Source organism: Streptomyces sp. NBC_01006 (assembly GCF_045162725.1).
Classification (GTDB): domain Bacteria; phylum Actinomycetota; class Actinomycetes; order Streptomycetales; family Streptomycetaceae; genus Streptomyces.
The window spans coordinates 113736-170223 of the sequence record NZ_CP108701.1; the positions used below are offsets into that span (position 1 = coordinate 113736).

The 56488-nt window shown below is 74.2% G+C and carries 49 protein-coding genes (1 of these 49 running past the window's edge); 27 read left to right on the top strand and 22 right to left on the bottom strand.

Going from position 1 to position 56488, the window contains the following annotated elements:
• Positions 1-5 precede the first annotated feature (5 nt).
• A complete protein-coding gene (locus tag OG509_RS40370) occupies positions 6-674 on the top strand; it encodes an SGNH/GDSL hydrolase family protein (protein ID WP_331741822.1) in 669 nt (222 codons plus the stop codon).
• A 105-nt stretch (positions 675-779) separates the two neighbouring features.
• Here OG509_RS40370 and OG509_RS40375 read toward each other — a convergent pair whose 3' ends face one another.
• Positions 780-1220, bottom strand: coding sequence for a transglycosylase SLT domain-containing protein (locus OG509_RS40375; protein WP_331741825.1), 441 nt, complete (start codon positions 1218-1220; stop codon positions 780-782).
• 562 nt (positions 1221-1782) lie between these two features.
• Here OG509_RS40375 and OG509_RS40380 point away from each other — a divergent pair.
• From OG509_RS40380 to OG509_RS40405, 6 genes are all read left to right on the top strand, one after another.
• Positions 1783-1974 (top strand): thiazolylpeptide-type bacteriocin, encoded by a 192-nt coding sequence (locus tag OG509_RS40380; RefSeq protein WP_331741827.1) that lies wholly within the window; start codon positions 1783-1785, stop codon positions 1972-1974.
• A gap of 112 nt (positions 1975-2086) precedes the next feature.
• Positions 2087-4825 (top strand): lantibiotic dehydratase, encoded by a 2739-nt coding sequence (locus OG509_RS40385; RefSeq protein ID WP_331741830.1) that lies wholly within the window; start codon positions 2087-2089, stop codon positions 4823-4825.
• 117 nt (positions 4826-4942) lie between these two features.
• Positions 4943-6130: a lantibiotic dehydratase C-terminal domain-containing protein gene (locus OG509_RS40390; protein WP_331741833.1), complete on the top strand. Its 1188-nt coding sequence runs from the start codon at positions 4943-4945 to the stop codon at positions 6128-6130.
• Positions 6127-7950: a hypothetical protein gene (locus OG509_RS40395; RefSeq protein ID WP_331741836.1), complete on the top strand. Its 1824-nt coding sequence runs from the start codon at positions 6127-6129 to the stop codon at positions 7948-7950. The genes OG509_RS40390 and OG509_RS40395 overlap by 4 nt, the downstream gene beginning before the upstream one ends.
• Positions 7947-9896: a TOMM precursor leader peptide-binding protein gene (locus OG509_RS40400; protein WP_331741839.1), complete on the top strand. Its 1950-nt coding sequence runs from the start codon at positions 7947-7949 to the stop codon at positions 9894-9896. The genes OG509_RS40395 and OG509_RS40400 overlap by 4 nt, the downstream gene beginning before the upstream one ends.
• A 10-nt stretch (positions 9897-9906) precedes the next feature.
• Positions 9907-11661, top strand: coding sequence for a thiopeptide-type bacteriocin biosynthesis protein (locus OG509_RS40405; RefSeq protein WP_331741842.1), 1755 nt, complete (start codon positions 9907-9909; stop codon positions 11659-11661).
• 7 nt (positions 11662-11668) lie between these two features.
• Here OG509_RS40405 and OG509_RS40410 read toward each other — a convergent pair whose 3' ends face one another.
• The 3 genes from OG509_RS40410 to OG509_RS40420 all read right to left on the bottom strand — a co-directional run bounded on the left by OG509_RS40410 (position 11669) and on the right by OG509_RS40420 (position 15525).
• Positions 11669-12313, bottom strand: a complete 645-nt coding sequence (locus OG509_RS40410) for a CatB-related O-acetyltransferase (RefSeq protein ID WP_331741845.1) — start codon at positions 12311-12313, stop codon at positions 11669-11671.
• A gap of 88 nt (positions 12314-12401) precedes the next feature.
• A complete protein-coding gene (locus OG509_RS40415) occupies positions 12402-12920 on the bottom strand; it encodes a nuclear transport factor 2 family protein (protein ID WP_331741847.1) in 519 nt (172 codons plus the stop codon).
• Positions 12921-13110: 190 nt separating this feature from the next.
• Positions 13111-15525, bottom strand: coding sequence for a D-alanyl-D-alanine carboxypeptidase family protein (locus OG509_RS40420; RefSeq protein ID WP_406187888.1), 2415 nt, complete (start codon positions 15523-15525; stop codon positions 13111-13113).
• Between the two features lie 304 nt (positions 15526-15829).
• Here OG509_RS40420 and OG509_RS40425 point away from each other — a divergent pair, with 304 nt between their 5' ends.
• Complete coding sequence (locus tag OG509_RS40425) at positions 15830-16822, top strand: COX15/CtaA family protein (protein WP_331741853.1); 993 nt, start codon at positions 15830-15832, stop codon at positions 16820-16822.
• Positions 16823-16834: 12 nt separating this feature from the next.
• Here OG509_RS40425 and OG509_RS40430 read toward each other — a convergent pair whose 3' ends face one another.
• From OG509_RS40430 to OG509_RS40445, 4 genes are all read right to left on the bottom strand, one after another.
• Entirely contained in the window at positions 16835-17896 is a 1062-nt protein-coding gene (locus tag OG509_RS40430; protein WP_331741856.1) for an FUSC family protein, read from the bottom strand.
• 424 nt (positions 17897-18320) lie between these two features.
• Positions 18321-19529: an FAD-dependent monooxygenase gene (locus tag OG509_RS40435; protein ID WP_331741858.1), complete on the bottom strand. Its 1209-nt coding sequence runs from the start codon at positions 19527-19529 to the stop codon at positions 18321-18323.
• Complete coding sequence (locus OG509_RS40440; protein WP_406187889.1) at positions 19526-19987, bottom strand: hypothetical protein; 462 nt, start codon at positions 19985-19987, stop codon at positions 19526-19528. Before OG509_RS40440 ends, OG509_RS40435 begins: the two co-directional genes overlap by 4 nt.
• 133 nt (positions 19988-20120) lie before the next feature.
• The gene (locus OG509_RS40445) at positions 20121-20492 is read right to left on the bottom strand and encodes a hypothetical protein (protein ID WP_331741864.1); all 372 of its coding nucleotides are present in this window, start codon (positions 20490-20492) and stop codon (positions 20121-20123) included.
• Positions 20493-20627: 135 nt separating this feature from the next.
• Between OG509_RS40445 and OG509_RS40450 the strand changes: the two genes are divergently transcribed.
• Complete coding sequence (locus tag OG509_RS40450) at positions 20628-21389, top strand: hypothetical protein (RefSeq protein WP_406187890.1); 762 nt, start codon at positions 20628-20630, stop codon at positions 21387-21389.
• On the opposite strand, the gene OG509_RS40455 is transcribed toward OG509_RS40450, so the two are convergent.
• The gene (locus tag OG509_RS40455; protein WP_331741870.1) at positions 21328-21777 is read right to left on the bottom strand and encodes a nuclear transport factor 2 family protein; all 450 of its coding nucleotides are present in this window, start codon (positions 21775-21777) and stop codon (positions 21328-21330) included. The genes OG509_RS40450 and OG509_RS40455 overlap by 62 nt on opposite strands.
• A 125-nt stretch (positions 21778-21902) precedes the next feature.
• On the opposite strand from OG509_RS40455, the gene OG509_RS40460 reads away from it, so the two are divergent.
• A complete protein-coding gene (locus OG509_RS40460; protein ID WP_331741872.1) occupies positions 21903-22475 on the top strand; it encodes a helix-turn-helix domain-containing protein in 573 nt (190 codons plus the stop codon).
• Positions 22476-22503: 28 nt separating this feature from the next.
• Here OG509_RS40460 and OG509_RS40465 read toward each other — a convergent pair whose 3' ends face one another.
• Both OG509_RS40465 and OG509_RS40470 read right to left on the bottom strand, forming a co-directional pair.
• Positions 22504-23607 carry a serine hydrolase domain-containing protein gene (locus tag OG509_RS40465; protein WP_331741876.1) on the bottom strand — a complete coding sequence of 368 codons (1104 nt, stop codon included), beginning with the start codon at positions 23605-23607 and terminating at the stop codon, positions 22504-22506.
• Positions 23608-23647: 40 nt separating this feature from the next.
• Entirely contained in the window at positions 23648-24319 is a 672-nt protein-coding gene (locus OG509_RS40470) for a DUF4097 family beta strand repeat-containing protein (protein WP_331741879.1), read from the bottom strand.
• A 230-nt stretch (positions 24320-24549) separates the two neighbouring features.
• Here OG509_RS40470 and OG509_RS40475 point away from each other — a divergent pair, with 230 nt between their 5' ends.
• A complete protein-coding gene (locus tag OG509_RS40475) occupies positions 24550-25275 on the top strand; it encodes a helix-turn-helix domain-containing protein (protein WP_331741882.1) in 726 nt (241 codons plus the stop codon).
• Positions 25276-25393: 118 nt separating this feature from the next.
• On the top strand, positions 25394-26554 hold the full coding sequence (locus OG509_RS40480) for a DUF4157 domain-containing protein (protein WP_406187891.1): 1161 nt from the start codon (positions 25394-25396) through the stop codon (positions 26552-26554).
• Positions 26555-26581: 27 nt separating this feature from the next.
• On the opposite strand, the gene OG509_RS40485 is transcribed toward OG509_RS40480, so the two are convergent.
• From OG509_RS40485 to OG509_RS40510, 6 genes are all read right to left on the bottom strand, one after another.
• On the bottom strand, positions 26582-27385 hold the full coding sequence (locus OG509_RS40485; RefSeq protein WP_331741884.1) for an alpha/beta hydrolase: 804 nt from the start codon (positions 27383-27385) through the stop codon (positions 26582-26584).
• Between the two features lie 32 nt (positions 27386-27417).
• The gene (locus tag OG509_RS40490; protein WP_331741879.1) at positions 27418-28089 is read right to left on the bottom strand and encodes a DUF4097 family beta strand repeat-containing protein; all 672 of its coding nucleotides are present in this window, start codon (positions 28087-28089) and stop codon (positions 27418-27420) included.
• A 331-nt stretch (positions 28090-28420) separates the two neighbouring features.
• The gene (locus tag OG509_RS40495) at positions 28421-28939 is read right to left on the bottom strand and encodes a hypothetical protein (protein ID WP_331741887.1); all 519 of its coding nucleotides are present in this window, start codon (positions 28937-28939) and stop codon (positions 28421-28423) included.
• 81 nt (positions 28940-29020) lie between these two features.
• Entirely contained in the window at positions 29021-30289 is a 1269-nt protein-coding gene (locus OG509_RS40500) for an MFS transporter (RefSeq protein ID WP_331741890.1), read from the bottom strand.
• Positions 30289-32352 (bottom strand): phenylacetate--CoA ligase family protein, encoded by a 2064-nt coding sequence (locus tag OG509_RS40505; protein WP_331741893.1) that lies wholly within the window; start codon positions 32350-32352, stop codon positions 30289-30291. Before OG509_RS40505 ends, OG509_RS40500 begins: the two co-directional genes overlap by 1 nt.
• A gap of 206 nt (positions 32353-32558) precedes the next feature.
• Positions 32559-33746: a hypothetical protein gene (locus tag OG509_RS40510; protein ID WP_331741896.1), complete on the bottom strand. Its 1188-nt coding sequence runs from the start codon at positions 33744-33746 to the stop codon at positions 32559-32561.
• A 310-nt stretch (positions 33747-34056) separates the two neighbouring features.
• On the opposite strand from OG509_RS40510, the gene OG509_RS40515 reads away from it, so the two are divergent.
• Genes OG509_RS40515 through OG509_RS40540 form a run of 6 tightly spaced genes read left to right on the top strand, consistent with a single transcriptional unit; the run spans position 34057 to position 40041 of the window.
• Entirely contained in the window at positions 34057-34509 is a 453-nt protein-coding gene (locus OG509_RS40515) for a cobalamin-dependent protein (protein ID WP_331741899.1), read from the top strand.
• Positions 34506-35843 carry a methylaspartate mutase gene (locus OG509_RS40520; RefSeq protein WP_331741902.1) on the top strand — a complete coding sequence of 446 codons (1338 nt, stop codon included), beginning with the start codon at positions 34506-34508 and terminating at the stop codon, positions 35841-35843. The genes OG509_RS40515 and OG509_RS40520 overlap by 4 nt, the downstream gene beginning before the upstream one ends.
• Positions 35840-36835 (top strand): transporter substrate-binding domain-containing protein, encoded by a 996-nt coding sequence (locus OG509_RS40525; protein ID WP_331741905.1) that lies wholly within the window; start codon positions 35840-35842, stop codon positions 36833-36835. The genes OG509_RS40520 and OG509_RS40525 overlap by 4 nt, the downstream gene beginning before the upstream one ends.
• A 22-nt stretch (positions 36836-36857) precedes the next feature.
• Complete coding sequence (locus OG509_RS40530) at positions 36858-37898, top strand: aspartate-semialdehyde dehydrogenase (protein WP_331741908.1); 1041 nt, start codon at positions 36858-36860, stop codon at positions 37896-37898.
• Positions 37895-38998: an aspartate kinase gene (locus OG509_RS40535; RefSeq protein ID WP_331741911.1), complete on the top strand. Its 1104-nt coding sequence runs from the start codon at positions 37895-37897 to the stop codon at positions 38996-38998. The genes OG509_RS40530 and OG509_RS40535 overlap by 4 nt, the downstream gene beginning before the upstream one ends.
• Before the next feature lie 11 nt (positions 38999-39009).
• A complete protein-coding gene (locus tag OG509_RS40540) occupies positions 39010-40041 on the top strand; it encodes an oxygenase (RefSeq protein ID WP_406187933.1) in 1032 nt (343 codons plus the stop codon).
• Between the two features lie 6 nt (positions 40042-40047).
• Here OG509_RS40540 and OG509_RS40545 read toward each other — a convergent pair whose 3' ends face one another.
• Complete coding sequence (locus tag OG509_RS40545; protein WP_331741914.1) at positions 40048-40968, bottom strand: LysR family transcriptional regulator; 921 nt, start codon at positions 40966-40968, stop codon at positions 40048-40050.
• 45 nt (positions 40969-41013) lie between these two features.
• Positions 41014-41229, bottom strand: a complete 216-nt coding sequence (locus OG509_RS40550) for a hypothetical protein (RefSeq protein WP_331741917.1) — start codon at positions 41227-41229, stop codon at positions 41014-41016.
• Positions 41230-41544: 315 nt separating this feature from the next.
• Between OG509_RS40550 and OG509_RS40555 the strand changes: the two genes are divergently transcribed.
• Entirely contained in the window at positions 41545-42549 is a 1005-nt protein-coding gene (locus tag OG509_RS40555) for a helix-turn-helix transcriptional regulator (protein ID WP_331741920.1), read from the top strand.
• 116 nt (positions 42550-42665) lie between these two features.
• Here the strand turns inward: OG509_RS40555 and OG509_RS40560 are convergent, their stop codons facing one another.
• Together OG509_RS40560 and OG509_RS40565 are read right to left on the bottom strand one after the other, a co-directional pair.
• Positions 42666-43187: a flavin reductase family protein gene (locus OG509_RS40560; protein WP_331741923.1), complete on the bottom strand. Its 522-nt coding sequence runs from the start codon at positions 43185-43187 to the stop codon at positions 42666-42668.
• Positions 43184-48454, bottom strand: coding sequence for a MupA/Atu3671 family FMN-dependent luciferase-like monooxygenase (locus tag OG509_RS40565; protein ID WP_331741926.1), 5271 nt, complete (start codon positions 48452-48454; stop codon positions 43184-43186). Before OG509_RS40565 ends, OG509_RS40560 begins: the two co-directional genes overlap by 4 nt.
• 150 nt (positions 48455-48604) lie before the next feature.
• Here OG509_RS40565 and OG509_RS40570 point away from each other — a divergent pair, with 150 nt between their 5' ends.
• Genes OG509_RS40570 through OG509_RS40600 form a run of 7 tightly spaced genes read left to right on the top strand, consistent with a single transcriptional unit; the run spans position 48605 to position 54972 of the window.
• Complete coding sequence (locus tag OG509_RS40570) at positions 48605-49393, top strand: 2OG-Fe dioxygenase family protein (protein ID WP_331741929.1); 789 nt, start codon at positions 48605-48607, stop codon at positions 49391-49393.
• A gap of 16 nt (positions 49394-49409) precedes the next feature.
• Positions 49410-50510, top strand: a complete 1101-nt coding sequence (locus OG509_RS40575) for a M20/M25/M40 family metallo-hydrolase (protein ID WP_331742750.1) — start codon at positions 49410-49412, stop codon at positions 50508-50510.
• A complete protein-coding gene (lysX, locus tag OG509_RS40580) occupies positions 50507-51379 on the top strand; it encodes a lysine biosynthesis protein LysX (RefSeq protein ID WP_331741932.1) in 873 nt (290 codons plus the stop codon). Before OG509_RS40575 ends, lysX begins: the two co-directional genes overlap by 4 nt.
• Entirely contained in the window at positions 51376-51732 is a 357-nt protein-coding gene (locus OG509_RS40585; protein ID WP_331741935.1) for a hypothetical protein, read from the top strand. The genes lysX and OG509_RS40585 overlap by 4 nt, the downstream gene beginning before the upstream one ends.
• Positions 51729-53084, top strand: coding sequence for a DegT/DnrJ/EryC1/StrS family aminotransferase (locus tag OG509_RS40590; RefSeq protein WP_331741938.1), 1356 nt, complete (start codon positions 51729-51731; stop codon positions 53082-53084). The genes OG509_RS40585 and OG509_RS40590 overlap by 4 nt, the downstream gene beginning before the upstream one ends.
• Entirely contained in the window at positions 53081-53953 is an 873-nt protein-coding gene (locus tag OG509_RS40595) for a transketolase (protein WP_331741941.1), read from the top strand. The genes OG509_RS40590 and OG509_RS40595 overlap by 4 nt, the downstream gene beginning before the upstream one ends.
• Positions 53950-54972, top strand: a complete 1023-nt coding sequence (locus OG509_RS40600) for a transketolase C-terminal domain-containing protein (RefSeq protein ID WP_331741943.1) — start codon at positions 53950-53952, stop codon at positions 54970-54972. The genes OG509_RS40595 and OG509_RS40600 overlap by 4 nt, the downstream gene beginning before the upstream one ends.
• 76 nt (positions 54973-55048) lie before the next feature.
• Here OG509_RS40600 and OG509_RS40605 read toward each other — a convergent pair whose 3' ends face one another.
• A complete protein-coding gene (locus tag OG509_RS40605) occupies positions 55049-55915 on the bottom strand; it encodes a GNAT family N-acetyltransferase (protein WP_331741946.1) in 867 nt (288 codons plus the stop codon).
• Between the two features lie 21 nt (positions 55916-55936).
• On the opposite strand from OG509_RS40605, the gene OG509_RS40610 reads away from it, so the two are divergent.
• On the top strand, positions 55937-56488 hold the 5' portion of the coding sequence (locus OG509_RS40610) for a hypothetical protein (RefSeq protein ID WP_331741949.1). The gene runs 30 nt beyond the window's last position; the window shows 552 of its 582 coding nt (coding positions 1-552); it begins with the start codon at positions 55937-55939; its stop codon lies off the right edge, out of view.

Sequence of the window (56488 nt, forward strand, 5' to 3'; positions counted from 1 at the left end):
CGCACATGACGATCACTGTCCGACCGGGGAGCACCGTGATGTTCACCGGCGATTCGATCACCGACTGCCAGCGGCTGGAGAGCGAGGACGGTCTGGGGTTCGGCTACCCGCTGCGGGTCGCGGGCGAGTGGGGACTCCGGCATCCGGACCGGCCCGTGACCTGGCTGAACACCGGGATCGGCGGCAACAAGGTGGCGGACCTCGAAGCCCGCTGGCGGACGGACGTACTCGACGCGCGGCCGGACGTGGTGTCGATCCTCGCCGGGGTCAACGACATGGGCTGGCACACGATGGACCCGGAGGGGTACGTGATCTCCGCGGAGGAGTTCGAAGCGGGCTACGACCGCCTGCTCGCGCCCCTCGCCGAGGCGGGCACGGAGCTGATCCTCATCGAGCCGTTCCTCCTGCCGATCCACGGCACCGTCGAGGCCGGTGGCGGGGGCGTGCTCATCGGGGAGAAGGAGCGAGAGGAATGGCGCACCGACCTGGACCCGAAGATCCAGGTCGTGCGCAAGCTCGCCCGCAGGTACGGCGCGCACCTGCTCGCCTCCGACGGCATGTTCGCCGAGCTCGCGGCGGCGGGCGGGCCCGAGCACTGGGCCGCGGACGGGGTACACCCGACGCCGGCCGGTCACGCCGCCCTCGCGGCGGCCTGGCTGCGCCTGGTCACGTGACGGGACCGGGTGAGGTGGTCAGACGGGCTTGCACACGCGAAAGCGCCCGGCCGGGATGTCCCGGCCGGGCGTTTTCGTGCGTCTGCCGTGCTGTCCGCTGGTGGCTTAGTACCAGTGGTGGGTCTGCCAGAAGTTCCAGGCGCCGACGGGGCTGCCGTAGCGGGAGTTCATGTAGTCCAGGCCCCACTTGATCTGGGTGGCGGGGTTGGTCTTCCAGTCGGCGCCGGCGGAGGCCATCTTCGAGGCGGGGAGGGCCTGGACCAGGCCGTAGGCGCCGGAGGAGGCGTTGGTGGCGGTGTGGTTCCAGCCGCTCTCGCGGGAAACGATGTTGTTGAAGGCCGCGAACTGTGCCGGGTCCTTGATCATCTGCTGGGCGATCGCCTTGGCGCTCGTGGGGGCCGCCTGGGCGGGGACCGTGGCGAGCATGGAGCCGGCGACGCCCAGGGCGACGATGGAGCCGGCGAGGGTCTTCTTGGAGGCGGCGATGCGGCGGATGATGTGGGACACGGATGAGCCTTCCGACGGGGACAAGGTCGGTCGCCGCATGCCGAAGGCATGCGTGAGCCACTCACGCGGTGGAGAGGGGTTCGTCGGGCGGGGGGCGAAGGCCCGCTGCCGTGGCGACATCACCAGTTAGCCAGGCCGGTGGGGCCATGGCAACGGCCCCTGGTACTAGCCGTCCTCGCAGCGGGGGCCTGTCCGGCCCGGGGCGGTTCCACCGGCGTTCGTGCAGGTGGGGGTGGGGTTTTCGGGTGGGGGCCGGGGGCGGTGGGGGCTACTAGTTCATGTCGTATGTGACGTGGGTCCTGTGGGGCGGGTCACCGGGCGGGGCCCCGAATGTCACTTTCTGTGGTGGCTTGCTACACGAAATGGTGTGTGGGCCGGGCCACTTTCAACGCGAACCGAAGGAAACGGGCGCCTCGAACGCCGCTTTCCGCACCCCCCGCCACCCAAAGGCCCTGCCCCCCAACGGTTCCGACATGACACCACGATTGCCGTCGGTCCGTGACGGCGCAGACACTCTTGGTGCACCGCGACGCTCATTCGGATGCCCCGGGCACACCGTCTTCGCGGTTCTGCAATCCCCCAGAAGCGAGAGGAAATCCGCATGTCCGAAAACGCTGCCACCACCGGGTACAACGACCTCGACCTCGACCTGGACCTCGACCTCAGCGAGCTGACCGTCACCGCGCTGAGCGACACCGCCGCACTGCCCGAGAACGGCGCCTCGTGGGGCTCCTGCTCCTGTCAGGGCTCGTCCTCCTGCGCCCAGCCGCAGGTGGAGACGCCCGTCGTCTGACGGCCGTGACGAGGCCGCTCCCGTGCGGTCGGCCCACCCGGGCCGACCGCACGGCCTGCGGCCCGAGCCGCAGGACAGATCACCGGCCCAGACCGCACCACGGGAGCCCGCCTTGCCGCACCCCGCCCAGCCAGCCGCAGCGCAACACCTCGCGCCCGCCACGGGGACCGCCCCGTACGCGCTGGTCCGCACCACGGTGACGGCGCATCCCGCGCAGCCGGAGAAGGCCGCGCCGGTACGGACCCTGCTCGACCGGCTCACCGCCCTCACCGCACAGGAGGACGCACTGCGTCCGGCCCTGTGCGACGACCTCTTCGCCTCCCGGCCCGGGCACGACGAGGAGTTCCACCGCCAGGTTGTGCTCCCGCTGCGCCGGGCGCTGCACAACGGCCGCGTCCCCCGCCCCGCCCTGCTGGCCCGCCTCGGCGATCTGCCCGTACGGGTCCCCCGGCTCGCCGCCTGGCTGAATCTGCGCGCGCTGCGCGACGGACTCCTCACGGATCTGACCGCGGCCGTCCCCGACGCCCTGACCGCCGAGCGCTCCGCCCTCGCGCAGCTGTGCCGCTCCCCCGGCCTCACCCGGGCCGTCGCACTCACCAGCGCCGACCTGTTGCGCGCGGTGTCCCGGGCCGCCCGGGACGAAGGCGGGCGCAGGGCTCGCAAGGAGGAGCCCTCCGTACTGCGGCACGCCCTGCGCGCCAGTACGAAGACCAGTCCGCTGTCGTGGTTCACCGCCGTGGGATGGTCCGGCGGTCCGGACCCGTCGGCCGAGCCGGTACGGGGACAGGTGCAGGCACAGGTACGGATACCGGCGCCACCGCCGCTGCGGTCCGTGGTGCGGGAGCACCGCACGCTCGTCGAGGCGCTCGTCGCCGCGCTGCTGGACGAACCGCGCCGGCGGCGCACGCTCGCCCACCGCATGACCAGCAGTGCGCGGCACACCGCCGACGGGCGGGCCGTTTACATGCGGGACAGCACGGTCTTCGCGGGCGGTCGGTACCTCGTCACGCACGAGGAGACGATCGAGCTCGCCGCCCGCCCCGCCCTGACCGCGCTGGACGCGCTCGCGGCCGCGCCCGCGACCCTCGACGAGCTGGCGGCCCGACTCGGTCCGGCTCTCGGCCGCCCCCGTACGGACCCCGCCGTCGGCCGCTTCCTCGGTCAGCTCACCGACGGTGGGCTGCTGGCGCCCGTGCAGCCCGTCGATCCCCAGCACCCGCACCCGTTGCGTGCGCTGGCCGACTGGTTGCGCCGGTGGCCCGAGGACGCGGCCCTGGCCGACCGGATCGACCGGCTCGCCGCCGACACCGCCGGGTTCGCGAACGCCCGGGCCCAGGAGCGGCCCGCGCTGCTCGCCGACCTGGCGGAGCGCTGGCGCCACCTGCTGGCCGACGCCGGCCGGCCCGTGCCGGCCGATGCCGCCCCGCTGAACGTGCTCTCCGAGGACGTGCTGGCCGTGAACGTACTCGCCGAGGACGTCCAAGGAGAGGACGTACTCGCCGAGGACGTGCTCGCCGCCGGACGCGCGACCCCCGCCGACCGCCTGACCGGCGCGGACCGGGCTCTGCTCGGCGAACTCACCGCTCTGGCCGAGCTGTTCGACCTCGGGCACCTGATGCGGCGGGCCGCGCTGGACCGCTTCACCGCCCGCTACGGGCGCGGCGGGACCTGCCCGGCGCCCTGGGAGTTCGGCGCCGACACCGCCGCCGCGTGGGAGGAGGCCGCACGCCTCGCCGTACGGCCGTCCGACGACCCGGGGCTCTCCCCCGAGCTGGCCGAACTGGCGGCTCTGCGTGAGGAGTTCACCGATCTGGTACGGAACGCGGCGGCGGCCGCGCCCGGCGGCTGGGCCGAGGAGGTCGTCCTGCCCGCCGAGGAGGTGCGCGGGCTCGCGACCCGGCTGCCCGGCTGGACCGCCGCCCGCCCGCTCAGCTACTCGTGGTTCGTCCAGCGCGCCCACCCCGGCGGCCTGCTCTGCGTCAACCACGTCTACGGCGGCTGGGGCCGCTTCACCAGCCGCTTCCTGGACGACCTGCCCCACGGCGCCGCCGCGGTGGTGGCCCGCGAGATCCGCCGCGGTCTCGGCGACGGCGCCCGGGCCGCCCAGATCCGGCCGGTGGGCGGCTTCAACGCCAATCTCCATCCGCTGCTGGTCGGTGAGGAGATCGGCCCCGACCGGTACCGGAGCGCGCTCGCCGAGGCCGATGTGGAGATGGTCCACGACCGGGACCGCGACCAGCTCCGTCTTCGGCTGCGGGCCACCGGCGAACCCCTCGACGTCCTCTACCTCGGCTTCCTCGCCCCGGTCATGCTGCCGCAGCGCCTCGCGCCGTTCCTGTGCGACCACCCGGGCGGCGTCGTGGACTTCCGGCGGCTCCTCCCCCGCCGCACCCTGGCCGTCCCCGGCGGCGAGGTGCGGCAGACCCCCCGGCTGCGCCACGGCCACGCGGTGCTCGCCCGGCGCCGCTGGCACCTGCCCGCAGGGGTGGTGGCCGCGCTCCGCGCCGACCTCGCGGCCGACCCCGGCGTGATCCCGGGCGCCGCCGCGGCCCGTTGGCGGGCCCTGCTGGGACTGCCGGAGCAGTTGTTCCTGCACCCGGCGGCGGAGCCTCCCGCCGGGCGGCCCGCCGAGGACTTCGTACGGAGTCTGCGCGCGCCGAAGCCGCAGGCCCTCGACCTGGGCAGCGCCCTGCACCTGCGCTGCCTCTCCGGCTGGCTGGCCCGCCATCCGCGCGGCGTGGTGCTGGAGGAGTCGCTGCCCGTCTTCGGTGGCCGCAGCCGCCCCGCGCGTGCCGTGGAGCTCATCGCCGAGACCTACCGACCCGCAGCAGGCACCGCGCGGTCGGGCTGAGCCTGCCCTGGTGCGATCCGTGCGGCCCGCGCCGCGCGTGCCGCCCGCGCCGTTCCGGCCGCCCGTCCCGGCGTGCCCCCGCCCCCACCCCGTCCGTCATCCGCCGAGGAGAACCCCATGAACGCGCCGGCCAACGCCCCGGCCACCGGCCCGGACACCGCCCGGCCCGCCTCGCGTACCGCCACCGCCCTTGACGTGGTCGTCCACCACTACGAGTCGGTCAAGGCGCCCCTGTTGCGCGAAGCGGTCCTGCCCCTCGCCCGACAGGCCGCCGCGGAAGGGCTGACCGCCCACGTCGAACGCCACTGGCTGCACGGTCCGCACCTGCGGCTGCGGCTGCGCGGCCACCCGGAGGCGGTGGCCGGCGCGGCCGAGCGCACCGCCACCGCGCTGCGCGCCCGCGCGGCCTCGCACCCGTCGCGGGCCGCCGCCGACGGGGAGCGCCTGCTGGCGCAGGCCGCGGCGGCAGGGCGGGCGGAGCTGATCCCGCCCCCGTACGGTCCGCTCGTACCCGACAACACCGTGCGGGTGGAGCCGGTGGACCTCGCCTCCCTGACCGCGCTGATCGGCCCGGACGGGGTGCGGCTGCGCGAGGACCTGCTGGCCCTGGGCCTGCCCGCCCTCCAGGAGGGCGCCGCCTTCCTCGGCGAGCGCTCGGACACGTCCGCCGCGCGGGTCGAACTCGTGGTGGCGGCCCTAGCGGCCCATGCGGCCGCGCACCCCGAAGGACTGGTCGGCGGCCACTACTCGTACGTCTCCCACCTGGAGGACTTCCTCGTCCAGGAGGACGGCGACGGGCGGATGCGGGCGGCCTTCGACCGCCGCTGGGACGCGGCGGGCGGGCGGATCTCCGCGCTCGTGGGCCGGATCGCGGGCGGGGGTGCGGCCGGCTGGGAGCTGGCCTGGGCCGACTGGTCCGCCCGGGCCTGGCGGATCACGGAGGAACGACTGCGGGCGGGCGCGGACTTCACCGGAGTGCGTGAGGAGTACCTGGGCCGGGCCGCGGCGCTGGGCGACCCGGCGACCGTCGAGCGCTGGGACCGGCAGGCGCGGACCCGGTACAGCGACTTCCACCGGCGGCTGCACCGCTCGGACCCGCAGGGCACGATGTGGAGCCGCCCCGACTACCTGGTCCACCGGGCGTGTACGAACGGGCTGTACCGGCTCCTCACCATCTGCGACGTCCGGCCCGTGGAGCGCTACCTCGCCGCCCACCTCGTGGTACGCAGCGTGCCGGAACTCACCGGGCACCGGTGGCAGACGCGTATCGACGAGGTCATCGCCGCCGTGGAGGGGACGCCGTGACCGCCGCCGGACGACCGCGCCTGCGACTGCGGCTGCGGCCCGGGGTGGCGGTCACCCGGCTGCGGGACGGTCTGCACCTGCGCGGCCGGGACGGGAGCGTGACGCTCGAAGGGAGCAGGGCCCTGCCCGCCCTGTGGGAGCTGCTGTCCGAGCGGCTCGGCCAAGGGCCCGAAGGCGTCCCGGGCGAGGCGGGCGAGGCGGGGTACGTCGACCCGGGGATCGGACGGGCGCGCCTCGATCCGGCCGATCCGCGGGTCGAGGCCGCGCTGGCGGCGCTGACCGCGCAGCTGCACGCGCACGATCTGCTCGCCGAGTATCCGGTCGCCGCGGCCGAACCCCCCGCCTGGCTGGGGGCCTCCGTGCACCGGCCCGCACGGGCGGCCGCAGCCCTGGCCGCCGCCCGGCCCGTGGTCGCGGCGGCCGATCCCGGCGGGCCGCTCGCCACGGCGCTGGTCGGCGCCCTGGGCCGTGCGGGGACCCCGCCGCGGGTGTACCGCGACACGGGCCTGCCCTCCGACCGGGTGGTGGCGGTCGCGGGCACTCCGCCGGTGGCCGTGGCCGTGGTCCGTACCGATGACGGCGGCTTCGTCACGGCCCCGGCCGAGCCGGAACGGGCTCGTACGGACGCCGAGTCGATCGCCGTACGCCTGCGCCCCGCCACCGCTACCGACTTCGGCTCCGCGGACGGCGGATCCGTACCCGTACCCGGTGGGGCGACGGCCGGGGCACCGGCGGATCCGACGGCGCTGACGGCGCTGCTGGCCGGCGCCGCGGCGCAGCGGCTGCTGTGCTCCGCGGCCGGTCTGCCCGATCCGGCCGGGCGGGAGGAGGACCCGCAGCTGCTCCCGGACCGTCCCGCCGTACTGGTCGCCGTGGCCCGGCCGCCGCACGCGTCCTACCGCCCCTGGGTCACCGGGCCGGCCGACCCCGCGTCCCCCGCCCCCGCCCCGGTCGACAGCCTGGCCGAGGCGTTGCGTCGTATCGGGGCACTCGCCGACCCGTACCTGGGAGTCCTCGACGCACCGCGGCCCGGGGACCTGCCCCAGTTGCCCGCCGCGCTCGCGGTCTGCGGTTCGGTGGCCGGGCCCCTGGTGGCCGGAGCTCCGCGGACGGACCTGGCCCGGCTCTCGGCGGCGTGCCGCGCGGCGGAACTGCACCTGGGCGAAGGGGTGTCGGGCCCGGTGGCGGTCGGCGCCGGACCCGGACACGCCCTGGGGCGGGCCCTGCGCCGGGCCGCCCTCGCCGCCGCGGGTTCCTCCGGCCGCCCCGGCCACGTCCTGGGCGAGGAGGAATGGCGCGACCATCCGCAAGCCCGCCACTGGTGGACCGTCCTGACCCGGCATCTGGAACTTCCGATGGAGATGACGGTGCGCCGGTTCACCGCGGAGCGGGCCTACCTGGCCGTGGTACGGGACCCCGCGGGAGTGGCCGCCCGTGCGGTGGAGGCGACGGCCGCCGACGCCGCGGCCCTGGCCGCGCTCGGCGCGGTGACCCGGGCCATGGCCGCCGAGCACGGTCCGGCCGGGACCGTACACGCCGCGTTCAGCGGGGCCGAGGCACCGCTCGCCGTTGCGGGAGTCGAGCCGGCGGCCTGGACGGACGAGGGATGGACCGACCGCTGGCTGGCCGGGATCACCCGGCGGGAGCCGGAGCTGTGCGCGGCGCTGGCCCGGCTGACCGGAGTGCACCCCGAGCCCTGGCAGCCGGACGGGGCGGATCCGGCCGGCCTCGGAGCGGCCGGATCCACCGGGCCGCCGGCGCTGGCCGCCCTGTGGGCATGCGGGTTCACCGTTCTGACCGGGTGGGGAGGAGCACGATGAGCGCGACCACGAAGCAGAGGTACGGGACGGCTGCGGAGGCGACAGTGGTGGCCACCGTCGCCGGCTCCGTACCCGTCCTGGATCCGGCGGCGGCGCTGAGGACCACCGGCGGCGCCGCCATCGTCCACCTCACCTCCTGGACCCTGGAACTGGCGGAGCGGCTCAGCCGCCACGCGCTGGCCCATCCCGTACGCCTGGTGCCGGTGCGCGAGGACGGTGCGCTGACCGTGATCGGCCCCGTGCTGGAGCCGGCGGCGCGGGTGTGCCTGGCGTGCGTCGAGTACCGGCGACTGGCCACCGCGGGTGGCAGGGTGCCCTGGCAGAGCCCCCGGCTGGCGCTCGGCGGCACCGGTACGCCGGCCATGGCGGAGGCGGCCCTGCTGCTCGCCGCCGCCCTTCTGGAGCCCGGGTCCGACGCCGAGGTGCAGGCGGGGGTGTCGCCGTCCATCGTCCACATCGTCCAGGGCCACCGGGCCACCTGGTCCACCCACCACGTCCGCCCGGTCGGCGGCTGCCCGGTGTGCCGCCCGCTGCCGGCCGACTCCCCCGCGGCGGGCGCCTTCGCGGACGCGCCGCGGCCGCTGCCCGACCCTACGGTGCTGCGCGGCCCCAACGACCGTACGGGAGCGCAGCGGTTGCGGGCCGAGCTGTACGACGAGCGGTTCGGCCCGGTGCGCCGCCTGTTCCGCACCGAGGACTCCGCCTTCGCCCTCACCACCGCCTGGGTGACGGACGGCCGCCTGGTCGACGACGGGGGCTACGGGCGCTCCGCCGACTTCCGCTCCAGCGAGCGGGTGGCGCTGTTCGAGGGGGTGGAGCGGCTGGCCGGTATGCGCCCGCTGGGCCGCCGTACCGTCCTGCGCGCGTCCTTCGCCGAGCTGGGCCCGGAGGCCGCCGTGGACCCCGCCCGGCTCGGTCTGCCCGATCCGGCCCACCGGGGGCACCCCGCCTCCCGGTCCGTCCCGTACCACGCGGACCTGGAGCTGGACTGGGTGTACGGCTGGTCGCTCACCGAAGGCCGGGCCCGGGCGGTGCCCGAGCACGTGGCCTACTGGGACCTCGCGCAGGGCCCCGGCCGGGCACGGGTGCTCTACGAGTCCTCGAACGGCTGCGGGCTCGGCAACAGCCCCCAGGAGGCCGCGCTCTACGGGCTGTTCGAGGTGGCGGAACGCGACGCCTTCCTGATGGCGTGGTACGCGCGCACGCCGCTGCCCGGCATCGCCCTGCCCGACGGCGACCCGCTGGTGACCGCCCTGGCCTCGCGGGCCGCGCTCATGGGTTACCGGCTGAGCCTGCTGGACGCCACCAACGACCTCGGCATCCCGGCGGTGGTCTCGCTCTGCCGCTACGAGGGGAGTCACCCCGGCGCTCCCCGCGCCTTCCTGGCCGCCGGAGCCCACCACGATCCGCGCGCCGCGATCCGCTCGGCGGTGGCGGAGGTCGTCACCAACGTGCAGGACGCCGTGCACCGGCCGGCCGGTCCGGGCGGGGCGCGCGACCCGGAGCGGCTCCGCCCCATGCTGCGCCGGCCCGAGCTGGTGGTCTCCCTCGACGACCACGTGGGCCTGAACACCCTGCCGGAGGCGGAGCCCCGGCTGGAGTTCCTGTTCGCCGGCGTCCGGGAGGTCCCCTGGCAGGAACGGTGGCCGGGCGCTCCCGCGCCGGTGGCCGACCTCACCCGGCTGCTGACGGAGACGGTCGAGCGACTGGGCGCCGAGGGGCTGGAGGTGGTCGTCGTCGCGCAGGACGAGCCCGGGATCCGGGACCGGCTGGGGCTGCACTGCGCCAAGGTGATCGTGCCCGGCACCCTCCCGATGACGTTCGGCCACGTCAACCGCCGCACGCTCGGGCTGCCCCGGCTGCTGGAGGTGCCCCACCGGCTGGGGCGCGCCGCCCGTCCGCTGCGCCACGACGAACTCCCCCTGTACCCACACCCGTTCCCGTGAGGACGATCCGATGACCGAGACCGAAGACCTGTACGCGCCCGCTCCCGCGTCCGCGTCCCCCGTGGCGGCGGGAGGCTGGCAGAGCCTGCACCTGACCCTGCACACCGACGGTGCGGACACCGATGCCTTCGTCACGCAGGCGCTCGCCCCCCTGATGGACGGCCGGTACGGGCCGGACGGCGGCGCCTGGTTCTTCATCCGCTACCACGAGGGCGGACCCCATCTGCGGATCAGGTTCCGCGGCTCGGCGGTGGACGCGGCGGAACTCGCCGCGGAACTGGCCCTGTTGGCCGCGGGAACCGACACCGTCGCCGGCCCCCTCCCCGGCCGGCACGGGGAGGTGCGCGCGGCACGGTACGAGCCGGAGACCGAGCGCTACGGCGGGCCGGCCGCGCTCCCGGTGGCCGAGGAGGTGTTCGCGCACTCGACGCGCGCTGCCGTCGCCGCCCTGCGCGCCGTGCCCGGGCGGGCCGACCGGCTGCGGCTCGCCCTGGACCTCGCCCACACCACGGCGTACGCCCTGGGCCTGGACGAACTGGACTCGGCGGGCTGGCTGCGCCGGCACGCCGCCTCCTGGCGCTGGGCCACCGAGGTGCGGCCGCTGCCCGGAGCCGCCGTCCACACCCGGGTCAACACGGTGTTCGCGGCCCAGCGGACGAGCCTGGCGCGGCGCGCCCGGACCGTCCGCGCCGGGCTGGAGGACGGCTACGCCGATCCCTGGCTCGCGGAGTGGACCCGGCAGGTGCGGGCGGCCGACGCCCGGTTGCGTACCGCCGTACCCGCCGTACCCGCCGTACCCGCCGCGGACGCGCCGGACGCGCCGGTACGGACGGACCGCCGGCTGTGGGTGTGGGCCTCACAGCTCCACATGCTGTTCAACCGGCTGGGGGTCGCCCCCGACGAGGAGCGGGCCGTCTGCCGGCTCGCGGGGCGCGCCCTGCTGGAGACGGGCGACGGGGGCGGCTTCTTCGGGGCCGGGGTGCGCGCGGCCGACTACCAGTACCTGGAGCAGAGCAAGTTCCAGATCGGCCGGGCACAGGACACCGCCGTACGGAGCATCGCGCGGCCCGGCCCGCCGTCGGGGTACCGGCCCGAGGCCGAACGGGCTCTCCCCGCGGCCCCGTTGCCGGAGCTGTCCCTCGCGGAGGCGCTGCGCCGCCGCAGCTCGGCGCGCGGTGCGCTGCGGGGGCCGCTCACCGCGGAGGAGCTGGGCGGGGTGCTGTGGCACGCCCACGCGCCGAGCCACGTGTCCCGGCGGCCGCTGGCCGACGGTGCGGAGCGCACCCTGCAGCACCGCCCGTACCCGAGCGCGGGCGCCCTCTACAGCGTCCGGGTACGGCTCCTGGCGCTCTCGGTGGCGGGACTGGCCCCCGGTACCTACCACTGCGTGCCGGAGCGGCGGTCGCTGGTCGCCCTCGGACCGGCGCCGGACCTGGACGGGCTCAAGGCGTTGTCCTCGTACCTCTCGCGCCCGGCGCAGGACCCGGACTCCGTCGGGATCGACGAGGCACCGGCCGTGCTGGCGGTCCACCTGGACCTCGGGCTGCTCCGGCGGCGCTACGGGCTGCGGGCGCTGCGGCTGGGCCTGTTGGAGGCCGGGCACCTGGCGCAGACCCTCCAGCTCACGGCCGGCGCGTTCGGGCTGGCCACGATTCCGCTCGGCGGCCTGCAGGACGACCTGGCGCACGAGCTGCTGGGCCTGGACGACCTCGACGAACCGATCCAGTACCTGCTGCCGCTCGGCCGCCTGGACCCGCAGGGGTAGACGTGGCTCAGGCCCGGGGTGCGGCCTCTTCCAGCTGCCGGACGGTGCCGGACATGACGGTCCGGACGTGTTCGGTGAGGTGTTCTGCGGGCCAGTCCCACCAGGCGACGGAGAGCAGGCGGGCGATGTCTTCGTCGTCGTAGCGGGTGCGGATGAGCCCGGCCGGGTTGCCGCCGACGATGCCGTAGTCCGGGACGTCGTCGACGACGACGGCGCCGGAGGCGATGATCGCGCCGTGTCCGATGCGTACTCCGGGCATGACCATGGTGTCGTAGCCGAACCAGACGTCGTTGCCGACGACGGTGTCGCCCTTGACCGGCAGGTCGGTGAGCAGGTCGAAGTGCTCGGCCCAGGAGCCGCCCATGACGGGGAAGGGGAACGTGGAGGGGCCGTCCATGCGGTGGTTGGCGCCGTTCATGATGAACCGCACCCCGGTGCCCAGCGCGCAGAACTTCCCGATGACCAGTTTCTCCGGCCCGTAGTGGTAGAGGACGTTGCGGGTCTCGAACGCGGTCGGGTCGTCCGGGTCGTCGTAGTAGGAGTACTCCCCGACCTCGATCAGCGGCGAGGTCACCAGCGGCTTCAGCAGCACCACGCGCGGCTGGTCCGGGAACGGGTGGAGAACGGTCGGGTCTGCGGGAAGACGATCCATGGCGGCCACTTTCGCAGCCCGGAGTGTCCGGCGGGCCGTGCCCGGCCATGATCCGCCGGGCACCCCCTCACATCGTCTCCGGCCGGCGTCAGGTGGTGGGCGGGGTCCAGTCGGCGGGCAGGCCGGACTGGGTGAGGACGGTGGCCAGGCTGTAGTGGTCCTGGTCGGATGCGATCCGGCAGTGGTTCTCGTCGAGGTCGAGCAGGGTGGTCATCGGCACGGCGAAGGGCTTGGGTGCGCCCTTGAGGTGGCCGGAGTAGACGGAGCGGACGGTGATGCGGTCGCCGTCGAGGCGGGTGGCGCGGACGGTGACGTGGACGTTGTCGATCAGGGCGTCGGCGCGGGCCTTCCATCCCGCGATCTCCTCCCGGCCGTGGAAGGTGATGCCCACGGCTTCGTCGGTGTAGGTGCCGTCGGCGGTGAACAGGGCGCCGAGCGCCTGGGGTTCGGTGCCGTTCCAGGCACGGGCCCAGTCGGTGACGATCCTCGGCGACGCGCGCCGGCCGGTGTCCTGCGCGGCGTAGGCGGCGTAGGCGGTGGAGGTGGTGACGCAGAGGGCTGCGGCGGCGGTCAGGACGGTCAGGGTGCGGAGCGCGCGGGACGTCATGGCTGGTGTTCCTCCGGGTACGAGTACGGGTCGGCTCACAGGCTCGTACCGGGCGGTGTCCACTCTCCAGGCCCCACGGGGTCGATCGCTGTCCAGTACTGCCCGCCCTCGTCCACCGGAAGCGGCGCTGATGCCCGGTACGGAACGTCCGTACCGGGCATCGGCGTCGGCGCGGCCGCCTGGGCATCGCCTAGCGCAGGCGGGTGATCCGGGTGGTGAAGGAGGGCTCGGCCAGCTCGGTCCCGACCGCGACCGGGACGCTCTTCGCTCCCTCCCCGGCGCCGACCGTGAGGACGCCGACCTCGGTTCCCGCCTTCGCGGTGTGCGGGGTCCCGGAGGCACCCGGCCGCAGGGTGAGCTTCAGCTGCTGGCCCGGTACGCCGATGACGTTCAGGTCCTTCGTGGCCACCAGCGGGGTACGGCCGCCGAGGCCGTCGTCCACGTGGCCGACCGTCTGGCCCTTGCGGACCACGGGAGCCGCGTCGAGCGCCTGCCGCACCGCCTCGATGATCTTCTTGCTGTTGGCCAGGACGAGCTTCAGGCTGTTCTCGCCATTGAGGTCCGGGCCGTCCGCGTGCTGGTCCATGAGCGTGCCGAGGATCAGCGGGGTCTCGTCGCCGACCGACTTGTACGCCGCCCACACCAGCGTCCCGCCCGCGGGGGTGCTGGACCCGGTCTTGATGCCGCGGATGCTCAGGCCGTTGGCCGAGAGCAGGGTGTTGTTGTTGAGGAGCGTCTTGGACAACCCCTTGATCTCTTCGTTCGGCAGAGCGACCACCGCACGGAACGCCTCGTCCTTCATCACGGCCTCGGCCAGCTTCAGCTGGTCGGCGGCGGTGCTGACGGTTGCGGCGTCCAGACCGCTGGGGTCCGTGTACGTGGTGTTCTCCATGCCGAGCTCCTTGGCCGCGGCGTTCATCTTCGCGACGAAGGCCGCCTCGGAGTCGGTGCCGGCGTCCCAGCGGGCCAGCAGCCGGGCCACGTTGTTGCCCGACGGGATCATGAGCATCTTCAGCATGTCCTGCTGGCTGAACTTCGTACCGGCGACGAGTCCCTCGACCCGGGACTCGTGCTCCGAGGTGCCGTCGGCCACGGTCTTCGCGTCGACCTCGATCTGGGGCCCGGCCTCGCCCTTGCGCAGCGGGTGGCCCTTGAGGATCACGTAGGCCGTCATCACCTTGGCGACGCTCGCCGTGGGGACGGGCTTCTGCTCGCCGAAGGTGCCGATGTCGCCGGAACCGGGTACGCGTACGGCGCCCTGGCCCTTGGCGGGCCACGGTACGGAGAACTGCCCGGCGATGGTGTGCCCTTCCCCGGCCGCGACGAGCCGGGGGGCGGGCAGCGGGCGCAGCAGCTGCCCGCCGATGGCCGCGCCGGCCAGGAGCAGCAGGATCGGGGTCCAGATCTTCACGCGCCGGACGGCGGTGCGGCGCGGGGTCTCGGGCGGGGGCGTGGTGTTGGTGAGCTCGGCGAGCAGGTCCAGCGGGGGCTGCGGGGGCAGCGGCACCTCGCGGGTGGGCTCGACGACCTCCGGCCGCGCCGTTTCGGCCGCGGTCTTGGCGGGGGCGGGGGTCGGGGGCCGCTTCTGCGGTACGGCTTCCGGCCAAGGGGCCTTCGCCGCCGGGGCGTCCAGCTCCTTCAGGGCCACGAACTGGCTGGTCCGCTCCGCGTCGGCCTCGTCGGCCTCATCGGCCTCGTCGGCCACGTCGGCCCGAGCCCAGGACGGCACCGGTCGGGGCTCCTTGCCCGCGTCTTCGTCCGGACCGGCGTCCGCGGACTCCTCGCCCCCCTCGGCCTCTTCGTCGTCAGGCGCACCGTCGGCGTCCGACTCGGTTTCGGCCTCCGCTTCGGGCTCCGCCTCCGTGTCGGCCTGTGCGTCGGCCTCGGGAGCGGTCTCGGCGACCGCCGCCGGCTCGGATGCCTGGTCGGCCTCGGGCTCGGCCTCCGCCTCGGGCTCGGGCTCGGCCTCGGGCTCGGCATCGCCGGTGGCCTCCGCTTCGGACGCGGCTACGTCCCCGCCGTCGGCCTCCGGCTCCGGCTCGGGCTCCGGCTCCGGCTCGGGCTCCGGCTCCGGCTCGGGCTCCGGCTCCGGCTCGGGCTCCGGCTCCGGCTCGGGCTCCGGCTCCGGCTCGGGCTCCGGCTCCGGCTCGGGCTCCGGCTCGGCATCGCCGGTGGCCTCCGCCTCGGGCTCCGGCTCCGGCTCCGTGTCCGTGTCCGGTTGTGCTTCGGCCTCGGGAGCGGTCTCGCCGGACGGCGGCTCGGCCTCGGAACCGGCTTCGGCCTCCGGCTCGGATGCGTGGTCGGCCTCCGCCTCGGGCTCCGGCTCGGGCTCGGGCTCCGGCTCGGGCTCGGGCTCGGGCTCCGGCTCGGGCTCCGGCTCCGGCTCCGGCTCGGCTTCTGCCTTCGCCTCGGGTTCGCCCGGCGCGTCCTCGTCGGATCCGGTCTCCGTGGCACCGTCGGCCTCGGGCTCCTGCGGTGCCTCGGCCTCTGCCTGCTCGGGGGCCGTGTCCTGCGTACCGGGATCCGGTTCCGGTACCTCGGTCCCTGCCGTCTCCGGAGTCTCCGGGGTGTCCGGGGAACCGCCCGCCACCGCTACCGCCTTCATTCCTGCCCCGCCTTGCCGCTCACCCCCGGCCGACAGCCGCCCCACACGCTCACGCGGTGGGGCGGCTGCGGGCCGGATCTTGCCGATACCGTCGAGCGAGGCCCCCGAAGGAGCCTCGCCGACCGGCTAGATGTACGGCGCGCCCCCTCCGTTCCCGGAACCCGATCCTGTGACCGTCCGGTCATATTCCGGCCCTTCTTCTCGCTCACCTCCGTGCGCGACGCCGCGTCAGGCCGGGAAAACGCGCGGCGTACGCTGAGGTTCCGTGCCACGGCGCATAAAAGCAAAATAAGGAAGGCTGATCGTGCGAACTCCCCTCTCATGGCTTGCCGGCAGGTACTCGCTCGGAGCGAGGAGCGTCAGACTGGCCGCACTGGGTTCGGTCGTGGCAAGTATCGCGATCATCGTGACCGGGGGAATCGTCCGCGTCACCGGCTCCGGGCTCGGCTGCACCGATTGGCCCATGTGTACGGGAGAGACCCTGGCCCCCACCGCGGAAATGGGGGTGCACGGTGCCATCGAATTCGGGAACCGGCTCCTGACCGGGGCGCTGTGTGCCGTGGTGGGTTGGGTCATCATTACCGCGCGCCTCCAGGAAAAGCCGATGCCCGCGGTGCTGCGCGGAGGGTGGGCGCAGTTCTGGATCGTCGTGCTGAACGCGGTCGTCGGCGGAGTCACCGTATGGATGCGGCTGAGCCCGTACATCGTCGCCGCGCACTTCCTCGCCGCCACCCTGCTGCTCACCGCCTCGGTGTACACCTGGCACGCGGCGTACGCCGATGCCGATACCCGTGCCGGTGTCGACGGCGCTGCGGGTGGCGCGGGCGGGCGGCTGCGGTCGTTGTCGGCGGCCCTGGTCGCGGTGACGGCACTGCTGGTCGTCGTGGGCACGCTCGCCACCGGTTCCGGACCGCATGCGGGTGACTCCTCCGACGTGCCGCGCATGCCCTTCGACTGGACGGCCGTGACCGTCGTCCACGGAGTGCTGGCCGCGGCGGTCCTGGTGCTGGCCGGAGCCCTGCTGTCCGCGCTGCCCCGGGAGCACGGCTTCGGCGCCGCGCGGCGCAAGGCCGGCGCCTTCCTCGCCGTGCTCCTGGGGCAGGGCGTCGTGGGGCTGGTGCAGTCGCTGACGGCCCTGCCCTCGCTCGTCGTGATGCTCCACCTGCTGGGCTCGGCGCTCGTGTGGACCGGAGTGCTTCAGGTGCACTTCACGCTCAGGAGGGCCTCCTTCGGTCCTTCGGATCCGCTGGGCGGTGCGCCGCGGCCGCGTGCACGGGACGCCGCCACGCACGCCTGATCCACCGGGAGATCAGCCGGTACGGCCCCGGCCCCGGCCCCGGCCCCGGCCGCGGTCCGGGAGGTGGTCGGCGAGGGCCTCGTGGGTGAGGTGGAGCCCGGCCCGCAGCACGGCGTCGTGCCGGGCGGGGTGGGCCTCGCGGTGGGCCAGGTCGAGCGCACGGGCCCAGTCGAGGTCCGCCGTGAAGTCCTCGCCGAGCAGGGCGGCGTCCAGGGCGGCGGCTGTCGCCCCGACGAGCGGCGCGAAGCCGAGCAGGGCGGGGTCGGGGGCATCGGGCGGGCTGTCGGTCCGGGACCGTTCGCGCAGTTCCTGGCCGAAGTACTGGAGGGTGAGGGCGGTCCGGACCGCGAGGGCCAGTCGCCCGTCGAGCCCGTCCGGCGGCAGCCGGCTCGCCCGGCGGCCCGGCACCAGCCGACTGGTCGCCGCCCGCTCGTACGCGTCCTGCGCGGCCTGTGGCCGCAGCCACATCCGCGCCCGCTCGGGCAGCGCCGTCGGCTCCGGCGCCGCCAGGCCCCGCTCCAGCCGGCCGGCGATCGCACCGAGCAACTCCCGTACGTCGGCCCGGTAGCCGTCCAGCCCCGCCGCGGCCGACCGGTACGGGTCCGGCGGCCACAGCAGCGGCCCGAGCAGCACGACCACGGCGATGCCGACGAGGGTCTCCTCCACGCGCGCCAGCGGGTATCCGGGAACGGCGGTCGCGTAGACCATGAGCGCCGTGATGAGGACCTGCTGGTTGGGCGCGCCGGGCCGTCCCATCAGGTACATGCCGGCGCAGCCGGAGACCAGCACGGCGGGGAAGGACCACGCCGGGTCCGGCAGCCAGTGCAGCACGACCGAGCTCAGCACGACGCCCACGAGCACCCCGGCCATGCGTTCCCACCCCAGGCGCGGCCAGGCGTACACGTCCTCGCGCAGGATCAGCACCGCCGGCAGCGCGGCGGGCACCGGCGCCGTGCTCGTACCCCACCACAGGCACAGGTACCAGGACACCGCGGCGCACAGGGCCAGTCGCGCGGCGGACCGCAGCCGGGCACCGGGGAGGGCGGCGTACGCGTCGGCGACCGGACCGGACATGACGGCATCGTAAGCCGTTCACCCGACGCCTCCCGCGATATGGAACCGGGCGGACGCGAGTCTCGCGCGGGAATTGGCGGAACGACAATCCCATATGCGCATCAAGGTGTTGCCCGTTGCCCGAGACATTTGGCAACGGAGGAAATCGGCGGCGCTGCCGAGGGTCTCGAACGGAACGGAACTCCGGTCGGCAGGGCGGAGTTCTGCACGCCGCAGCCTTGGTGCCAGGTGCGGTAGCCCCTGGCAACGGCCTTGACATCGATCGTCCGCCGACATTTGACTGCGGCTCGTCGTCCCGTGAGAAATGGGATCAGTTCTGAATTTCACCCCTGTCGGGCGTTCAAAAGAAAGGACATCGCCATGTCGTGAGGACCTTCCGGGTTCTCCCTGATCGACTGCGCCCAGGCAACACCAAGGGCGGGGCCTAGGCCACGGGTACGGAAGCGGGGTGGAGTCGGCCGGCGCCGCCGTAGGAACGGGCGAACTCCTCGCCCTCGGGGCCCGGAGCGGACAGGCGGGCGATCCGTTCCCGGCGCAGCCGCAGGCCGAAGGCGGACTCCGCCGTGTCTCCCGACGGCAGGTGCAGCAGGTCCAGCAGCCGGTCGGAGAACTCCTGCGCGGTCCAGGCGGCCTGGTGGCGGCGCCGGTCGTAGTCCTCCAAGGCGCCCTCGCCCTCGCCGTCCCGGTGGCAGCGCAGCAGGCTGTCGGCTAGGTCGGCGACATCGGCCACCGCCAGGTTGAGCCCCTTGGCTCCCGAGGGCGTCAGCACGTGCGCCGCGTCCCCGGCCAGCAGCAGCCGGCCGGCCCGTACGTGCTCCCGGACCCGGCCGCGCAGCCGCAGCATGCCGACCTCGGTCACCGCGCCCAGCTCGGGGTCCCCCGCCTGCAGCTGCAGGCGCAGCGACAGCTGCTCGCGGATGCGCGTCTCGGTCCAGTCCGCGAGGTCCGCCTCCGGCGCGACCTGGAGGTAGAAGCGTGCCAGCCGGGGCGTGCGGGGCATCATCCCGGCGAAACCCGCCTCGTGGAGGGCGTACCGGATGCCGTCCACGGGACGGTCCACCTCGGCGAGCACCGTCAGCCAGTCGTACGGGTACCGCCGTTCGACGGTTCCGTCCGCGTCGGCGGGGAACGCCTGCGCGACCGTACTGCGCGGACCGTCGCAGCCCACGACGTGCTCGGCCTCCAGGACGTCGTCCGGGCAGCGGACGAGCGGGCGGGGGCCCGAGGTGTCCACTTCGAGGACGGGGCAGTCGAACCGCACCACGCCACCGCTCTGTTCGAACGAGGCGATCAGGTCGCGCACCAGGAACTGCTGCGGATACACCCAGTGCCCGGCTCCGCCGGAGAGGTCCCCGTACGGTATGCGGATCCGCTCCCCGAGGCATACGAACTCGCACCACTCGTGCCGGCCGCCCTCGGCCAGCAGCCGATCGGCGAGCCCGTGCTCGCGCAGGTACTCCACCACCCGGTGCTCGATCAGGCCCGCCCGGGCCTGCTGCTCCACCTCGGCCCGGCCGGCCCGTTCCCGGACCTCGACCGAGACACCGGCCCGGTGCAGCACGTTGGCCAGTACCAGTCCGGCGGGCCCGGCGCCGACGATCGCCACCTGTACGTGGCGTCGGGGCGCGCTCACGACCGGCCCGCCGGGGCGAGGGGGGCGCGCAGGGTGGCGGGGTACGTCTCGTACGCCGCGGGCTCTCCTCCCCACGTGTGCATGCCGACCTCGACGATGGTGCGCCGCCTGCCGGTTCCGGCGGCCTGGAGCATCCGGCCGATCGGCGCCGACGGGTCGGTGAGGCACTGTTCGGCAGCCGCGGACAGGCCGGGTCGGGCCACGACCACGTTCCGGGAGAGGTCCACCCCGCTCGACGAGGCCAGTACGAAGCGGTGGCTCATCCGGCGGACCGAGACCACGGAGCCGACCCATGCCTCCAGCAGGGGCGTGGTGAGCCCGTCGGTGCCGAGGCGCAGCCGAGCGCTGGTGTGGGCGAACCGGTCGAGCTCTTCGCCCGTCTCCCCGGTCCCGGTGGCGGCGAAGCCGTCCGGGAGGACTTCCGGGAACCGAACGGATGGCATCGTCAGCGTGGGCATGGCACCCCAGAGGACTAGGTGAGAGGAAGTGGGCGTGATCCAGATTCCGGTACGCCCGCTCCGCCCGCCAGAGGACGCCCCTGCCCATCCGCCAACTCCCGGGAGTAGAGCGGCAAGTCCCCGCGAGGGGCGGTCACGCCTCCCTGCGGCGGCGGCGCCGGACGGCGAAGACGATCGCGACGATGATGGCGATGACGAGCAGAACGATGAGCACGGTGCCGATGAGGGCGGCGAACCCCAACTTCTTGAAGAATCCCTTCTTCTTGGCCTTGCTCTTACTCTTCCCCTTGTCCTTCTTCTTGTCCCCGTCGACAAGGCTGACGGAGCCGACGGCCGAGTTCCGGAGCTGCCCGGGCGCCGCCTGGGACGCGGGCTGCGCGGCGGCGCCGGCGGCCGCGAGCGGACGAGCCGTCACCGGTGCGGCCTGGGCCGCAGCCTGCGGACCCAGCAGCAGCCCGGCCAGAACGAGCGCGGGTATGGCACGGACGATCCAGCGACTGATCACTTGCTTCTTCTCCTCTGGCCCGGTGCCACTGCGCACCCTTCGTGGGACGAGCATCCCGCGACGCCATCCTCACGTCCATGCCGGCGCCGATAGTGTCTACGGCCGGATGCAAGGACTGGGGGATACGAGATGGGCATGAAGATTCATCGTCCGGGGCGGCCGGAGGACCTTCCGGAGGCGGCCGTGCTGTGGGCGCGCTGGGCCGCGCTTGCCGTGGCGACCTGGAATGCCGAGGAGGAGAAGGAGCGCTTCCGGCACGGGTACTGGCTCGGCGACAGCGAGAACGACAGCGAGAGCCACTTGCGCTACGACGACGGCGCTTGCAGCCGATGGGTGCTGGTCCGGGCCGACGGCGGTCGCGCTGTCCTGTTCGGACAGGACGACTCCAGCAAGGTCGGTCGGTACGAGCCGCCGATCGATCTCCTCGCCGGGGCGCCCGGCTGGGTGCACCAGGAGCTGCGGCACGACCTGCTGGGGCAGGGAAGGATCGAGTGCGTCTACTGGTTCGAGGACGGTTCCTGGCACCGCGCACCGTACCCCGACGACCTTCGTGACGACGGGCTCGACTGCGGAATGGGCCATCTGACCTCGCGTGACCACGCCGTCGACGCGATCTGTGCCCTGTTCGAGTTCGACGACGAGTGCGAAGGCGCCGTGGAGGCCTGCGAGCAGTTCTTCGAGCACGCGGAGCGGGGCACGGTCACCGACGAGGTCGTGCGCTCGTTCGCCGATGAGGTCTTCCGGATCCAGACCGAGTACGAACTCCTCTGGCCCGAGGTCCCAACCCCCCGCACGGAAACGGACCTCGCCGCGATGACGGCCCTGGGGGGCGGGCTTATCCGTGCTGCTTGGTCTCCAGTGCCTGGACCAGTTGGGGCAGGTGGTCGCCGGCCATGACGAGGGCCAGGTGGTCGTGGAAGTCCCGGCTGGCGACGATCAGGCCGTCGCGGACGCGCAGTACCTGGATGTTGGCGCTGGTGAAGGTCCGACCCGTCACGCGGTGGTGCACCCGGTAGTCCCACTCGGCGACGACCACCTCCGGGTCGTCCGTCTGCCGTATCACGACGTTCTCCGGGGTCAGTTCCACGGGCGAGCCCGCGGCGACTTGCGCGAAGCGCTCCTCGATCACGGCCCGGCCCTCGACCCGGCGCGGCCCGACCGGCTCGAAGACGGTCTCCACCACGGCGTCGTCCGCGTAGAGCTCGGCCAGTTCCGGGTACCGCCCCGCGCCGATGCGCTCCAGCAGCTCCTGGGAGACCTCTCGGGGTGACAGGGTTTTGGGCATGATCAACCTCCGGCGGGATCAGCCACTAGAATCGGACTAGCGGCTCCGCTTTCAACGATACGGACTGGCGACTCCGGTTGTCCAGAGGGTTCTGCCGCCGCCGACACGTGGAAGGCAGAAGAGGGATGAGTGGCAGTCAGGAGCGCCCACTGCGGGCGGACGCGGCCCGCAACCGGGCCAGGGTGCTCGATGTCGCCACGGAGGTGTTCACCAGCCGTGGCGTCGGCGTGCCGACCGAGGAGATCGCCCGGGCCGCCGGGGTCGGGGTCGGCACGCTCTTCAGGCACTTCCCGACCAAGGAGGCGCTGCTGGAGGCGGTGATGGTGCGCCGGCTGGAGGAGATGTCGGCCATGACCGCACGGCTGGCGGCGCAGGCCGATCCGGCCGAGGCCTTCTTCTCCTGCTTCCGCCTGGTGGTGGAACAGTCGGCGGGGAAGAACGAGTTCGCCCACGCACTCGCGGCGGCCGGTGTGGACGTACACGCAGCGCTGCGGGAGCCGACCGAGGAGATCCAGGCCCGGCTGGCCGGTCTGCTGTCCGCGGCGCAGCAGACCGGGGTGGTCCGCCCGGAGCTGCGCCTGCCGGAGCTGCTCGCCCTGCTGGTCGGTACCGGCGCGATGCTGGAGCAGCTCGGCGGGGACCCGGCGGCCCGGGAGCGGATCTTCGAAGTGGTCTTCGACGGACTGCGTCCCCGCTGACCGGCTCGGACGGCTCGGACGGCTCGGGTCAGGCTGAGGGCCGGGGGGCGGTGAAGACCTGCTTGACCAGGGTGTCCAAGGCCTTGGGGAAGGCCTGCGCCGGATCGACTGCGGCGTCACCGGTGGTCAGCCCGGCGGTGAGGGTCTTGCTGCCGTCGGGCGTGCTGTACATCAGGGCGCCGTAGCCGCCGGGGGCGCCGCCGTTGTGGTGGAAGACGGTGCCGCCGTGCTCCGGGCCGAGGTCCTGGACGAACAGGCCGAGGCCGTAGCCGAGTTCCCCGTGCGGCTTGCGCATCTCGGCCATCAGCGGGGCCGGCAGGAGCTTGCCGCTGTTCAGTGCAGAGAAGAAGGTGTGGAGGTCCCGGGTCGTCGTCATCGCGTCACCGGCGGCGAACAGCACGGAGGGGTTCTGGCGGGTCACGTCGGCCACCTTCCACTGGTCGGCGTCCTGGTAGCGGTAGTAGCCGTGGGCGTGCGGTTCGGGGAGCTCCGGGCTGTTGCCGCCCAGTACGGTGTTCCGCAGCGCGAGCGGCTCCAGGATCCGGCGTCGCATCTCCTCGGCGTAGGAGCGGCCGGCGACCTGCTCGATCAGCAGGGCCGCGAGGGTGTAGTTGGTGTTGGAGTAGCTGAAGCCCATCCCCGGTTCGAACCGGGCCTGCTTGGACAGGGCCAGGGCCACCAGTTCCTGCGGGAGGTAGGTGCGCAGCCGGTTGTCGACCCACTCCTTGCCCGTGGCGGGGATCCCGGGCACGAACGTGCCGTCCTCGTAGTACTCGCCGGTGTAGTTGAACAGCCCGCTGGTGTGCTGGAGCAGCATCCGTACGGTGATCCGCCGGTCCAGCCCGAGCTCGGGAAGGTGGTCGGCCACCGGGGCGTCCAGTGCGATCCGCTCCTCGGCCACCAGCTGGAGCACCGCGGTCGCGGTGAAGGGCTTGGCGACGCTGCCCGCCCAGAAGTGCCCGTCCGTCGGCGGCTTCGCGGTCTCGCCCGGCTTACTCACCCCGGCGCTGCCGACCCACTCGCCCTGCTCGTCGTGCACGCGCATCTGTATCCCGGCGAAGCCGGCGCCGACGAACGCCTCGATGGCCTTCTGCAGTTCCGGGCGGTCGGTCGCCTCGGTCACGTTGGTCATGATGGTGCTCTCCTTCGGGGGTTGTGGAGGTTGTTGCGGGTCAGAGGCTGCGGGCGGTGATGTCGCCGTAGGCGGTGGTCGCCCGGATGTTCAGGGCGGCGGCGGGGCCCTCGGTGTTGTTGAGCGCGTTGGCGATCCGGCCGTAGGCGGTGCCGGCGTCCAGGGAGGCGGAGACTCCACGGGCCGCGCCGACCGAGATGTCACCCGACTGGGTGCTGAGTACGACCGTGCCGCGTACGGCCTCGTTGATGCGGAGGTCGCCCTTCTGGGTGCTGATCTCCGCCGGTCCGCCCAGGCGGCCGACCGAGATGTCGCCGGCCTGGAGGGTGAGACGGGCGCCTGCGGTCTCATCGAGCCTGACCAAGCCCTGCGCGCCCTCCAAGACGACGTCACCGAGCCGTCCGACCCCGCGGAACTCGGCGGCCGCAGCCTTCGCCTCGACGCTGGAGCCGGCGGGCAGTTGGACGGTCACCTCGACCTCTCCCGAGGCACCGAGCATCTGGTGCTTCGCCACCGGGGTCTCGATCCGCAGCACCCCGTCGGCGTAGGCGACCGTGGTCTCCTCCGCCGCCTTCACATCGCGCCCCTTCGACGCATCGACGGGCCGGACCTCGACCACGGCGTCGGCCCGGTCGGCGGCGATCACCTGGACACGTCCCGCCGCGACGTCGAGGACGACGGCGATCGGGGCGGTGGTGTCGAACTTCTGCATGACGGTCTCCTGTTGCGCTCGCTTGCTGTTTCCGATGAGGGAAAAGCTACGTAGCGTTTAGGAATCACGCAACGAGTTCGTTGCGTAGAAATACAATCCATGCAGATCAGAGCATCAATATCGTTGCAACGGATCTAATTTTAACGCAACGTCAGCTCCTTGGCGCGTTGCATTGGATGGAAAGTGAACGCTATGCTGGAGCCATCAGGGACCAATGGAAGGAGATCGCGATGCCGGGAGGCAGGCTCACCCAGCAGGAACGCCAGCAGATCGCGCTGGGGGTGGCCGACGGGCTCGCCTACGCGGAGATCGCCAGACGCCTCGACCGTCCCACCTCGACGGTCACCCGCGAGGTCATGCGCAACGGCGGACCCACCGCCTATCGCGCCGACTTGGCCCACCGCGCCACCGAACGCCGCACCCACCGACGCAGAAAGGCCGCGCCCCGGGGGTCGGAGACGACGGCGCACGCCCACGGTCGCGATGTCGAGGCGGTGCGCGAGTACGAGGAGGTGTTCGCCACCGTGTTCATGCAATCGGGCCTGCCCAAGATGACGGCCCGGGTGCTGGCCGCCCTCTACACCACCGACGCCGGCAGCCTCACCGCCTCCGAACTCGCCGCGAGCCTCCAGGTCAGCCCGGCGTCCGTCTCCAAGGCGATCACGTTCCTCGAAGGCCAGGGCCTCATCCGCCGGGAGCGCGACGAACGCCGCCGCGAGCGCTACGTCGTCGACGACGACGTCATGTACCAGTCGACGATGGCCAGCGCCCGCGCCACCGCCCACCTCGGCGAGGTCGCCCGGCAGGGCGTGAGCGTCCTCGGCCCCGACTCCCCGGCCGCCGCCCGCCTGGAGAACATCGCCCGCTTCATCGACTTCGTCTCCGAGGGCATCGCCCGCGCCGCGGACCAGGCCCGCGAGATCCTCCACACCAAGCCCGAAACGACTCAGCCGTAGCCATCCGCTCCTTGCGCAGGGCTTGCGGAGGCTTTCACCTTCACGTTCCCGTTCGGACATCTCGATCTGCCCTTGCGTACCTGGCCCCCTGCGGCAGGCCTCGTACAGGGTGGGTCGCATGCACGCTCCCGACCGAGACCGAGACAAGAACGCCGGCACCAGGCAAGGCGGCCGTACCCAGAGCCGGGGCCCAGCCCCGGCCGGCGGCGGGAGTCCCCTCCACTCGCTGCACGGGCTGCAGGGCACCGCGGGAAACGCCGCCGTCGTCCAATTCCTGCGCCGGGCCGGACACTCGGGGGAGCAGGAACAGCACCGGCACGGCGCCGGCTGCGGCCACGGGACGGAGCAGCCCCAGGTCCAGCGCTCCGCCGTCCACAACGTCCTGCGCGAGGGCGGCCGCCCTCTGGACGACGCCACCCGTACGGACATGGAGGCGCGGCTCGGCGCCGACTTCTCCGACGTACGCATCCACACCGGCGGAGCCGCGAGGGCCTCGGCGGCCGATCTGGGCGCCCGCGCGTACACCTCGGGCAGCCACGTGGTCATCGGGGACGGCGGCGCGGACAAGCACACGCTCGCCCACGAACTGACCCACGTCATCCAGCAGCGCAAGGGGCCGGTGGCCGGTACGGACCACGGCAACGGCCTGCGGGTCAGCGATCCGTCCGACCGGTTCGAGCGCGAGGCCGAGGCGAACGCCACCCGCGCGCTGTCCGGGGGCGTGCCGGTGAGCCGCGCGGTGCAGCGGGCGGCCGGCGAGGCTCGTACCGACGGTGTGCCGCAGGTACAGCGGATGCAGACGATCAAGAAGCAGTTCAGCGCGGCGGCGAGCATCTTCGGACTGCGCCGCGACGAGGTGTCCCCCGGTGCTCCGCGCCAGACGGCCGCGAAGCACATCCGGGACGAGCTCAAGGCACTCGGCCTCGAAGGCGAGGACACCGTGGGCGCGCGCGTCGCCGACGCCATCGACGGGATCAAGACGGTGGCGGGCGAACACGGAGCCCGGGACATCCACACCGTGTTCACGCAGGCCGAGCTGACAGCGCTGTACGCGATCCGCAGCGACGACCCGCGCGCGGAAGACGCACACAAGACGATCGCCTCGACCGAGCTCGCGTACTGGACGGCTCAGCACAACGCGAACCCCACCAGGGGCACGCAGATCGCGATCGGCGTGGACGTACAGACCCGCGTCGGGCTGCAGAAGACCGTCGGCGGCACCACCGCGTTCATGCGCCAGTTCCAGGACGCCTTCCGCAGGGACGCGGAGAACAGGTAACGGGATCGACGGGCCCGCCGGGCGGCTTCAGCGGCCGCCGCGTTCGAGGGCGGCGACCTCGCGTACGGACTCGGCGATGGCCCGGAAGTCCTTCTTCAGGATGGCGCCGTGGTTGCTGGCGACCTTCGCGCCAAGCCGGATGTTCGGGTTTCGCTCGAATATCGGGTCGAGGCCCGCGCGGATCTTCTCCTGCTCGTCGCCCTTGCTCCCGAAGGAGGTTCCCGAGGCGAGGACGTACCGCACCGGGACGGTGATGCCGTCCAGTACGGGGCCCAGTTCGCGCTCGCGGGAGAGCTTGCCGAGCTCGATGTTGCTGTCCGCCTGCTCCTCGGCGGTCATCCGCGGGGTCAGGCCCGTCGGGCGCAGCAGCGGTGTGAGCCAGCCGATCCGCCGGAAGAGCTTGCGGATCCGCTGCTCCATGGCGTCGTCGAGCCAGTCGTACGGGGCCGCGCCGTCGACCAGGACCGCGCCGATGGCACGGTCCGGGTTCCGGCCGGCCCAGTGCGCCCCGACGACCGCCCCGTAGGACCAGCCCACCACCAGCGCCCGGTCGACGCCCCTGGCCGCGAGCACGGCATCGACGTCCCGGACGGCGGCCTCGAAGGAGTAGTCCGCGGAACGCATCGACTTCTTGCCGCGAGCCCGCTCGTCGTAGGTGATGTGCCGCCAGCCCGTGCCCAGTTCGTCGATGACCCGGCGCCAGTACCCCTGGGTGGCGAACTGGCCGTTGAGGTAGATCACGGGGATGCCGGGACCGCCGGTGTCGGTGACGGCCAGGGCCGTGTCGTCGACCGGCACCATGCCGGTCCATGTCGAGGTCGCGTTGGTCATGATGGGGGTGCTCCTTTGGGGGTTGTTGCGGGTCAGAGGCTGCGGGCGGTGATGTCGCCGTAGGCGGTGGTCGCCCGGATGTTCAGGGCGGCGGCGGGGCCCTCGGTGTTGTTGAGCGCGTTGGCGATCCGGCCGTAGGCGGTGCCGGCGTCCAGGGAGGCGGAGACTCCACGGGCCGCGCCGACCGAGATGTCACCCGACTGGGTGCTGAGTACGACCGTGCCGCGTACGGCCTCGTTGATGCGGAGGTCGCCCTTCTGGGTGCTGATCTCCGCCGGTCCGCCCAGGCGGCCGACCGAGATGTCGCCGGCCTGGAGGGTGAGACGGGCGCCTGCGGTCTCGTCGAGCCTGACCAAGCCCTGCGCGCCCTCCAAGACGACGTCACCGAGCCGTCCGACCCCGCGGAACTCGGCGGCCGCAGCCTTCGCCTCGACGCTGGAGCCGGCGGGCAGTTGGACGGTCACCTCGACCTCTCCCGAGGCACCGAGCATCTGGTGCTTCGCCACCGGGGTCTCGATCCGCAGCACCCCGTCGGCGTAGGCGACCGTGGTCTCCTCCGCCGCCTTCACATCGCGCCCCTTCGACGCATCGACGGGCCGGACCTCGACCACGGCGTCGGCCCGGTCGGCGGCGATCACCTGGACACGTCCCGCCGCGACGTCGAGGACGACGGCGATCGGGGCGGTGGTGTCGAACTTCTGCATGACGGTCTCCTGTTGCGCTCGCTTGCTGTTTCCGATGAGGGAAAAGCTACGTAGCGTTTAGGAATCACGCAACGAGTTCGTTGCGTAGAAATACACTCTATGCAGGTCAGAGCGGCAATTTCATTGCAATGGATATGGACGTAATGCAACGTCAGCTATGCATGGCGTTGCATTGGATGAGAGTGAACGCTATGGCCGAGCCCGGCCGGGCCGGGCCGGCGCCGCGCCGGCCGCGGGCATGCCGATGCGGCCGGTCCCTGGTGGGGCCGGCCGCAGGAGGGCGGGGGACGGAGTCCGTCGGGCCCGCTCAGGGTGGGGGTGTGGCGGAGGGTCAGGCGCTGGCCGCGTCGGTGCAGGCCGCGACGCCGCCGCAGTACGTGATGTCGAAGTGGTTGCTCTCGCGGGCGTAGACGTTGCCCGCCGAGGACCGCCAGCGCTCCGCGCCGTCGCTGCGGGTGGAGATCTTCGTGAAGCTGGAGTGGATGTAGTTCGTGATGCAGGTGTTGGGGTTGATGTCGGCCTTGTAGCCGTTGTAGTGGCTGTAGGTGCCCGAGGCGTGGCCGACCTCGGTGCCACCGGTGACGTTGATCGCGCAGCCGCTGGCGCTCTTGAGCGTCTTCAGTCCGTCCACCGTGGCCTGGTTGATCTGGTCGTACGAGGTGCAGGTGGCGTTCGAGCGGGTGGTGCAGCCGCCGGAGGAGGAGTGGGTGACCCCGGCGGCGCCGAGCTGGGAGGCCGCGGCCGACTGGGACAGCTTGGAGACGGCGAAGGCGTTCGTGGGCAGGGCGATGACGACCGCGGCGGCGATGGATCCGGTGGTGATGGCGGTGCGGCGCAGGCTGGTACGCATGAGGACGGGTGTCCTTCCGTCTCGGGAATGGATGGGGCGGTTCAGGGCTCTCGGACTTGGTACCAGCTGCGGTCCCCGTAGTCAGCGGGTCGCCGGTTCGGGGGTTTGGGCTTCGGCTTTCCCCGGCGCGTGGCGGGGGGCGGTGGTCGCGGTCGCCAGAGCCGTGAAGGCCAGCATGACGGCGGCCGTGGCCACGAAGCCGGCGGTGAGGGAGACCCCGGCGAAGTGGCCGATCAGGGGCATCAGCGCGGTGGTGGCCAGGCCGATCGACAGCATGCGCAGGCTGGCCATCTTCGCCTTCTCCCCGTCGCCCGCGCGGCTCTGGAGGCTCGTCAGGAGCCAGGTGAGGGCCGAGAGGTTGGCGAAGCCGGCCGCGAGCAGGGCCGCCAGGTGCACGGCCGGCGCGGCGGACAGGCCCAGCGCCAGGGCCGCCGCGGCCTGGACGGCGCACCACAGCGGCAGCAGCGCGGCCCGCTGGGTGTGCCGGGTGAAGAAGGAGGAGGCGATCATGCCGAGGGCGAAGACCGCCTCCAGCAGGGAGACGTACTGGCCCCGGCCGCCGTAGTGCTCCGCCACCAGCGGGACGACCAGGGTGCTCACGCAGGACTGGAAGACGAAGTCGGCGGCGCACAGCACGATCACGCCGAGGACGGCGAGGTCGCCGCGGTAGCGGTGGAACATGGCCCGCCAGTCGTGCAGGGCCAGCGGCAGCGCCGTACGCAGCACCCCCGCGGCCGGGCCGCGCGGCTCGGGGGCCGTCGCCGGCAGGCCGCGTACGAGGACGGCGACGGCCAGGGCGACGGCGGTGTCCGCCAGCAGGGCGCCGGCCAGGGAGGTCCACAGGAGCAGCATGCCGAGCAGGGCCATGCCGGTCAGCGCCCCCACCTGGACGGCCACGTTGATCAGGGCGTTGAGCCGGGCCCGCCGGGCGGACTCGACGTGCCAGGCGGTGTACTTGAACAGGGCTGCGCGCTGGACGTTGTCCACGAAGGCCAGCAGGACGACGCCGGCGGCGATCAGCGCCACCGCGCCCGGCGGCCGGGTCAGCCCGGCCAGGGCGAGCCCGGCGACGGTGACGGCGCGGGCGAGGCTGCACGCGGTGTGCACGCGCCGCGAGTCGAGGGCGTCGACGAGGGGCCCGGAGAAGGGCAGGACGCAGACGGCGGCGGCGCCCTGGAGGGTGAGGGCGAGCGCGAAGGCCTGCGGGCTGCCGGTGAGCTCGTACAGGAGCTGCCCGAGGGCGAGCAGGTAGACGCCCATGCCGATGCCCAGGAGGGCGATGGAGGACAGCAGGGTGGGGACGGTGCGGTCGGGGGCGGGGGTGCGTACGCGCGTACGGTCGCCCGGCATCAGGCGTCCACCCGCCGGTCCACGACGGGGCGGATCTTGCCGCTGACCGGGTGGCGGTCGAGGGCGCCGGGGGCGTGGCATTCGACGCGGAAGTCGGCCGGGCCGGCGCCGTCCTCGTAGATCCGGGTGCCGGCGAGGAGCGGGAAGCGGTCGGCCAGGTGGGCGCGCAGGACCTCGGGGCGCAGCGGGCGGGGGGACTCGGTGCGCAGGGTGAGGGTGTCGCGGCCGTCCTGCGAGGTGATCTCGGCCTGGAGTTCGCTGACCCCGAACCCGGATACGGCGTCGAGGAGTTCGCCGTGCAGCAGGGCGGCGCCCATGAGGCGGACGACGCCGTCGGAGCGGCCGTGGTATTCGAGGGTGCGGCCGGAGATCCCGCAGGGGCAGTCGTGGTGCACGAAGCGGCCGCGGTCGCCGATGCGGTAGCGGATCAGCGGTCCCTCGCCCTTCTGGAAGGTGGTGGTCAGCAGCTCCCCCGCGGTGCCGTCGGGCAGGGGCCGGCCCCGGTCGTCGACGACCTCCAGGTAGTTGTAGTCGTCGTTGACGTGGTGGAGCATCCCGTCGAGGGCGGCGCACTGGTAGCCGAGCTGGGCGCCGTCGTTGGCGGCGAGGACGCTGGAGACGATGCGGGTGCCGAGGTGCTCGCGCAGCCAGGTGCGGTCGGCGCGGCCCATGGCCGTGCCGAGGTAGAGGACCTTCTCGATGCGCAGCAGCGGGTCCTGCCGGTACGCCTCCCGCAGCAGCGGGACGATGAGCGTCGGTACGCCGATGACGGCGTTGGCGCCGAAGCTGCGGGCGAGCATCAGCAGGGACTCGGGGGTGGCGGCCTGCGCGGTGGTGCAGCATTCCAGCGGCATCCGGCTGAACTCGGTGACGGTCGTGGTCAGTCCGCCGTAGAGGTCGCCGCCGAAGAGGGTGTTGACCAGGCGGTCGCCCGGCTCCAGCCCCATGGCGTAGAAGAGCGGGACGGCCTCGCGGACCATGTTGTCCCAGTCGGAGCGGGCGTAGACGATGTAGCGCGGCGTTCCGGTGGTGGAGCCGCTGCGCAGCACCTCGCCGGTGGGGCGGGCGCCGCTGGCGAAGCCGCGGCCGGCGGGCAGCGAGTGCGCGGCGAGGGCGGCCTTGTCGAGCACGGGCAGGCCGGGCAGGTCGTCCAGGGTGCGTACGGGCGGCAGGTCGCGGTAGTACGGGGACCTGCGGGCGCGGGCGGCGGTGTGGCGCAGCCGGGCGTCGAGGCGGCCGGTGCGGCGGGGGTCCTCGGCGGCGCGGGCGGCGGCGAGGGTGGTGCCGTGCAGGCGGGTGCGGCGGCTGAGGGCGGCGGTCCAGGCGGCGCGGCAGTCGCTGCGCAGCACCCCGGCGGTGAACGCGTCCTGCCCGGGCAGCGGCCGGCCGGCCGGGAACCGCGTCTCCAGCGGGTCGGGGCCGGCGGTGTCGGTGGTGGCGTACAGGGCCGGGTCCCAGCCGGGCGCGTCGTACCGGGCCGGGGCCCCGGCGGGGGCGGCGAGGGGCAGCAGGTCGGGTACGCGCAGCGGGGTGCCGGGCGCGGCCGCGGGGGTGGTGCGGGCGGTGGTGCCGGCCACGGCCGCGGAGGCCTCACGGGCGGGGGCGTCGGCCGGAGCGACGGGGACGTCCCGGGCGGTGGCGCCGGGCGCGGCCGCGGGGGCGGTGCGGGCGGTGGGCAGGGGTAGTCCGGGGCGGTGGAGCAGGGCGGTGAGCTCCCGCCAGAAGGCGGGGTCCGCGGTGCGCACGGTGACGTGGTTGCCGGTGGCCCAGGCGAGCAGGAGACCGCGCAGGGTGGTGCCGGGGCGGTGGTCGTCGAGGACGACCGTGCCGACGGGCCGCAGCTCGTCGACGTCGTTGGTGTCGGTGAGGGGCTGCCAGGGGTACTGGGCGAGGCCGCCGAGGAGCTCGTCGAGCCCGTCGGCGAACTCCTCGCCGGCCCCGAAGAGCGGGCGCAGGGCCGTCAGTCCGTGCGCGTCGAGCAGTTCGTCGAGCCCGGATCCGGGCCGGTCGGCCTCCTCCAGCGCGAGCAGGAGGTCGGTCGGGTAGTACCGCACGGCCCGCACGGCTCCGGCTCCGCCCGCGCACGCGCCCACTGCGGGCGCGGCCGCAGGTGGCACAGGTGCGGTGAGCGCGGCCGGCGCCACCGCAACGGCAGGTTTCACAAGCGCCGCAGGCGCCCCGGCCACGACAGGTGCCCCGGGAGGCATGGGCGTGGCGGGTGCCGCGGGCACCGCGGGCGTGGCCGGAGGAGCAGGGGCGGCGGGGGCGGTCATGCGGCCTCCTCGGAGGGGGTTGCGGCGGCTTGGGCGCAGGAGTGGAGGTAGGCGCGCAGGACGTCCGGGTCGGCGTGGGAGGCCTCGACGGCCAGCGGTACGAGCCACTCCTGGTAGGTGATGTGACGGGCCGCCGGGGTGCCGGGCGGGAGGGTGTGGATCCGGTCGGCGCAGGGGTGGTCGAGCAGGTGCGCGGGGAGGGCCACGGTGTGCGGGCGGTCGGCGGGCAGGTGGTGTCCGGGGACGACGAGCCAGCCGTGGTAGCGCCCGCTGGGGGTGTCCGGGGCGGGCCGGGGCAGGCCCAGCCGCAGGGCGATCTCGTAGGAGGGCAGGTGGATGCCGGTGTGCCGCAGGTGGGCGTCGACGACCCCGGCTCCGCCCATCCGGTTGGCCACCTCCAGGAAGACGAGCTCCCCCCGCGGGGTCTCGAAGAATTCGAGGTGGACGGTGCCGCAGTCGATGCCGAGGGCGGCGACGGTGCGGCGGGCGAGGTCCTCGTACCGCTCGTCGGGGGGCAGTTGGTGGGAGCCGAGCGGGGTGCCCGCGGCGTAGTCGGCGGGCTTGCCCACGTACCGGCTGGTGACGCTGTGGACGAGGACCCCGTCCTGGACGAGGCCGTCGGTGTGCAGGATGTCGCCCTCGACGTACTCCTCCAGCTCGTACGCCGCCGGCTCGGCCAGCGCGCGGTGCGCGGCCAGGGCGCGGCGGGCGCCGGGGAAGACGCGGACGCCCTCGCTGCACGTGCCGCGGCGCGGCTTGAGGACGGTGGCCCCGGACCAGGGCAGCAGGGCATCGCGCGCGGGCGCGGCCGCGAAGCGGGGGGTGCGGATCCCGGAGCCGGCGAGCGCCTGCTTCATGCGGACCTTGTCGTGGGCCAGTTCGGCCTGCTCGGGGGTGGGTCCGGGCAGTCCGAGGTGGCCGCGGACCCGGCAGACGGCGAGGACGCCGAACTCGGAGAGGGACAGCACCGCTTCGTAGCCGTCGGCGGGTGAGGTGCGGGCGATGACGCCCGCGGCGAAGTCCTCGTCGGCCGGGACGGGCAGCCGCCGGGCGGGCAGGTCGGCGGGCAGATCGGCCAGCCGGTCGGCGTGTCCCGCGTAGGTCACGTCGTGGCGCCGGTGGTCGAGGGCCCGGTCGTAGCCGGCCTTGCGGTACGGCAGCTGGTGAAGGACGAGGATCTTCATGCCTGACGCTCCAAGGGGACTGCCGTCCGCGGCGCGGGGGCGGCGGGAAAAACCCTTGTTCAGCCGCCGGGGCGGGGTCAACGCGGCACGTGCGGGAATGGCGATGCGGGCGATCGGCCTTTCCGATCGCCCTTTTCGATCGCCCGCCCCCGCGGCCCCGGCCCCGTCCGGACCCCGCCCCTGACCTCGGACATCGAATTCTTCGATGGCGGCGATAGCGGTTCTCCATCGGCGACGCGTTGAATCGGCGCGGGCAGCGCCACGAGGATCGGTGTACCGCCTGCGCCGATCCGCCACCCGGGGGTGTCCCATGCCGAAGTACCGCAGCCGCTCGGGGAAGTTCGTCGTCTCCGGGGTCTCGTCCGACGCCCACACCTGGAACCTGGTGTTCCTCCAGCTGATGCTGGAGGAGCGCGGCCACGAGGTGGTCAACCTCGGCGCCTGCCCGCCCGACGACGAGGTCGTCGAGGCCTGCCTGCGCGAGCGCCCGGACGCCCTGGTGGTCAGCACCGTCAACGGGCACGGCCACATGGACGGCGCCCGGCTCGTACGGACCCTGCGGGCGCACCCGGACCTGACGGAGCTGCGCGCGGTGATCGGCGGCAAGCTCGGCGTGGACGGCGCGGCCGACGGCCACGTGGACGCGCTGGTGGCGGCGGGCTACGACGCTGTCTTCGCCTCCGAGCACGGGCTGGAGGAGTTCGCGGACTTCCTCAGGGAGCTGCGCCCCCGTCGGCGCGCGCCCGCGGAGCCGGTCGCATGACCGGGCCCGCCGCCGCCGGCACGGGCCGGTTCGCGGCGCACGTGCGACGGGCCCGGGAGTCCGGGTCGCTGGTCGTGCAGCCGCGGATGGGCTTCGCCGGCGCGCGCCGGATGCGGGAGGGGCTGCGTGCGGTGCGTGACGTCGCGGCGCCCACGGCGGGCACCGTCACCGTGGACAGCTACACCCGGGTCGGGGAGTACGCGCGGGCACTGGAGGCGCTGCGCTACGGGGCGGAGTTGAACGGCTTCCCCCTCGTGGCCCACGGGGCGGAAGGTACGCGTGAGGTACTGAAGGGGCTGGCTTCGGCGAGCTTCCCGGTCCAGGTGCGGCACGGCTCGGCGCTGGCCGGGCGCCTGGTGGCGACGGCCTGCGCGGCCGGTGCGGACGCCACCGAGGGCGGCCCGGTCTCGTACTGCCTGCCCTACGGCCGGGTACCGCTGCGGGACTCGGTGCGCGCCTGGGCGCACTGCTGCGAGCTGATCGCGGCGCGCGAGGAGCCGATGCACCTGGAGACCTTCGGCGGCGGCATGCTGGGCCAGCTGTGCCCGCCCTCGGTGCTGGTGGCGCTCAGCGTGCTGGAGGCGCTGTTCTTCCGCGAGCACGGGGTGCGCTCCCTCTCCCTCAGCTACGCCCAGCAGACGCACCCCGGGCAGGACCTGGAGGCGCTCGCCGCGCTGCACCGGCTCGCCGCGGAGCGGCTGGACGGCGGCCCGGACGGCACGGTCGGCCCTGACTGGCACGTGGTGCTGTACACGTTCATGGGGGTCTTCCCGCGCTCGGCGGCGGGCGCCTTCCGGCTCCTGGAGGAGAGCGCGCGCCTCGCGGTACGCGGCGGGGCCGCCCGGCTGGTGGTCAAGACGCCCGCGGAGGCGCACCGGATCCCGACCCTGGACGAGAACGTGGCCGCGCTGGAGTTCGCCGCGGCCGTGGCCGCCGACGAGCGGGGCCGTACGCGTACGCGGCCGGTGGCCGTTCCGGGCCTCTTCGGCGTGTACGAGGAGGCCGCGCTGCTCGTGGACTGCGTGCTGGAGCAGGCGCCGACGGTGGGCGAAGCCCTGCTGCGGTCGTTCGCGACGGGGCTGCTGGACGTGCCGTACTGCCTGCACCCGGACAACGCGAACCGGGCGCGGGCCGTGGTGGACCCCTGGGGGGCGCTGCGCTGGGCGGACCCGGGGCGCGTCCCGCTCCCCCGGCGGGCCCGGCGCGGCGCAGCCGCGGCCGCGGACGCGGCGGTCGGCTCCCGGCAGCTGCTGGACATGCTCGGCTTCAACGAGCGCCGCTTCGACGCGGAGGACGTGCTGGGCCGCCGGCTCGGCGACGGAGCGGCGGCATGAGCGCCGACCGGGCGGGCGCGAAGGGCCGGGCGGACTCCGGGGCGGGCGCCGGGCCGACGCTGGCCGCCGTGCGCTCGTACGGGGCGCTGCGCGCGGTGGTCAGCCGCGGCGTGCCGGGGCTGTCGGCGCGCTCGGCGCGGGGCGTGTGGTCGGGCCTGGACACGGACGTGGCCCGGGCGGTGGCCGCGGCCGCGCTGGGCGACGCCGACGCGGTGGAGTGGGTGCCCGCCGATCCGGCGGACCGGCTCGCCGTACTGGCGGCGGGCGGCGCGGAGCTGACGGTGGCCAACGCCACCTGGACGATGGGCCGCGAGGCGGCCTGGCCCGTCCTGTTCGCCGCGGTGACCTGCTACGACGGCGAAGGCTTCCTGGTCCGCGCGGCGGACGGGGTCAGCGGCCCGGCCGCTCTGGCGGGCCGCGAGCTCGCGGTGCAGGCGGGCACCACGAGCGCCGCCAACCTGGCCGCCTGGTACGGCCCGAGGGGCCTCGCGGTCCGCGTACGGGAGTACCCGACGCCCGCGGCCGCGCTGGCCGGCTACGCCGACGGCGGGTGCGCCGCGCTGGTGCTGGACCGGGTGGCACTGGCCGGGCAGCGGGCGCTGCTTCCCGTACCCGCGGAGCACACGGTCCTCGCGGAGACGATCTCACGCGAGCCGATGGCCGCCGCGGTCCGCGAGGACGACCCGGGCTGGCTGCGGCTGTGCCGGTGGGTGGTGAACCTGCTGCTCGCCGCCGAGCACGAGGTGGCGCGGGCCGGGCCCGGGGACGGGAACCGCGCCGCGGCCCTGGAGCGGGTGGCCGGGGCGGCGGGCCGGCACGGGCCGGCCGCCGGGCTGGACCCGCGGTGGGCCGCCCGCGTCCTGGCCGCCGTCGGCACCTACGCGGACGTGTACGAGCGCGCGCTCGGCCCGGCCTCCGGGCTGGACGTGCCGCGCGGCCTCAACGAGCTGTGGACCGGTGGTGGTCTGCACTACCCGGTTCCCCTGTACTGAACGATCGAGATCGGAGATTCGTGTGACCCTCGTCAGCGACCCCTCAGCGCCCCGCATCGCCATCATCGGGGCGACCGGCGCGGTCGGCGGCACCCTCGTCGAGCTGTTCGAGGAGCGGGGGCTGCCCTACCGCGAGCTGTACCTGGTGGCCTCGCCGCGCTCCGCCGGCCGGGAGGTGTGCGTCGCGGGCCGCTACTACACCGTGCGGGACCTGGAGGAGTTCGACTTCGGCTCGGTGGACCTGGCCTTCTTCTCGGCCGGTACGGCGGTCAGCGAGCGGTGGGTGCCGCGCGCCACGGCCGCTGGCGCCCTCGTCATCGACAACACCCGCGCCTTCCGCATGGACCCGGCGACCCCGCTGGTGGTCCCGCAGGTCAACGGGGCGGAGCTGGACCGGCGGCCGGACGGCGGTACGGTCGCCAACCCGAACTGCTCGACCATCCCGCTGGTGCGGCTGCTGGACGCGGTCGGCCGGCGCTGGGGGCTGCGCCGGGTCGTGGTGAGCACGTACCAGGCGGCGTCGGGGCTGGGGCACTCGGGGATCGAGGAGCTCCAGGAGGCGAGCGCGCTGGCGCTCCAGGACCCGGGCGCCGAACCGCTGTCGAAGCGGTTCACCCCCTCGCTGGCGTTCAACGTGCTGCCGCAGATCGACGAGGTGCTGGAGAGCGGCTTCACCCGCGAGGAGGAGAAGCTGCTGCACGAGTCGCGGCGGATCCTGGGCCAGCCGGGGCTGGACGTGACCGCGACCTGCGTACGGGTGCCGGTGGTCAACGGGCACTCGGAGTCGGTGTGGGTGGAGTGCGCCGGTGAGGTCGAGCGCGGTGAACTCGTCGCGCTGCTCGGCGCGCTGCCCGAGGTGAGCGTGTACGACGGACCGCAGGCCCTGCCTCCGGTGCCGGCCGCCCTGGAGGACCCGGACCGGGTGCACGTGGGCCGGATCCGCGTCTCGCCGAACGACCCGCGGGGGTTCTGGCTGTGGCTGGTCGCCGACAACCTGCGGGTGGGCGCGGCGCTGAACGCGGTGCAGATCGCGGAGCAACTCCTGGCCCGGGGCACGCTGTGAGCGGGGCGCGGGTCCTGAAGTTCGGCGGGTCGAGTTTCGCCGGGCCGGACGGGTACGAGCGCGTCGCGGACGCGGTCGGCCGCCGGCTGCGGGAGGAGCGCGGCCCGCTGGCCGTGGTGGTGAGCGCGGGGCCGGGCGAGACGGAGGCCCTGCGGGAGCGGCTGCTGGGCATCGATCCGCATCCCGAGGACGAGACCCTGGCCGGGCTGCTGACGCTGGCCGACACGGCGGGCGCCCAGCTGCTGGCCGCGGCCCTGCACCGGGCGGGCATCGGTTCGGCGGTGCTGGCCGGGCAGCAGCTGGGCCTGGTCTCGGACTCGTTGTTCGCGCGGGCCCGGCTCGTCCACACGGACCCGGGGGCGCTGACCGCGGCCCTGGCCGGCCACGAGGTGGTGGTCGTACCGGGCGGGCAGGCCGTGGACGCGCGGGGCCGGCCGACCTGGCTCGGCAAGAACAGCTCGGACCTGTCGGCGGTGGCGGTGGCCGCGGCCGTCGGCGCGCGCACGTGCGAGATCCACTCGGACGTGGACGGCATCTACAGCGCGGACCCGCACCTGGTGCCGGGGGCGCGGCTGCTGCCGCTGGTCTCGTACGACACGGCCTCGCTGCTGTCGCTGCACGGCGCGAAGGTGATCCACCGGCGGGCCGTCGAGATGGCCCGCAAGTGCGGCGTGGAGCTCGTACTGCGGCACGGACGGCCGCCGTTCGCGCACGGTACCCGGGTGGGCGCGGCGGGCGAACCGGTGTCCGCCGTCGTCCTCAACCGGCGCTCCGCCGCCCTGCGGTACGGCAGCGAGGCCGCCGCCGACCGGGCGTACGCGGCGCTGCGCGCGGCGAACGCGGACGCCGTGCGGCTGGCCGAGGGCCCGCTGGTCGTGGCCGTCGGCGGGTTCCTGGACCTCCCGGAGTTCCACCGCCGCCGGGGCCTTTCCCCCGGGTCGGGCGCGGGCGTACCGGTGACGGTGCTGCGCGGCCCGGTGGCGACCACGCACCTGGCGGCCGACGCGGAGGGGGCCGTGGCCCTCGCGCGGCGGCTGCACGGCACGTTCGAGAACGGCCCGGCCTCCCGCGCCCGGCCCCTGAGACTCGCAGGAGTGTGATGCACATGACCATGACCGTCGCCGACATCCTGGGCGTACGGCCGGACAGCGGCTCCGCGCTCGCCGTCTGGGACCTGCCCGACTCCGTGCGCGAGGCGGTGGGCCGGGACCTGGCCCGGCTGGCCGACCCGGCCGCGGACCTCGACTGGGCCACGGCCCGCTGCCACCAGGTCTTCGCCCAGCTGCCGACCGAACTGCTGCGCCGGCTCCTGGACTTCGGCCGGCACCCCGACACGCCGGGGGTCGCGCTGGTCGGGAACCTGCCGCAGGACGCCCTGCTGCCGCCCACCCCGCTCGACGGCGGTCCGAGCCCGGCGAAGGGGACCTTCGTCGCCGAGGGGGTGCTGCTGGGGCTGAGCGGACTGCTGGGCGAGCCGGTGGGGATGCTCACCGAGAAGGACGGCCGGATCGTCCACGACGTGGTGCCCGTCCCGGGCGGCGAGCACACCCAGACCAACCAGGGTTCGCGGGCCTTCCTGAACTTCCACAGCGACATCGTCCACGACCCGGCGGGCCGCTACGACCTGGCCAACCCCGACTTCCTGGTGCTGAACTGCCTGCGCGCGGACCACGACGGCGAGGCCGTGACGTACTACGCGGACGCCCGCGACATCGCGGCCTCCCTGGGCGACGACGTGCTGACGACGCTGCGCAGCCCGCTGTTCCGGCTGAACGCCCCCGGCGGCTACACCCGGGCCCACGCGGGCGGCCGCGAGGTGCTCTCCGACCCGGTGCCCCTCATCGGCGGCGCGGCGGCCTTCCCGGAGATCACCGTGGCGGCCAACGGGGTGCGCCCGATGACCACCGCGGCGGGCACGGCGCTGCTGCGGCTCCAGGAGGTCTGCCGCTCGGTGGCGCAGCCCGTGCGGCTGCGGCCCGGCCAGGCCCTGCTGGTCAACAACCGCAAGGGCGTGCACGCCCGTTCGGTGTTCACCCCCCGCTACGACGGGCTGGACCGCTGGGTCCAGCGCACCTACGTACGGCGCAGCCTGTGGACCATCCGCCACCGCGCCTCGCCGACCGCCCGCCGCGTCCACCTGTGAGCCCCCTCAGGCGGCCGCCGCGGCCGCGGCCGCCGGCCGGTAGTACTCGGACATGAAGGCGACCGTCTGCTCGACGAACAGGCGCATCTCCCGCGACAGCTGCTTGCCGCGCCGCCAGGCGAGCTGGGTGAACACCTCGAAGGGCGGCTCCCAGTCGAGGACGGCGAGCTGGCCGCTCTCCACCGCCTCGGCCACCGTCATCGTCGGCAGCAGGCTGATGCCGAGGCCCGCGGCCACGCCCCGCTTGATGGACTCGATGTTGCCGAACTCCAGGAAGGAGACCGGCTCCCCCGAGCCGTCGTTCAGCTCGGCCTCGAACAGCTCGCGGTAGGCGCAGCCGGCCTCGGGGGCGAGGACGGCGGCCGTGCGCAGGTCCTGCGTCTTCAGGCCGCGGGCCAGCGCCAGGGGGTGGTCGGGAGCGGCCACCACGGCCAGCGGCTCGGAGCCCAGTACGGCGGTCTGCACCCCGGAGTGCTCCGTCTCGGCCTCCATCAGGAAGCCCAGGTCGAAGGAGCCCTGGCGCAGCGAGTGGCAGGTCTCGGCGCACAGGCTGGGGCGGAGCACCAGCTGGAGCAGCGGGTAGCGGTGGTGGAAGTACTCCAGGACGGGGGGCATCCGGTAGGAGATCAGGCTCTCCATGGTGCCGATGGTCAGGACCCCGGAGGGGTCTCCCAGGCCGGCCGTCACCCCCCGCGCCTCGTCGGCGAGGGAGAGGATCTGCTCCGCGTACGGCATCAGGCGCTCACCGGCCGGGGTGAGCTGGATCTTGCCCCGGAGGCGTTCGAAGAGCTCGACGCCCAGGGAGATCTCCAATCCCTTGATCTGCGCGGTGACGCTGGACTGGGCGTACTTGAGCTCGGTGGCCGCCCGCGTGAAGCTGAGCAGTGTCGCCACCCGGTGGAAAGTCGTCAGCTGTCGGATGTCCACGTGGTCTCCCGCGGGTTCGAGGCCGGTCCCCGGTGTGCGGTCCGGTCAGCCCCAGCCCATGTCGTCGCCCGTGCCCGTGCCGGTGCCGGTGCCGGTGCCGCCGGTGCCCGTGCCGGGGGCCGGCTGGGTGGCGGCCGGCGCGATGGGCCCGTCGGCCAGGACCGTGGCGGTCGCGGCGCCGCCGGCCGGCAGGACGAACAGGGCGGCGAGGGCGAGGGCGGCGGTCTTGGCGGCGATCGGGGCGAAGCGGGCGCGGAGCATGAGCGGTCCCATCCAGGAGTCGGGGTGAGGTTCTCGAACTCCCCTTTCACGTCCCGCGGTTGACGTGGTTCGGGGGGCTTGTGCCGAGTTGTGCGGCGGCTGTTTTCCGCCGTGCCTCAAGCATCCTTCGAGCGGTGGGTGCAGGTGAAGGGAAACCGGGTGGCCTGATTGGGCCCTGGCCCCTTCAGTCCACTGGCGGGATCCCGGTGGCGCGGGGCCGCGCCGGGTGGTTTCATCCCCTCGATCGGCAGCTTGCCGTTTGGCATGATCGGGGCGGAGCGACCAGCCCACCGCTCTGTTCAGCAGGGGGATCCAGTGCTTGAGTCATTGGGGTTGGACGGGCCCACAGAATCCGTCTACCGCACCATGCTCGCCCATCCGGGGGACGACGCGACCGCGTTGGCGAAACGGTTGGGCTGGACCGAAGAGGACATCCGCCGCGCCTGGGGGCGGCTGGCCGAGCTGTGCCTGGTGGTCCACGACCGGGCCGACTTCCCGGACCATCCGCGCGCGGTCAGCCCCGAGCTGGGGCTGGAACACCTGCTGGCCCGCCAGCAGGCGGAGTTCGCGGCGCACCGGCAGCGCATCGCCGCCTCGCGGGCGGCCGCCTCCCAGCTCATCTCGGAGTACGCCGGTCTGCAGCCGGCCGCCGCGCACACGGGAGTCGAGCACCTCAACGGGGTGGAGCAGATACGGGCCCGGCTGGCCCGGTTCACCAACGAGGTGGAACAGGAGGTGATGGCCTTCGTGCCCGACGGCGGGCAGAGCGAGGAGAACATGGCCGCCGCCCGGCCCTTGAACGAGCGCCTGCTCAAGCGCGGGGTGGTGATGCGCACGATCTACGTCGACGCGGTCCGCAACAGCCCGCCGACGGTGGAGCACGTGAACTGGCTGACCGGCCAGGGCGGCCAGGTGCGCACGGTGGCCGTCCTCCCGACCCGGATGACGATCCTGGACCGCAAGACCGCGATCATCCCCCTCGACAGCGAGGACAGCCTGGCGGGGGCGGTGGTGCTGACCGGCCAGGGGACGCTGACCGCGCTGTGCACTCTCTTCGAGAGCGTGTGGGACCAGGCGCAGCCGTTCGGCGAGGCCACCTCGCCCCGCGGGAGCGACGAGGACCTGAGCCGGCAGGAGGCCGCCGTGCTGCGGCTGCTGGCCGAGGGGCACACGGACGAGGGGATCGCCAAGCGGCTGGGGGTCTCGCACCGTACCGCCCGCCGGATCGCGACGGTCCTGATGGAGCGGCTCGGAGCGCGGAGCCGGTTCGAGGCCGGCGTCCGCGCGGTCCGCTGCGGCTGGCTCCCGTACGAGCCGTAGCCCGAAGGGGAGTTGGAGCCCCCTGGCCGGTACCGGCCGGGGGGCTCCAACTCCCGTTCGGGGGTGGCGGCCGCCGGTCCGGGGCGGGAGGGGACCCGCACCGGCCCGGGTCGCGGTCAGGGGGCGGTGGGGCGCAGTGCCGTGAAGCCGCCCGCGCGGTAGAGGAGGGGGAGGCGGTCCGCGGGGCCCGGGTCCCCCGTGACCAGTTCGGCCACCACGATGCGGTGGTCGCCCGCCGGGACCCGGGCGCTCACCCGGCACACCAGCCAGGCGAGGACCCCGGAGAGCACCGGGGTCCCGTACGGGCCGGTGGACCAGTCGGCCGCGGCGAACCGGTCGGCGCCGCTGCGGGCGAAGACCGCGGCCAGCGCGGCCTGGTCCTCGCCCAGCAGGTGCACCGCGACGTGCTCGGCCGCGGCGACCGCCGGCCAGCTGGAGGCTCCGCCGGAGATCGCGAAGGCCAGGGCCGGCGGATCGGCGGATACCGAGATCAGCGAGGTCGCGGTGAACCCGTGGGGGCGGCCGTCCGCCCCGCGGGCGGTGATCACCGCGACCCCGGCGGCGTGCTGGCGGAAGACCGACCGCAGCAGGGTGTCCAGTGCGGGCCGCGCGGCCCGCGGCGTCTCCATGACGGTCATCCGAGGCGGCTTTCCGGGAGCAGTTCGCCGAGCGCGGCGGCGATGTCCTTGGCGCCGGTGCCCTGCATGACGGTGAAGTGGGTCCCGGGCACGAGCCGGGTGCGGACCGGGCCGTCGGCGTGCCGCTCCCAGCCCCGGCGGAACCAGTCCAGATCGCCCGGGTCGTCGGCGACGAGCAGTTCCACGGGCCCGCGGTACGGGGTGGCCCGCCAGGTGGAGGCCGCCCGGGTCATGGCGGTGAACATCCGGGCCCGGGCCAGGATCTCCCCGTCCTCCCCGTCGCGGACCAGGCCCGCCTCGGTGAGCCGGCCGAGCACCGCCTCGTACGCGGCCTCCCGCGGCAGGGCGCGGACGGTGTCCGGGTCGGTGTGCAGCGGGGGCCGGCCCATGGACAGGGCGAAGCTGTCTGCGAAGGCGCACACCGACTCGGCGTGGCCGAGCGGCTCGGGCAGCTGCGCCGGCGGCTGGGTGTCCACCAGGGCCAGCAGCGCCACCTCGGCGCCCTCGGCCTGGAGCAGCGAGGCCAGCGCCCAGGCGATGCCGCCGCCGAGCGACCAGCCGAGCAGGTGGTAGGGGCCCTCGGGCTGCACCTTGCGGATCGCGTCGCGGTAGCGCTGCGCGAGCTCGTCGAGGGAGTCCTCGGGGGCTCCGGGGACGATGGGCGCGGCGTCGATGCCGTAGACGGTCCGGTCCTCTTCGAGGTGCTGGGCCAGCGGGAAGTAGGAGGCGGAGGTTCCGGTGCTGGAGTGGACGCAGAACAGCGGGGGCAGCTGCCCGGAGCCGGACTTGAGGAGGGTGAGGGTGCCGCCCGGTGCGGGCACGGCGCCGGCCGTGGAAGCCGAGGCGGCCTCCTGGTCGGCGACGGCGGCCAGTTCGGCCACGGTCTGGTGCTGGAAGAGCTGGCGGGCGGTGATGCGCACGCCGCGCTTGTTGGCGAAGTCGACGGCCCGGATGACGGTGATGGAGTGTCCGCCGAGGTCGAAGAAGTTGTCGTGGATCCCGACCGAGGGGACCTCCAGGAGCTGCTGCCACACCTCGGCGAGGATCTTCTGGGTGGGGGTGGCGGGGGCCTGGGCGGGGCCGTCGGCGGCCGCGGCGGAGGGGTCGGGCAGCTTGAACCGGTCCACCTTGCCGTTGGCGTTGAGCGGGAGCGCGTCCAGCACGGTGTAGCGGGCGGGCACCATGAACTCGGGCAGCCGCTCGCGCAGGTGGGCGCGGAGCGCGTCGGCGCCGGGGGCGCCTTGGCCGGGAGCGGCCACCAGGTAGGCGGCCAGGTACTGGGCTCCGGCCGGGCCGCGGGCGGCGACCACGCAGGAGCCGACGCCGGGGTGGTCGCGCAGGGCCGTCTCGACCTCGCCGAGTTCGACGCGGTAGCCGCGGACCTTGACCTGGTCGTCGCCGCGGCCGAGGAACTCCAGGCGGCCGTCGGGCAGCCACTTGGCGAGGTCGCCGGTGCGGTACATGCGGGCGCCGGGCGTCCGATCCTGCCGGAACGGGTCGGGCAGGAACCGCTCGCGGGTCAGCTCCGGCAGGTTGTGGTAGCCGCGGGAGACGCCGTCGCCGCCGATGTGGAGCTCGCCGGGGACGCCGACGGGCAGCGGGGCGCCGTGCGCGTCGAGGACGTAGACCGCGGTGTTGGCGATGGGGGTGCCGACGGGGACGGTGGGGGCCTCGGTGTCGGAGCCGTCGATGGCCGCCGCGGTGGACCAGACGGTGGTCTCGGTGGGCCCGTACATGTTGTGGAAGCTGGCGCCGGTGGCCTCGCGCAGCCGCAGGGCCAGCGCGGTGGGCACGGCCTCGCCGCCGACCAGCAGGACGTCGAGGGCTCCGAGGGCCTCGCGGGCCGCTCCGGAGGGGTCGTCGAGCATCAGCTGGGCGAGGGAGGGCGTGCACTGGAGGTGGGTGACGCCGTGCTCGGCGATCAGCTCGGCCAGGGAGGCGTTGTGGCCGGGGCCGGTGGACGGCCCGGTCTCCTGCCGGGCCTGCCCCAGCGGCGCGTTGGCCAGGACGCGCAGCCGGTCGAGGTGTTCCAGGCCGCCCAGTACGTCGTCGGCGTCGATGCCGAAGTCGACGAGGCAGGCGAGTTCGTCGACGCCGATGGCGGAGAGCTTGTCGATCAGCTCCAGGCAGTCCTCGGGGGTGCCGAACAGGCCGCTGGTGTGCACGTACCGGTCGAAGGCGTGGCCGAGGAGGGCGTCGAGGTCGTCCTCGCCGATGTTGCGGGGGTCGACGTCCACGCCCATGCGCTGGCCCAGGACCCGGACCAGGTCCAGGGAGGTGCGCAGGTAGTCGATGAACGGCTCGCGGACCAGGGCCAGGGCCCGGTCGCGGTCCTCGTCGAGGAAGGTGTGCAGCATGAGGGTGACCTTGCCGCCCTCGGTGCCGAACTTCTCCCGCCAGGTGTCGTGGTAGAGCCGGATGGACTCGGCGAGCTGGTCGAGGTCCTGGCCGAGCAGGTGGGTGAGGATGTTGGCGCCCTGTTCGGCGGCGGCCTTGAAGGTGGCGGGGGTACCGCCGGAGGAGAGCCAGACGGGCAGTTCGGCCTGGACGGGGCGGGGCCGGATGCGGAACTCGACGTCCTTGCCGTTGCCGGCGGTCAGCGTGGCCGACTCCCCGCGCCACAGCGACCGTACGGTCCGCACGCCGTCGATCATGACCTGCTTGCGGTCCTCGTAGTTCTCGGGGGCGAAGACGAAGTCGTCGTGGAGCCAGCCGGAGGCGAAGGCCATGCCGACGCGGCCGCCGGAGAGGTTGTCGACGACGGACCACTCCTCGGCGACCCGCACCGGGTGGTGCAGCGGCATGACCACGCTGCCGGAGCGGATCGCGATGTTCTCGGTGACCATGGCCAGGGCGGCGGCGGTGACGGAGGGGGCCGGGTAGAGGCCGCCGAAGGCGTGGAAGTGCCGTTCGGGGGTCCACACGGCGGAGAAGCCGTGGCGGTCGGCGAACTTGGCGCCCTCCAGCAGGAGCCGGTAGCGGTTGCCGCCGGGGGCGTCGTCGCCGGAGTCGCTGGCGAAGTAGAAGAGGCCGAACTCCATGGGGCGGGTGCGCCGGGCGGGGGCCGAGCGCAGCAGCTCGTGCGGGCGTCCGGAGGCCACGACCACCTTGAAGCCGCGGGTCAGCGTCCAGAACATCTCGACCTCGGACATGTCGAAGGAGATGCTGCTGATGGCGAGCCAGGTGCCCGGCGAGTGCTCGCCGACCCGGTCGTCGAGCCCGCGGAAGAGGTTCAGGAGCTGGGCGTGCTCGACCATGACGCCCTTGGGCTTTCCGGTGGAGCCCGAGGTGTACGTGACGTACGCGAGGTCGTGCGGGGCGACGGTGACGCCGGGGTCGGTGTCGGGGGCGTCGTCGAGGGCGTCGGCGGACAGGTCGAGCAGGGCCGGCTCGGCGCCCTCGGCGAGGGCGGCCGCGGCGGTCAGCCGGGCGGCGCTGTCCGCGTCGACGAGGACGGCGGCGGGCCGGGCGTCGCCGAGGACGTGGCCGAGGCGGGCCGCCGGGTAGTCGGGGTCGAGGGGGACGAAGGCCGCGCCGGACTTGAGGACGCCGAGGAGGCCCGCGGGCATGTCGAGGCCGCGGGAGAGGCAGACGCCGACCAGGGTGCCGGGGCCGGCGCCGAGTGCGCGCAGGCGGTGGGCGATCCGGTTGGCGCGCCGGTCCAGGGCCGCGTAGTCCAGGGCGGCGCCCCGGTGGACGACCGCCGTGGCCCCGGGGGTGCGGGCGACCTGGGCGGCGAAGGCGGCGGGCACCCCGCCGGCGGTCTCGACGGGGACGGCGGTGTCGTTCCAGCGGACCAGGATCCGCTCGTGCTCGGCGGGGGTGAGGACGGCGAGCTCGGAGAGGTGGGCGTCGGGCCGGGAGACGGCGCTCTCCAGGACCCGGCGGTAGTGGCCGAGCATCCGCTCGATGCGGTCGCCGTCGTGGAGCTCGGTGGCGTACTCGGTCATCAGGTCGACGCCGCCGGTGGAGCGCTCGGAGAGGCCGATCGTCCAGTCGAACTTGGTGGTGCCCATGTGCAGCGGCAGGCCGGTGAGTTCGATGTCCCCCATGCGGACGGTCTCCACCGGGGTGCCCAGCTGGTAGATCGCGTGCTGGAAGAGGGGGTTGCGGCTCTGGTCGCGCTCGGGCCGCAGTTCGCCGACGAGCTGGTCGAAGGGGAGCTCCTGGTGCTTGTGCGCGTCGGATACGGCGTCGCCCGTACGGGCCAGCAGCTCGCGGAAGGTGGGGTCGCCCGCGGTGGAGGTGCGCAGCACGACGGTGTTGGCGAAGTAGCCGATGAGCGGCTCGAACTCGGTGCGGGTGCGGCCGGAGAAGACGGAGCCGAGGGCGATGTCTTCCTGGCCGGTGTAGCGGGACATCAGGGCGGCGAGTCCGGCGACGGCCACCGGCAGCAGCCGGGTGCGCTCGCTGCGGGCGAGGGCCTCCAGGTCGCGGTGGAGCGCGGGTTCCAGGTACGCGCTCACCTCGGCGCCGGTCCACTTGGGGTCGGCGGGGCGCGGCCGGTCGGCGGGGAACTGGAGGGCGGGCAGCCCGTCCAGGCGCTCGCGCCAGTACGCCAGGGAGCGGGCGCCGGCCTCGCCGGCCAGCCGGTCGCGCTGCCAGACGGCGTAGTCGGCGTACTGGATGGGCAGTTCGGGCAGGACGGGGGCGCGGCCGGCCCGCCCGGCCAGGTAGCACTCGGTGAGCTCCTGCACCATGCGGGTGGTGGACCAGCCGTCGGTGGCGATGTGGTGCATGGACAGCACCAGGACGTGCTCGTCGGGGCCCTGCTTGGCGAGGGTGGCGCGCAGCATCGGGCCGGCCGACAGGTCGATGCGGCGGCGGGCCTCGCGGGAGGCGGTCTCGCGGGTGCGCGCCTCGCGTTCGGCGGCGGGCAGCGCGGAGAGGTCGAGCAGCTCCAGGGTGGCGGGCGCGGGCGCGTCGACGATCTGGCGGGGGCCGTCGGGGGTGGCGAGGTAGCGGGTGCGCAGGGTCTCGTGCCGGGCGACGACGGTGCTCAGGGCGGAGCGCAGCAGGGGCACGTCGAGGGGGCCGCGCAGGCGCAGCGCGAGCGGGGTGTTGTAGAAGGCCAGCCCGTCGGACCACTGGTCGAGGAACCACAGGCTCTGCTGTACGGACGACAGCGGCAGCGGCTCGTCGCGGCCGGCGGCGGCGATGCGGTCGCTGCCCTGCCGCGGCTCACGGTTGGCGCGCAGCTCCCCCAACAGCGCGGCGCGCTGCTGCGGGGTGAGCTGTGCCAGTCGGTCGTTGACGTTTCGCGGCATGCCGGGGCTCCTCGTCGACGTGTGTGTCTGGCCCGAAGCCTCCCCGGGACGGGCGCGCGAGTGGAGTCGGGGGAAATCCGGACTCCTTCGGTGCGGCCCGGACCGGCAGCGTGATCGCCGGTCATACGCATCATTGCTGAAGGGGCGATCGTGACAAGTACGGGAGTGACCGCGCCGGACGAGGCAGTCCGGACCCGACCGCCGGCCGGCGACTGCGCCGACGGCCTGGCCCGGGAGACGGCCCGGGCCGGCTTCACCTGCCTGCGCCGCGACCGGATCCGGCACCTGCTGCCCGCGGACGCCCTGGAGGACTTCCGCGCGGCCTGGGAGGACCTGGAGCTGGACACCGGCATCCCCGGCGGGAAACTGTTCCGGCTGCGGCGCTACGGGCGGCTGCGGGTGGAGGTGGAGGCGGACGGCACGGCGTCGTTCGCGCCGCTGCCGCACGCCTCGTTCCGCCAGGACGTGATCCACATGTGGCGGGGGCAGGACCGGGTGTTCGCGCCGATCGCCCCCGAGGTGCTGCTGCACGAGGGCATGCTCGCGCTCGTGGGGCTGGACGCCCGGGCGGCCGCGCAGCTGAGCGGCACCACCTCCTGGGAGGTCGGCATTCACCTGATCCGCATCCTGGCCGAGCCGGGCGGCGAGGGCGAGCCGACCCCGGAGGGCCGCCACCGCGACGGGCACGCGTACGTCGGGATGCACCTGCTGCGCCGGGACCGGTGCGGCGGCGGGCTCTCGACGGTGCACCCCGAGGGCGGCGAGCCGGTCCGGCTGACCCTGCTCGACCCGCTGGACTCGATGTTCGTCGACGACGCCCGGGTGACGCACGAGGTGTCCCCGATCAGCCCGCTGGGCGGTACGGCGGTGCGCGACATGCTGCTGGTGGACCTCAACCCGGCCGTCCCGGCCGCCCCGGCAGACCCGGCCGGCGGGTGACGCGGGCGTGAGCGCCATGGACCGTACCGGCGAGACCGCGCTGCTGCGCTCGCTCGTCGACATCCCCTCCGTCTCGGGCACCGAGGCCGCGGCCGGGGCCTTCCTGGCCGCGTCGATGGACCGGCTCGGCTTCGACACGCACGTCGACGCGGCCGGCAACGTACACGGCTCGGTCGGTCCGGTGGACGGGCCGCACCTGCTGCTGCTGGGCCACATGGACACCGTGCCGGGCGAGGTGCCGATCCGGCTGTCGGGCGACGTCCTGTACGGGCGCGGCACGGTCGACGCGAAGGGGCCGCTCGCGGCGATGGTCTGCGCGGCGGCCCGCCTCGCGGACACCACCGACGCGCGGATCACGGTGGTCGGCGCGGTGGACGAGGAGCGCACCTCGGCCGGCGCCCGCCACCTGGCCGGCCTGATGCGCCCGGACGCCGTGGTCATCGGCGAGCCGAGCGGCGCCACCTGCGTGGGCATCGGCTACAAAGGCGTCTTCCGGTTCCGGATGACCGCCGAGCAGCCGGCCGCGCACACCAGTTCGCCCGAGGCGACGGCCGCGGAGATCGTCGCGGACTTCTGGTTCGGCGTACGGGAGTGGCTCCTGCGCCGCTACGGGCCCGGGACCGCGAGCGCGCTGTTCGACCAGGCGCTCCCCTCGGTCGTCGCCATGGGCGGCGGCCTGGAGGAGGCCTGGATCGAGGTGTCGTGCCGGGTGCCGGTGCACTTCGACGCGGCCGCCTTCCGGGCCGCGCTCGGCGAACTGGCGGGCGGACGGCGGATCACCGTCGTCGAACACGTCGAGGCGGTGCGGTCCTCGCGCACCGACCCGGTGGTCAAGGCCCTGTCGGCCGCGATCCGGCAGACGGGCGCCCGGCCGGTACCGAAGCTGAAGCTGGGCACCGCCGACTGGAACGTGGTGGGTCCGGTCTGGGGGGTGCCGACGGCCGCGTACGGTCCCGGCGACTCCCGCTACTGCCACACCGAGGACGAGCACATCGCTCTGCCGGAATACCTCACTGCCATCGACGTCCTGACGGCGGCGCTGCCGCGGCTGGCGCAGTCGGTGGCCCTCGGCACCACGACCGGTGCCCTCAACGGAATGGGAGGCGGCACGCCGTGAACACAGCACGACGACCGCTGGCGGTACTGACCTCGCGCGTACGGCTGGAGGAGCGCCTGCTCCTGGCCGAACTGCGCAAGCGGGACATCGAGTTCGAACAGCTCGACACCCGGCGCCTGACGTTCCAGCTCGACGGGCCGGGCGCACTGCCCTACCGGGGCGCGCTCAGCCGGGAGATCTCGCACACCCGCAACGCGTACGCGAGCCGGCTGCTGGAGCACCTGGGCGTGCCGGTGCTCAACAGCTCGCGGATCATCAACCTCTGCGGGGACAAGCTGCTGACCACCCTCGCCCTGCGGGAGGGCGGACTGCCCACCCCGCGCGCGATGGTCGGGCTGGTCCCGGACTCGGCGCTGGACGCGCTGGACGCCTTCGGCTACCCCGCGGTGGTCAAGCCGCTGACCGGCTCCTGGGGCCGGATGGGCGCCCGGCTGCACGACCACGAGGGCGCCGAGGCGATCTTCGAGCACCGAGCGGCGCTGCCCGGCCCGCACCACCAGATCACGTACGTCCAGGAGTACATCGACAAGCCCGGCCGCGACATCAAGGCGTACGTCTTCGGCGGCGAGGTGGTCGGCGCGATCTACAAGATCTCCGAGAACTGGCGCACCAACACCGCGCTCGGCGGCCGCACCGAGGTGTGCCCCCTCACCGACGACCTGGTCAAGCTGCTGACCGCGACCGCCGAGGCGATCGGCGAGGGCGTCCTCGGCGTCGACGTCATCGAGCACAAGGACGGCCGGATGGTCGTCAACGAGGTCAACCACACCCCCGAGTTCCACGGGGCGATCGAGGTCCTGGGCACCGACCTGGTGGGCGCGTACGTGGACTACGTCATGGCCCGGCTCGCCGTCTGGGACGCGCAGTGAGCGGCGCGCCCGGCCGCCTGGCCGCCGTACCGCTGGCCGGCCCGGTGCCCTTCGACGGCCGGGTGCTGGAGGTGCCCCGCGGCCGCTACGACTGGCTGCACCTGGAGGTACGCGCCGCCGCGGCGGCCGAGGCGACGCTGTGGCTGCACTTCGCCGGGGGAACCGACCCCGAGAGCGCCGAGATCCCGGCGGGCGCGGCCGTACGGCTGCGCGTGCCGGTGACCCGCCGCGACGAGCTGGAGCGCGTACGGCTGCCCGAGCGGGAGGGGCTCGTACTCCTCGCGCTGACCACCGTGGCACCGGCTCCGGCCGGCCTGCCCGATCCCCACGAGAGCGGTCTGGTGACGACATGAGCGGCACACTGGCGATGTTCGGCGGCGCCAAGACGCTGCGCCGGCAGGACATGGGCAAGGAGCTCACCGGCTGGCCGGTGATCACCGAGGAGGAGCACGCCGCGGTCCGCGGGGTGCTGGACGGCGGTCTGTTCACCTCCAACGACGCGGGGCGCGGCGAGGTGTCCGCGCTCCAGCGCGACTGGGCCGCGTACACCGGGACCCGCTACTGCGCGGCCGTCTCCAACGGGACGGCGGCGCTGGAGCTGGCGCTGGCCGCGCTCGACCTGGAGCCGGGCTCCGAGGTGCTGGTGCCCGCGCTGACCTTCATCGGGACCGCGATCCCGGTGGTGCAGCGGCTGCTGGTGCCCGTCTTCGTCGACGTGGACCCGGTCACCTTCACCATGGACCCGCAGGCGGCCGCAGCGGCGGTCACCGAGCGGACCCGGGCGATCGTCGTGGTGCACCTGCACGGCCTGCCCGCCGACATGACGGCGCTGCGGGCACTCGCCGACAGCCGCGGGCTGAAGCTGATCGAGGACGCCGCGCAGGCCCAGGGCGCCGAGTACCAGGGCCGCCGGGCCGGCTCGATCGGCGATGTGAACGCCACCAGCCTCAACGTGGTCAAGAACCTGCCGACCTGCGGCGAGGGCGGGCTGATCACCACCGACGACGAGGAGCTGTACGAGCGGATCGTGCTGCGCCGCCAGTTCGGCGAGGACCTGCGGGCCGGCAAGGACCGCGACTACATCTCGCGGGTGCTGGCCGGCAACGAGAAGCTGAGCGCGGTGCAGGCCGCCTTCACCCGGCGCCAGTTGGCCCGGCTCGACGAATACCACGCGCTGCGCGCCAAGAACGTGGAGTCCTTCCTGGACCGGATCGGCCGGCTGCCGGGGCTGCTCGCCCCGCAGGTCCCCGCCGACCGCACGCACGCCTGGCACATCCTGCGGCTGCGGTTCTCGGCGGCGGGCCTGGGCCACCCCGAAGTCTCCGACGGGGCGCTGCGCGCGGTGCTCCAGCGGGCGCTGAAGGCGGAGGGCGTGCCGGTGGCCCCGTACCAGGTGGTGCCGCTGCCGGGGCAGCGGGCCTTCCGGGAGCTGTCCGGCTTCGGCGGCTACCCGTGGCGGATCGAGGGGGCGGCGCGGCCGCGCCACGACATCTCCGAGTTCCCGGTCTCGCTGGCCGTGATCGAGGACTCGCTGACGATCCAGCGGATCCACCTCAACCCGGCGGCGGGCCCGGTCCTCGACCGATGCGCGCAGGCCTTCGAGAAGGTCTGGGACCGGATCGAGGACCTGCTGCCGTTGGCGCGGGCCATGGAGTACCGCCCGCCGTGGCACGCCGCGGTCAACACCCCTGAGGAGAGCGCGTGAGCACCCTGCTCGACCCGCCCGCGACGGCGGTCGGACCCGCTGGCCCTGCCGCTCCGGCGGACCTGGCGGACCTGGCGCACGAGGTGCGCGAGCTCGTCCTGCGGATGGGCACCACCGCGCACGGCACCCATGTCGGCGGCAGCCTCTCGGCGGCCGACGTCCTGACCGTCCTTTACCACGAGGTGCTGCGGCTGCGGCCGGAGCAGCCCGACTGGGCGGACCGGGACTGGTTCGTGCTCAGCAAGGGCCACGCGAGCGCCGCCCTGTACGCGGTGCTGGCCCAGCGCGGTTTCATCGACCGGGCCGAACTGGCGACGTACGGCGCGCCGGGGAGCCGGCTCGCCGGGCACCCGCTGCGCCGGCTGCCCGGGGTGGAGTTCCCGACCGGCTCGCTCGGCCACGGCCTGTCGCTGGCCTCGGGGGTCGCGCTGGGGCTGCGCCGCCAGGGCCGGCCGGGGCGGGCCTTCGCCCTGCTGGGCGACGGCGAGCTCCAGGAGGGCTCGGTGTGGGAGGCCGCGATGAACGCGGGCCACCACGGGCTCGACAACCTGGTCGCGGTCGTCGACCGCAACGGGCTGCAGATCTCCGGCTCCACGGAGGAGTGCGTGAGCCTGGAGCCGCTGGGCGACCGCTGGCGCAGCTTCGGCTGGGCGGTGGCGGAGGTGGACGGCCACGACCTGGGCGCGCTGCGCGAGGTGTTCGCGGCCCTGCCGGACACCGGCGGGCGGCCGACGGTGGTGCTGGCGCGGACGGTCAAGGGCCGCGGGGTGCCCCTGTTCGAGGGCAAGAAGAAGTCCCATTCGGTGCAGCTGACGCCTCGGCTGTTCCAGCGGGCCCTGACCGGCCTGAACGCGAGGAGGGCACGATGACCGCCACGATGCCGGAGACCGCAGCGGAAGCGGTCGCAGTCGCCGAGCCCGCCGAGTCCGCCGAGCCGACCTGGGAGGAGCGGTACGCGGTCCCCGCGCGCGAGGTGTACCGCCGGACGCTGCTGGAGCTGGCCCGGACCGACCCGCGGATCATCTGCGTGGACTCCGACATGGGCGGCCTGGAGACGCTGTTCGGCGAGGAGCTGCCGCGGCAGTACGTCAACGTGGGCATCGCCGAGGCCAACCTGATGGGTGTCTCGGCGGGACTGGCGGCGACCGGTCTGCTGCCGTACGCGAACACCCTGTCGGGGTTCGCGGCGGCCCGCGCCTGCGAGCAGGTGAAGATCGACGTCGCCGGGAACAACCTGCCCGTACGGATCGTGGCGACCCACGCCGGGCTGTCGGCCGGGCACTACGGGCCCACGCACCACGCGGTGGAGGACCTGGCGATCCTGCGGACGCTGCCGAACCTGACCGTGGTGGTGCCGGCGGACGCGGTGGAGGCGGAGTACGCGGTGCGCGCCACGGCGGACCTGCCGGGGCCGCTGTTCCTGAGGCTGGGCCGGGCGGCGACGCCGCTGGTGCACGCGGAGCCGTACGAGTTCACCGTCGGCAAGGCGCGCGAGCTGCGCGCCGGTACGGACGTCACCATCGTGGCGACGGGCCCGTACCCGGTGTCGATGGCGCTGGAGGCGGCGCGGGAGCTGGCCGGGCGGGGCGTCCTCGCCCGGGTGCTCAACATGCACACGATCAAGCCGCTGGACCGCGGGGCCGTGCTCGCGGCGGCGCGGGAGACCGGCGGGATCGTCACGGTGGAGGACCACCTGGTGGCGGGCGGCCTGGGGGCCGCGGTCTGCGAGGTGGTGACGCAGGAGGCGCCGTGCCGGGTGCACCGGATCGGGGTGCCGGACCGGTTCTTCGACCACGTCGCCGACGAGCGGCAGTTGCTGGAGCTGGCCGGCATCAGCCCGGCGGAGATCGCCGCGGCGGCGGCCCGGCTGGCCGCCGCCCCGCGATGAGCAGCCCCGCGATGAGCAGCCCCGTGACGAGCGGGCTCGCCGCGAGCGGCCCCGCCGCGAGCCGCCGGGCCGCCGTTCAGGGGCGCGGGGTGCGGGCGGCGCGGGCCGCCGGGCTGCGCCACCAGGCCAGCAGGCCGGCGTGGACCAGCCGGGGCTGGGCGAACGCCGCGATCCGCGCGGCGGGACGGGCGAAGAACAGCCCGCCCTCGGTGCGCCGGTCCGCCGCGGCGGCCAACACCCCTTCCACAGCGGTCCGTTGGGACGCCGTGGCGCCGGGCAGGAAGTCGATGCCGAGCAGCGCCTCCTGCGGGGCGGCGGGCAGCGGCGCCCCGGTGCGGCAGCGGGTGCCGCACGGACCGGCCCACCAGGACACCGCCCAGCCGTCCCCGCCGGGGGCGTAGGGCGGTCCGGGCTCCTGCGGGGCGCGCGGATCGCGCACCATGTGCACCTCGGACAGCGGCTTGTCGGCGGCGCCGAAGTGACGGACCGTACGGAAGCCGACCCGGGCGTAGAAGGCCGGGTTGCCCCGCTCCACCACGGCGTCGAGCACCACCTGCCGGGCGCCGGCGGCCGCGGCCGCGGCTTCCAGGCGGCGCAGCAGCAGCCGGCCGAGCCCGGCGTGGCGCACCCGGGGGGAGACGGCCAGCCGGCGCACCTCCCAGTCCCCGTCGGGGCGGACCACGGCCCGCACCGATCCGGCGGTCTCGCCGCCGAGGGAGGCGACCCACAGTCCGCGGCCCGCGGCGAGGTCCTCCCGTACGTCTTCGGCCCGTTCGCGGGCGCCGTCGGCGACGGGGAGGCCGGGGACGAGGTCGCCCGCCGCGTACGCGGCCGCGGTGACCGCCGCCACCTGCTCGCAGAGGCCTTCCGGGGCGGCGGAAACAGAGTCAAGGAATCGGATCTGGATATCGACGGCAGTGGCCGCCTTTTCTGTGGTGAGCACAGCCGCAACATAGTGGATGTGATGGGATTGGGAAACACCGTCGTCAATCTGTCCGTGCATTTCAACAATCGCGGAATACAGCCGCCGGACACCCCCGGCGACTACGGGTTCAATATCTGGCGCAATACGTTTCCGGCGGAGGAACTGCCGGAGCCCGGCTCCCTGGTGGACCTCGTGGGGGCCGTCTTCGAGTTCCCGGCCCGCCGGAGCGCCGCCGGGGACAACGTCCGCTGCCGCGGGCAGCTGGTGGAGCTGCCGGGCGGCCGCTGGGACTGGATCGGCCTGGTCGGCGCGGCCGAGCGGCGCACCGAGGACGAGGTCGAACTGCACTACGCGGACGGCACGGTGCGCCGGGAGTGGCTGCGGATGAGCGACTTCTGGCCGCAGACCACCGCGTACTTCGGCGAGCCGAGGGCCTTCGTCACCGGCAGCATGCGCTACCCCCGCCACACCCACCTGCACCACGCGCCGTCGATCTGGCAGCAGCGGGTGCCGGTGCGCGTGCCCGCGCCGCTGGCCGCGGTGCGGCTGCCGGACAACCCGGCGATGCACGTCTTCGCGATGACCGTCACA

Bases quoted from the DNA above. Each gene is read 5' to 3' on its own strand.
- OG509_RS40370 (WP_331741822.1), top strand. From the start codon at position 6: ATGACGATCACTGTCCGACCGGGGAGCACCGTGATGTTCACCGGCGAT.
- OG509_RS40375 (WP_331741825.1), bottom strand. From the start codon at position 1,220: ATGCGGCGACCGACCTTGTCCCCGTCGGAAGGCTCATCCGTGTCCCAC.
- OG509_RS40380 (WP_331741827.1), top strand. From the start codon at position 1,783: ATGTCCGAAAACGCTGCCACCACCGGGTACAACGACCTCGACCTCGAC.
- OG509_RS40390 (WP_331741833.1), top strand. From the start codon at position 4,943: ATGAACGCGCCGGCCAACGCCCCGGCCACCGGCCCGGACACCGCCCGG.
- OG509_RS40400 (WP_331741839.1), top strand. From the start codon at position 7,947: ATGAGCGCGACCACGAAGCAGAGGTACGGGACGGCTGCGGAGGCGACA.
- OG509_RS40405 (WP_331741842.1), top strand. From the start codon at position 9,907: ATGACCGAGACCGAAGACCTGTACGCGCCCGCTCCCGCGTCCGCGTCC.
- OG509_RS40410 (WP_331741845.1), bottom strand. From the start codon at position 12,313: ATGGATCGTCTTCCCGCAGACCCGACCGTTCTCCACCCGTTCCCGGAC.
- OG509_RS40415 (WP_331741847.1), bottom strand. From the start codon at position 12,920: ATGACGTCCCGCGCGCTCCGCACCCTGACCGTCCTGACCGCCGCCGCA.
- OG509_RS40420 (WP_406187888.1), bottom strand. From the start codon at position 15,525: ATGAAGGCGGTAGCGGTGGCGGGCGGTTCCCCGGACACCCCGGAGACT.
- OG509_RS40430 (WP_331741856.1), bottom strand. From the start codon at position 17,896: ATGTCCGGTCCGGTCGCCGACGCGTACGCCGCCCTCCCCGGTGCCCGG.
- OG509_RS40440 (WP_406187889.1), bottom strand. From the start codon at position 19,987: ATGCCCACGCTGACGATGCCATCCGTTCGGTTCCCGGAAGTCCTCCCG.
- OG509_RS40450 (WP_406187890.1), top strand. From the start codon at position 20,628: ATGAAGATTCATCGTCCGGGGCGGCCGGAGGACCTTCCGGAGGCGGCC.
- OG509_RS40455 (WP_331741870.1), bottom strand. From the start codon at position 21,777: ATGCCCAAAACCCTGTCACCCCGAGAGGTCTCCCAGGAGCTGCTGGAG.
- OG509_RS40460 (WP_331741872.1), top strand. From the start codon at position 21,903: ATGAGTGGCAGTCAGGAGCGCCCACTGCGGGCGGACGCGGCCCGCAAC.
- OG509_RS40465 (WP_331741876.1), bottom strand. From the start codon at position 23,607: ATGACCAACGTGACCGAGGCGACCGACCGCCCGGAACTGCAGAAGGCC.
- OG509_RS40470 (WP_331741879.1), bottom strand. From the start codon at position 24,319: ATGCAGAAGTTCGACACCACCGCCCCGATCGCCGTCGTCCTCGACGTC.
- OG509_RS40475 (WP_331741882.1), top strand. From the start codon at position 24,550: ATGCCGGGAGGCAGGCTCACCCAGCAGGAACGCCAGCAGATCGCGCTG.
- OG509_RS40480 (WP_406187891.1), top strand. From the start codon at position 25,394: ATGCACGCTCCCGACCGAGACCGAGACAAGAACGCCGGCACCAGGCAA.
- OG509_RS40485 (WP_331741884.1), bottom strand. From the start codon at position 27,385: ATGACCAACGCGACCTCGACATGGACCGGCATGGTGCCGGTCGACGAC.
- OG509_RS40490 (WP_331741879.1), bottom strand. From the start codon at position 28,089: ATGCAGAAGTTCGACACCACCGCCCCGATCGCCGTCGTCCTCGACGTC.
- OG509_RS40495 (WP_331741887.1), bottom strand. From the start codon at position 28,939: ATGCGTACCAGCCTGCGCCGCACCGCCATCACCACCGGATCCATCGCC.
- OG509_RS40500 (WP_331741890.1), bottom strand. From the start codon at position 30,289: ATGCCGGGCGACCGTACGCGCGTACGCACCCCCGCCCCCGACCGCACC.
- OG509_RS40510 (WP_331741896.1), bottom strand. From the start codon at position 33,746: ATGAAGATCCTCGTCCTTCACCAGCTGCCGTACCGCAAGGCCGGCTAC.
- OG509_RS40515 (WP_331741899.1), top strand. From the start codon at position 34,057: ATGCCGAAGTACCGCAGCCGCTCGGGGAAGTTCGTCGTCTCCGGGGTC.
- OG509_RS40520 (WP_331741902.1), top strand. From the start codon at position 34,506: ATGACCGGGCCCGCCGCCGCCGGCACGGGCCGGTTCGCGGCGCACGTG.
- OG509_RS40525 (WP_331741905.1), top strand. From the start codon at position 35,840: ATGAGCGCCGACCGGGCGGGCGCGAAGGGCCGGGCGGACTCCGGGGCG.
- OG509_RS40540 (WP_406187933.1), top strand. From the start codon at position 39,010: ATGACCGTCGCCGACATCCTGGGCGTACGGCCGGACAGCGGCTCCGCG.
- OG509_RS40550 (WP_331741917.1), bottom strand. From the start codon at position 41,229: ATGCTCCGCGCCCGCTTCGCCCCGATCGCCGCCAAGACCGCCGCCCTC.
- OG509_RS40560 (WP_331741923.1), bottom strand. From the start codon at position 43,187: ATGACCGTCATGGAGACGCCGCGGGCCGCGCGGCCCGCACTGGACACC.
- OG509_RS40565 (WP_331741926.1), bottom strand. From the start codon at position 48,454: ATGCCGCGAAACGTCAACGACCGACTGGCACAGCTCACCCCGCAGCAG.
- OG509_RS40575 (WP_331742750.1), top strand. From the start codon at position 49,410: ATGGACCGTACCGGCGAGACCGCGCTGCTGCGCTCGCTCGTCGACATC.
- OG509_RS40590 (WP_331741938.1), top strand. From the start codon at position 51,729: ATGAGCGGCACACTGGCGATGTTCGGCGGCGCCAAGACGCTGCGCCGG.
- OG509_RS40600 (WP_331741943.1), top strand. From the start codon at position 53,950: ATGACCGCCACGATGCCGGAGACCGCAGCGGAAGCGGTCGCAGTCGCC.